Annotated in this window: 46 protein-coding genes and 1 other RNA gene (1 of these 47 cut by a window edge); 32 read left to right on the forward strand and 15 right to left on the reverse strand. The window is 60.0% G+C overall.

The window, feature by feature from the left end; genetic code table 11:
* Positions 1–381: 381 nt before the first annotated feature.
* Positions 382–563, reverse strand: a non-coding RNA gene (ssrS, locus tag HUU46_00920) — 6S RNA.
* Between the two features lie 348 nt (positions 564–911).
* A complete protein-coding gene (locus HUU46_00925; GenBank protein NUM52180.1) occupies positions 912–2,399 on the reverse strand; it encodes a hypothetical protein in 1,488 nt (495 codons plus the stop codon).
* A 169-nt stretch (positions 2,400–2,568) separates the two neighbouring features.
* Between HUU46_00925 and HUU46_00930 the strand changes: the two genes are divergently transcribed.
* Entirely contained in the window at positions 2,569–3,372 is an 804-nt protein-coding gene (locus HUU46_00930) for a hypothetical protein (GenBank protein ID NUM52181.1), read from the forward strand.
* A 37-nt stretch (positions 3,373–3,409) separates the two neighbouring features.
* Here HUU46_00930 and HUU46_00935 read toward each other — a convergent pair whose 3' ends face one another.
* The 4 genes from HUU46_00935 to HUU46_00950 all read right to left on the reverse strand — a co-directional run bounded on the left by HUU46_00935 (position 3,410) and on the right by HUU46_00950 (position 7,464).
* On the reverse strand, positions 3,410–3,979 hold the full coding sequence (locus HUU46_00935; protein NUM52182.1) for a hypothetical protein: 570 nt from the start codon (positions 3,977–3,979) through the stop codon (positions 3,410–3,412).
* 106 nt (positions 3,980–4,085) lie between these two features.
* Positions 4,086–6,023 carry a glycosyltransferase family 39 protein gene (locus HUU46_00940; GenBank protein ID NUM52183.1) on the reverse strand — a complete coding sequence of 646 codons (1,938 nt, stop codon included), beginning with the start codon at positions 6,021–6,023 and terminating at the stop codon, positions 4,086–4,088.
* Positions 6,024–6,026: 3 nt separating this feature from the next.
* The gene (locus HUU46_00945) at positions 6,027–6,746 is read right to left on the reverse strand and encodes a lipid-A-disaccharide synthase N-terminal domain-containing protein (protein NUM52184.1); all 720 of its coding nucleotides are present in this window, start codon (positions 6,744–6,746) and stop codon (positions 6,027–6,029) included.
* A 4-nt stretch (positions 6,747–6,750) separates the two neighbouring features.
* A complete protein-coding gene (locus HUU46_00950; GenBank protein ID NUM52185.1) occupies positions 6,751–7,464 on the reverse strand; it encodes a glycosyltransferase family 2 protein in 714 nt (237 codons plus the stop codon).
* Positions 7,465–7,557: 93 nt separating this feature from the next.
* Between HUU46_00950 and HUU46_00955 the strand changes: the two genes are divergently transcribed.
* Genes HUU46_00955 through HUU46_00970 form a run of 4 tightly spaced genes read left to right on the forward strand, consistent with a single transcriptional unit; the run spans position 7,558 to position 11,703 of the window.
* Positions 7,558–8,973, forward strand: coding sequence for a dipeptidase (locus HUU46_00955; protein ID NUM52186.1), 1,416 nt, complete (start codon positions 7,558–7,560; stop codon positions 8,971–8,973).
* Positions 8,974–10,317 (forward strand): putative sulfate exporter family transporter, encoded by a 1,344-nt coding sequence (locus HUU46_00960; protein NUM52187.1) that lies wholly within the window; start codon positions 8,974–8,976, stop codon positions 10,315–10,317. It abuts the gene before it with no gap.
* Positions 10,314–10,538, forward strand: coding sequence for a hypothetical protein (locus HUU46_00965; GenBank protein ID NUM52188.1), 225 nt, complete (start codon positions 10,314–10,316; stop codon positions 10,536–10,538). The genes HUU46_00960 and HUU46_00965 overlap by 4 nt, the downstream gene beginning before the upstream one ends.
* Positions 10,528–11,703 (forward strand): amidohydrolase family protein, encoded by a 1,176-nt coding sequence (locus HUU46_00970; GenBank protein ID NUM52189.1) that lies wholly within the window; start codon positions 10,528–10,530, stop codon positions 11,701–11,703. The genes HUU46_00965 and HUU46_00970 overlap by 11 nt, the downstream gene beginning before the upstream one ends.
* Positions 11,704–12,743: 1,040 nt before the next feature.
* Here HUU46_00970 and HUU46_00975 read toward each other — a convergent pair.
* Together HUU46_00975 and HUU46_00980 are read right to left on the reverse strand one after the other, a co-directional pair.
* On the reverse strand, positions 12,744–14,144 hold the full coding sequence (locus tag HUU46_00975; protein ID NUM52190.1) for a ferritin-like domain-containing protein: 1,401 nt from the start codon (positions 14,142–14,144) through the stop codon (positions 12,744–12,746).
* Between the two features lie 134 nt (positions 14,145–14,278).
* Entirely contained in the window at positions 14,279–15,424 is a 1,146-nt protein-coding gene (locus HUU46_00980) for a DUF2961 domain-containing protein (GenBank protein NUM52191.1), read from the reverse strand.
* Between the two features lie 258 nt (positions 15,425–15,682).
* On the opposite strand from HUU46_00980, the gene HUU46_00985 reads away from it, so the two are divergent.
* The 7 genes from HUU46_00985 to HUU46_01015 all read left to right on the forward strand — a co-directional run bounded on the left by HUU46_00985 (position 15,683) and on the right by HUU46_01015 (position 27,999).
* Positions 15,683–16,309 (forward strand): DUF1080 domain-containing protein, encoded by a 627-nt coding sequence (locus HUU46_00985; protein NUM52192.1) that lies wholly within the window; start codon positions 15,683–15,685, stop codon positions 16,307–16,309.
* 189 nt (positions 16,310–16,498) lie between these two features.
* On the forward strand, positions 16,499–17,806 hold the full coding sequence (locus tag HUU46_00990) for a sulfatase-like hydrolase/transferase (protein NUM52193.1): 1,308 nt from the start codon (positions 16,499–16,501) through the stop codon (positions 17,804–17,806).
* A 214-nt stretch (positions 17,807–18,020) separates the two neighbouring features.
* Complete coding sequence (locus tag HUU46_00995; GenBank protein ID NUM52194.1) at positions 18,021–20,987, forward strand: DUF1549 domain-containing protein; 2,967 nt, start codon at positions 18,021–18,023, stop codon at positions 20,985–20,987.
* A gap of 49 nt (positions 20,988–21,036) precedes the next feature.
* Positions 21,037–21,234, forward strand: coding sequence for a hypothetical protein (locus HUU46_01000; protein ID NUM52195.1), 198 nt, complete (start codon positions 21,037–21,039; stop codon positions 21,232–21,234).
* Positions 21,227–21,478, forward strand: coding sequence for a type II toxin-antitoxin system RelE/ParE family toxin (locus HUU46_01005; GenBank protein NUM52196.1), 252 nt, complete (start codon positions 21,227–21,229; stop codon positions 21,476–21,478). The genes HUU46_01000 and HUU46_01005 overlap by 8 nt, the downstream gene beginning before the upstream one ends.
* A 20-nt stretch (positions 21,479–21,498) precedes the next feature.
* Positions 21,499–22,986, forward strand: a complete 1,488-nt coding sequence (locus tag HUU46_01010) for a DUF1501 domain-containing protein (GenBank protein NUM52197.1) — start codon at positions 21,499–21,501, stop codon at positions 22,984–22,986.
* A 165-nt stretch (positions 22,987–23,151) separates the two neighbouring features.
* Positions 23,152–27,999, forward strand: a complete 4,848-nt coding sequence (locus HUU46_01015) for a VCBS repeat-containing protein (protein NUM52198.1) — start codon at positions 23,152–23,154, stop codon at positions 27,997–27,999.
* Between the two features lie 216 nt (positions 28,000–28,215).
* On the opposite strand, the gene HUU46_01020 is transcribed toward HUU46_01015, so the two are convergent.
* On the reverse strand, positions 28,216–30,474 hold the full coding sequence (locus tag HUU46_01020; protein ID NUM52199.1) for a hypothetical protein: 2,259 nt from the start codon (positions 30,472–30,474) through the stop codon (positions 28,216–28,218).
* Between the two features lie 71 nt (positions 30,475–30,545).
* Here HUU46_01020 and HUU46_01025 point away from each other — a divergent pair, with 71 nt between their 5' ends.
* Positions 30,546–31,793: an MFS transporter gene (locus HUU46_01025; GenBank protein ID NUM52200.1), complete on the forward strand. Its 1,248-nt coding sequence runs from the start codon at positions 30,546–30,548 to the stop codon at positions 31,791–31,793.
* Here HUU46_01025 and HUU46_01030 read toward each other — a convergent pair.
* Genes HUU46_01030 through HUU46_01040 form a run of 3 tightly spaced genes read right to left on the reverse strand, consistent with a single transcriptional unit; the run spans position 31,783 to position 33,688 of the window.
* The gene (locus HUU46_01030; protein ID NUM52201.1) at positions 31,783–33,177 is read right to left on the reverse strand and encodes a DUF1501 domain-containing protein; all 1,395 of its coding nucleotides are present in this window, start codon (positions 33,175–33,177) and stop codon (positions 31,783–31,785) included. The two genes, HUU46_01025 and HUU46_01030, sit on opposite strands and share 11 nt — an antisense overlap.
* Before the next feature lie 41 nt (positions 33,178–33,218).
* Positions 33,219–33,518, reverse strand: coding sequence for a type II toxin-antitoxin system RelE/ParE family toxin (locus tag HUU46_01035; protein ID NUM52202.1), 300 nt, complete (start codon positions 33,516–33,518; stop codon positions 33,219–33,221).
* Positions 33,518–33,688 (reverse strand): addiction module protein, encoded by a 171-nt coding sequence (locus HUU46_01040; protein ID NUM52203.1) that lies wholly within the window; start codon positions 33,686–33,688, stop codon positions 33,518–33,520. Before HUU46_01040 ends, HUU46_01035 begins: the two co-directional genes overlap by 1 nt.
* 305 nt (positions 33,689–33,993) lie before the next feature.
* On the opposite strand from HUU46_01040, the gene HUU46_01045 reads away from it, so the two are divergent.
* The 3 genes from HUU46_01045 to HUU46_01055 all read left to right on the forward strand — a co-directional run bounded on the left by HUU46_01045 (position 33,994) and on the right by HUU46_01055 (position 37,155).
* A complete protein-coding gene (locus tag HUU46_01045; GenBank protein NUM52204.1) occupies positions 33,994–35,700 on the forward strand; it encodes an ABC transporter ATP-binding protein in 1,707 nt (568 codons plus the stop codon).
* Between the two features lie 73 nt (positions 35,701–35,773).
* A complete protein-coding gene (locus tag HUU46_01050) occupies positions 35,774–36,658 on the forward strand; it encodes a TPM domain-containing protein (protein NUM52205.1) in 885 nt (294 codons plus the stop codon).
* A gap of 122 nt (positions 36,659–36,780) precedes the next feature.
* A complete protein-coding gene (locus tag HUU46_01055; protein NUM52206.1) occupies positions 36,781–37,155 on the forward strand; it encodes a hypothetical protein in 375 nt (124 codons plus the stop codon).
* Positions 37,156–37,165: 10 nt separating this feature from the next.
* Here HUU46_01055 and HUU46_01060 read toward each other — a convergent pair whose 3' ends face one another.
* Complete coding sequence (locus HUU46_01060; protein ID NUM52207.1) at positions 37,166–40,768, reverse strand: DUF1549 domain-containing protein; 3,603 nt, start codon at positions 40,766–40,768, stop codon at positions 37,166–37,168.
* Positions 40,769–40,959: 191 nt separating this feature from the next.
* On the opposite strand from HUU46_01060, the gene HUU46_01065 reads away from it, so the two are divergent.
* The 16 genes from HUU46_01065 to HUU46_01140 all read left to right on the forward strand — a co-directional run bounded on the left by HUU46_01065 (position 40,960) and on the right by HUU46_01140 (position 56,099).
* Positions 40,960–41,751 carry a PspA/IM30 family protein gene (locus HUU46_01065; protein ID NUM52208.1) on the forward strand — a complete coding sequence of 264 codons (792 nt, stop codon included), beginning with the start codon at positions 40,960–40,962 and terminating at the stop codon, positions 41,749–41,751.
* A gap of 105 nt (positions 41,752–41,856) precedes the next feature.
* Positions 41,857–43,650, forward strand: a complete 1,794-nt coding sequence (locus HUU46_01070) for an OmpA family protein (GenBank protein ID NUM52209.1) — start codon at positions 41,857–41,859, stop codon at positions 43,648–43,650.
* Between the two features lie 27 nt (positions 43,651–43,677).
* Positions 43,678–44,712 (forward strand): ABC transporter permease subunit, encoded by a 1,035-nt coding sequence (locus tag HUU46_01075; GenBank protein ID NUM52210.1) that lies wholly within the window; start codon positions 43,678–43,680, stop codon positions 44,710–44,712.
* Positions 44,712–45,587, forward strand: coding sequence for an ABC transporter ATP-binding protein (locus HUU46_01080; GenBank protein NUM52211.1), 876 nt, complete (start codon positions 44,712–44,714; stop codon positions 45,585–45,587). The genes HUU46_01075 and HUU46_01080 overlap by 1 nt, the downstream gene beginning before the upstream one ends.
* Positions 45,584–46,477 carry a hypothetical protein gene (locus HUU46_01085; protein ID NUM52212.1) on the forward strand — a complete coding sequence of 298 codons (894 nt, stop codon included), beginning with the start codon at positions 45,584–45,586 and terminating at the stop codon, positions 46,475–46,477. The genes HUU46_01080 and HUU46_01085 overlap by 4 nt, the downstream gene beginning before the upstream one ends.
* Before the next feature lie 69 nt (positions 46,478–46,546).
* Complete coding sequence (locus HUU46_01090; protein ID NUM52213.1) at positions 46,547–48,298, forward strand: ATP-binding protein; 1,752 nt, start codon at positions 46,547–46,549, stop codon at positions 48,296–48,298.
* A gap of 90 nt (positions 48,299–48,388) precedes the next feature.
* On the forward strand, positions 48,389–48,919 hold the full coding sequence (locus HUU46_01095; protein ID NUM52214.1) for a MarR family transcriptional regulator: 531 nt from the start codon (positions 48,389–48,391) through the stop codon (positions 48,917–48,919).
* A 41-nt stretch (positions 48,920–48,960) separates the two neighbouring features.
* Positions 48,961–49,554: a diaminobutyrate acetyltransferase gene (gene ectA, locus HUU46_01100; GenBank protein NUM52215.1), complete on the forward strand. Its 594-nt coding sequence runs from the start codon at positions 48,961–48,963 to the stop codon at positions 49,552–49,554.
* 34 nt (positions 49,555–49,588) lie between these two features.
* Positions 49,589–50,905 (forward strand): diaminobutyrate--2-oxoglutarate transaminase, encoded by a 1,317-nt coding sequence (ectB, locus tag HUU46_01105; GenBank protein ID NUM52216.1) that lies wholly within the window; start codon positions 49,589–49,591, stop codon positions 50,903–50,905.
* A complete protein-coding gene (locus tag HUU46_01110; protein ID NUM52217.1) occupies positions 50,902–51,312 on the forward strand; it encodes an ectoine synthase in 411 nt (136 codons plus the stop codon). Before ectB ends, HUU46_01110 begins: the two co-directional genes overlap by 4 nt.
* Before the next feature lie 25 nt (positions 51,313–51,337).
* Positions 51,338–52,270, forward strand: a complete 933-nt coding sequence (gene thpD, locus HUU46_01115) for an ectoine hydroxylase (protein NUM52218.1) — start codon at positions 51,338–51,340, stop codon at positions 52,268–52,270.
* 5 nt (positions 52,271–52,275) lie between these two features.
* Positions 52,276–53,199 carry an ectoine/hydroxyectoine ABC transporter substrate-binding protein EhuB gene (gene ehuB / locus HUU46_01120; protein ID NUM52219.1) on the forward strand — a complete coding sequence of 308 codons (924 nt, stop codon included), beginning with the start codon at positions 52,276–52,278 and terminating at the stop codon, positions 53,197–53,199.
* A gap of 18 nt (positions 53,200–53,217) precedes the next feature.
* A complete protein-coding gene (gene ehuC / locus HUU46_01125) occupies positions 53,218–53,877 on the forward strand; it encodes an ectoine/hydroxyectoine ABC transporter permease subunit EhuC (protein NUM52220.1) in 660 nt (219 codons plus the stop codon).
* The gene (gene ehuD / locus HUU46_01130) at positions 53,874–54,536 is read left to right on the forward strand and encodes an ectoine/hydroxyectoine ABC transporter permease subunit EhuD (protein ID NUM52221.1); all 663 of its coding nucleotides are present in this window, start codon (positions 53,874–53,876) and stop codon (positions 54,534–54,536) included. The genes ehuC and ehuD overlap by 4 nt, the downstream gene beginning before the upstream one ends.
* Positions 54,537–54,550: 14 nt before the next feature.
* Positions 54,551–55,312 (forward strand): ectoine/hydroxyectoine ABC transporter ATP-binding protein EhuA, encoded by a 762-nt coding sequence (gene ehuA / locus HUU46_01135; protein NUM52222.1) that lies wholly within the window; start codon positions 54,551–54,553, stop codon positions 55,310–55,312.
* A gap of 1 nt (position 55,313) precedes the next feature.
* Positions 55,314–56,099: a class I SAM-dependent methyltransferase gene (locus tag HUU46_01140; protein NUM52223.1), complete on the forward strand. Its 786-nt coding sequence runs from the start codon at positions 55,314–55,316 to the stop codon at positions 56,097–56,099.
* Positions 56,100–56,163: 64 nt separating this feature from the next.
* Here HUU46_01140 and HUU46_01145 read toward each other — a convergent pair whose 3' ends face one another.
* Both HUU46_01145 and HUU46_01150 read right to left on the reverse strand, forming a co-directional pair.
* A complete protein-coding gene (locus tag HUU46_01145) occupies positions 56,164–57,372 on the reverse strand; it encodes a 6-phosphofructokinase (protein ID NUM52224.1) in 1,209 nt (402 codons plus the stop codon).
* A gap of 145 nt (positions 57,373–57,517) precedes the next feature.
* Positions 57,518–57,671: the 3' end of a hypothetical protein gene (locus HUU46_01150; GenBank protein NUM52225.1), read on the reverse strand. The gene runs 950 nt beyond the window's last position; only the last 154 of its 1,104 coding nucleotides appear in the window; its start codon lies beyond the right edge, outside the window; it ends in the stop codon at positions 57,518–57,520.

Consider the following 57,671-nt stretch of genomic DNA (forward strand, 5'->3'; position numbering starts at 1 on the left):
CGCTCTGGCCGTACCACGAAAAAGTTGGCGACGGCTTAGTGCCAAAATCACACTACTCTTCCAGTAGTCGTATCGAGAGTAGCAAAAATCGAATAATCTGTCAAGTTTTTACTTCTAAACAATTGACGCAAAATCCACCCGATTTCTGTGTTCTGGCAAAATGTTTGTCGTTTCTAAGCTACAATTTTTCGATAATTACGCTTATTATAATAAATTCAACTTATTCACGTAGGCAATCGATTACGACACAAGCGAAACCTCCATGGCGCTCCACTGGCATCCAATTGTTTGCATTGTCGCATTGTTATGTCATTATGTCAAGAGTTTACATAGGGCCAAAAAACTGTGGGCGAAACGGTACTCCCGTCTCGCCCACGAAAAAGTTTCCCCGCACATTGCCGGTGGCAGCGAAACAATTTGAACCAACCCATTAGGTGGGTGCCCTCACGGTAGCGGCCGGTTCGCACTGAACGCGCATACCGTTAGCTACAACAAATGTTGGGCCCCCGGTTCAAATATTAGGCTCAATGTTTCGCACGCCGTATCGTACACGGCAGGGAAAACCAATAGTCCCACGCCGATTCTAACAGAGGTATGGGAGACCGTCAAGATAGAATTATGTGAAAAACATGATTTAGTCGCAGCTCTTGAGAGCCGAAATGCATCGTTGACAAGTGCGACGAATCAATTGCCGGTCGGCCAGTCAATGTGGCAAGAATTCGCCACCAAACGTCCTGGAAGCCCAACCACCCCGAATCGCATAAGGCGTTGCCACTATGTAAGTTAATTGCGAATCCACTTTCCCGGAGGGCGCTGGCACGCACGTTGCTCTCCGAAAATTCGTCTCGCTTAGAAGACGGAAAGCACGGTCCCAGCAGGACCCCCGGATCCCCAGCCGGGGGTCTTTGCTTTTACATCCCCTGGGCTTTGTAAGCGAGTCCCATCAAGTACACGTGGAATGGAAACCCACTGAGAAAGGACATTGCCACAAAGAACAACACCAGGTGGACCACCGCCAAAACGTAGTACAACATGACCTCAATCCGCTCAAGTTGGTACGCAGCCCGCATCACGGCAAAAGCAAAGAATGGCGAAACGATTCCGACGAGAAGCATCACCAACACGTTTGTAACCATGTCGTCCTCGGGCATCCGGCCCAGTATCAGCAATGTGAACAGGACGGGAAGGAACGTTGCGACTATGTACAGAATTGGAAGCATGACTAGCGCAATAACTGGGAGTTTCGGCAGTTCGAACTCGGTTTCTGCCTGCGCGAGAAAGCCTTGGTCGGCCATGCTTGTGTAGAACTCGTGCGAGTCGATAAGGCCTTCCTGCCGGTAATACTGCTCCTCGAATGCGTAGTCCGTCAGGATGGTTGTCGGAAGACGGGTCAGTTCATACATATCCCGGATGCCAGGTTCCTTTTCGACGTCGATCTTCGCGCAAATCCACTCTTTCGCCAGGTAGCGGATCGTGGGGTCGCTCCACACGTAGGAATCCATCGAATCCATATCGGACGACGGAGTAGCACTCGAATAAAAAACGAGGAGAATGTCCCGGCCTTCCTCGTCGGCCGCGCCCGAGGCAGCCTCGATTGAATCGAGCCAGGTGATTTCCGGGCCGTCGAAGTGGGGCGCGGCTGGCTGAGTCTGAGCGTCCGTCGAGGACGCCGCCTGCTCCTGTTGTGCGGCTGGCGGCGCCTGCTGCGCGACGGGCTGGGTTTGTCCGCCGCGCCGAATGAGTGGCAGCGCGATAAGCCCTACGAGCACGACCGCGGCAATTCCGGCGCCGATATAGATGCCCTTCTTGGATCGCGGCGGCTTCATGATCGGCGGAGGACCCGAAGCGGCGGGTTTCGCGGCAAACAGGTCGTCCAATGCGGCCATGTCGATAACCGGCGAACCATCGCTCAAATCAATGGCTTCCGGGCCGGCCCCCAAACTTTCCGGGCCGGGTATGACCCCCTGCGCGGCGCTATGTGGGTCGAAGACCGGGCTGAATTCGATATTCTTACCCTTCAACCGATCCTCGACGGGCGGGGGATTCGAGTCGAGAGTAAACACGTTGGCGGGAGGGACCGCGGGGCTACCCGTGGTTTTTGGCTCGGTTTTCTCTTTTTCCTTTTGGAGTTGGGCCTTGCGCAGATCGCCAATTTTTCCCATCAGCTTTTCGCCGCGGGGATCGCCGAATTCGACCTTGAGTTGGCGGCACAAATCGAGCGCCTCGTCGTACCGGCCCACCCGGGCCAAACACATGGCTCGGGGATAGATTACGTTCTTGGTGTCGGGAAACTGCTTGTCCAGTTCATCCAGAACGGTCAGCGCTTCCGGGAACCGTTTGTCCCGGAATAGCTGGTCGGCTTGCTTGAACTTCTCGCGCGCGTCCGTCTTCTTACCCATGCACACACCCGATCACGTTGTCCCCCTGCCCGACAACGGCGGCACTCCACAGCCCGGCACAAGCCTACGAAACCGGCGCTCCAAGCGCAACTCCGAGCGCCGCGTTTGCGACAAAAGCGTACCGTTCTGGTAGTATCTGCAATAGTAGTCCGCAGTCGAGGTATTCGCCATGTGTCGCCGGGTTTGCGTTCTCGTGTTCCTCGTTTCCGCATGCGCTGGCGCGCAAGTGGTTGTCGACCTGCTACCCGATATGGTGGTGGATACGGCGTTTCTCGAAGATCACGAGATTCGTACCGATATCAAACCGAACAAGACCCACCTGATCTTCTCGAACGCCATGGCGAACGTTGGCGATGGGCCGCTGTACGTTTTCGGCGTGAATCCCAAGGATAAGGGTGCGGACGACGAGACGCAGAAAGTCAAGCAACGGATATTCCGGTCGGACGGAAGCCATTACAACCGCGTTGCGGGGCATTTTGTGTATCACTCGCAGCACAATCACACGCACTTCGAAGACTGGGCAATTTACCGGTTGCGCGAGATTCTGCCGAACGATGGTGTCGGCGATATTATCGCGACGAGCAAGAAGACGAGCTTCTGTCTGCTTGACAGCTTCGAGTACGACCTGTCGCTGCCCAACGCGCCGGACAACCCCGAATTCATCTCGTGCAGTACCGACGTGCAAGGCATCTCGGTCGGCTACGAAGACTTGTACGACAAGAGCATTCCCGGCCAGTGGATCGATATTACGAACGTACCGAATGGCGACTACTGGCTGGAATCCGAGGTCGATCCCGAGAACAACGTCCTGGAAAAGGACGACGCGAACAACGTCGGGCGAATCAAAGTAACCGTCGACAAGGACACACCACCCGATCCGGACCCGGACCCGGGCCCCAATCCAAGCGGATTGCTCGCGGCGATTCTCGCCCTGCTCCAGTCTCTGCTGGATTTTCTACGCGGGGGCACGTAACAAGCCCGGGATCGGCGCAATACACTTACCGCCTCGCTCAACGCTCGCCGCCATTCGGGATATCTATTCTGGGGCGTTTCCGGCTTGGCTCATCGGAGCGCCGGAACAGCGCGTACAGTCCCCACTGCAACACGCCGATGAGCCCCATGACAATCGCGGTCAGCACGAAGATTGACCCGCCGAAGACGAGCCATAAGCGTGTCTTTTGCACTGCGAGGATAATGACGAACGTCACCGCGATCACGGCGATCAATCCCGATAGGCGATCAAAACCGGGAACATCGTCAAAAGAAACGTTCTTGCGAATCAGCATAAGCGTGACGACCATCGAGACGGGCGGAAAGATGTAGAGGAGCACGTTCTGATCCAACAGGTTCTCGTTGGTAAAGAACAACATGTAGCCTACGACTACGGCGACGAACACACCTGGAAGGCATGCCCAATAGACGAGCAAGGCATAGACGTACCGCCACGGTGCACGCGCGCCCTCTCCAAGCCCGTGTACGAAACGCAACGCAATCGCAACGACAGGTGGCGCCACAAAGGCCGCCGCGATGGCCCACGACGGTAGAGCTGCAACCCAGTTGATGAATTCGCGTGTGGTCACTCGTCCCTCCGTCGCGCTGGAACGTCACGGTTATGGAAAGATAGTAGTCTGGCCGATCGAATCCGTCAACGGCGAAATACCGGCGCGGGTGGGGCGCCAGCGGACGCTACTGCGTGCCATTCAGCGCGATGCCGGCGCCGGCGGCGTTCGCAAAGAGCGCGACGCGTTCGCTTCCGACGGGCGCGCGCGCTACCAAAGTCAGGCTTCGCAACTCGGGCGCGAAGGGGAGCAGCCAACGCCAGTCGGATTCCTGGACAATTAGAAATGTTGGGCCGGAATTGGCGGTTGACTGCGCGAACTCTTGCACCGACCTTCCAACAGATGTCTTGAATTCGTCGACCAGCGGTGATTTCGCCTTTGCGAAGGAGAATACGCTCTCCGACTTCGCGCGCAAGGCTTCGACCTCCGCGTCTGTGATGTTTGCCCAGTCCGCGATTTCAACGGGACCTGTTGACTTGCGCAGCGCGCTGCCGAGCGCGCGCAGTTGCCCGATGAACTCGGCCGGGTCCATGTCCGGCGGGGCGTGAATCGGCCATTCGTCAACGAGGTAGGGAATATGCTTATGCTTTGCGTAGAAGATGTACTCCTCGCGGGAGAACGCAACTGAGTACAGGTTGTACGTGGTCCCGCGCTCCGACAATTGGCGCAACGGCGCGCAGAATCCGCTCGCGCCTTTCAATGTATTTACCTCGGGCAAGACTAGCGTTGCGGCGATGACAGCGAGACCTGCGAAGTGGCCGGCCATGGCGAAGTGCATCGCGCCGGCTTGGCGCCGCGCCGTCACAACAATTGCGTGAACCGCAAATATGAGGGCTGCGCCGGTCACGACTGCCGCGGCGCGGACCATGTCGTAGTTCACGGTCAGTTCGTATTTTTCCAACGTGCCGGCGAAACTGAGGTCGAAATCAATCGTGTCGGCAATCCACGCGAAGTATCCCAAGGGAAACGCCAGTACACCCAACGCCAACAACGGTATCGCCCAGACTCCACCAACCGACCGGCGCACCCACGTGCGTTGGGTGTCATCGGAAAGCGCGACTACCGAGTACGCAATTAGAATTGCGCACGCAGGGAAAATGGGAAGCAGGTATACGGCGCGCTTTCCCGAACTGATCGAAAAGAAAACGATTGCAGGAATGATCCAGCAGAATAGCAGCCGCATCGCGTCGTTCTCGCGGCGGCGCGTCCACGCAAACCAAACCGTCCACGGCAGGAATAAAGTCCACGGGAACAGGTTAAGGGGCAGGTTTTCAAGGTAATACCAGGGCGGGCGCGGCTTGCTTACGCCCAACAGGAAACGTCCTATGGTTTGCCGATAGAGATTCTCTGCAAGACCGAGTGAGTGTCCGGGCGTTGCGCTCGAAGACGGCGCGGCGCTCACGTACGCAGGGACGAGCCACACGGCGAGCACGGCGGCGATGGCGAGCAGTCCCCAGCCGAGCCGTAGTGCGCGGCGCTCGTCGCTACGCTTCCAATAGAATGCGATTGCGAGCAACAGGGGGAAGACGACGCCGGGCGGCCCCTTCGCGAAGACGGCCGCGCCCGTGGCAACGTAGAAGGCGACAAGCCAGCGGCCGGATTTCGTTTCGTGGTGCATCCAGAAGGCGTAGAGCGCCGCGGCAAGGCACGCCGTCAGCAGCATGTCCGTGCGGGCCGATCGCGCTTCCCACCAAAACAGCACGGATGTGATCAGAACGAGCCCCGCGCAAAGCCCGACGCGGTAGCCGTACATGCGCGAGGCCAATTGGAACGTGAAGTAGACCGCGGCCATTGCCGCAAGTAACGACGGGACGCGCGCGGTCGTTTCGGTCACGTCGCCGAACGGCAACGACACGAGCGCGATGATCCAAAACAAAAGCGGTGGCTTCTCTTTGTATGGTTGGCCGTTGACTGTCAGAGCAATTGGGTTGCCGGATTGCATCATTTCGCGGGCGACCTGGCCGAAGCGGGGTTCGTCCGGTGGCCAGAGATCATAACCGCCGATGTTCGCACTGAACACGATAAACGCCGCGGCGAGTACCGCGATGAGGGGCATGCGCTGCATGAACTAGGCGGCCCCGGCCGTGTGCGCGGCGTCGGACGGGTTCCGATGAATGAACCAGATATTGCGGAGGTAGACAGGTACATTGAGGATCGGTCCGACGGCGAGGAGCCATTCGCCCTGCGCCGCGAACGCGGCGGTGAGCAGCACGGCCGCAACGAGGCTCATGTGCCAGAAGACATCGGGAACGACGCTTTTGCGCCGCAGTTCGGTCGCGATCCACTGAATGATGAATCGTCCCGCAAACAGGCCCTGCCCCACGACGCCCACGGCGATCCACAGCCACATGGCCACGGCTTCGTGTTGCTGCTTCGTTTTGCTCACGCCTATCTTGTGCCACCATATCCACACGACGACCGCCACGGCTGCAATTGCGATCGCGGCAACCACGGACTGAAACGCGATGCTGCGGGCGCGGGACAGCTTTCCCTTGTCGCGCCAGATGTGCACGAGATTGCGCGAATAGATGACTGTGTTGAGGCTGTAACTCAGCCCGCCGTTGGCGGAACGCATGTGGATCGAATAGAGCAGGAGCAAGATCGCGCCGATGCTGCTCAGATACCAGAACGAGGTTGGCACAACGCTGCGCTTGCGTTTTTCCGATGCATACCATTGCACGTAGAATCGGCTGTTGAAGACCAGCGTGCCGACTGTGCCGATGCAAAACCAGAGCGCGAGTACGGGATCGGAAAGTGTCGCGCGCAGTTCCTGAATCCACTCCCCCACGCGGCTATTCCCCTTCAACCTGAAACGTCACGTAACGTTTGCTCAACCACCGCACGCCGATGAGGTCGTAGATGCCGCGCCAAAGGCGGTTATGGATTCCGTACTTCGAGACGCCGTGCTTACGCGGATGGTGCATGACGGGGCACTCGGCGATGCTCATGCCGCCGTTGCGCATCATGACGGCGAAATAGCGGTGCACGCCGTTGAACGGAACGACGTGCTCGATACACTTGCTGCGAAAGCCCTTGCTTCCGCAGCCCGCGTCGCGAATGCCGTCTTTCAGGATGCGCTGGCGCGCGCCGTTCCCAATCTTGCTCGATAGTTTGCGCACAAGCGAATCCTGCCGGTTGGCGCGGTAACCGCAGACGCAGTCGTAGTCTTTCAGCAACTCGAGCATCGTCGGAAAGTCGCGGGGATCGTTCTGCAAGTCGCCGTCAAGCGTCAGAATATAGTCGCCTTTCGCGCGGCGCATGCCCGCTACCAACGCCGCGGACTGGCCCCGGTTTTTGACCAGATGTATTGGACGCACACGCGGGTTCTTGGCCTGCTCCGCGTCAATGCGCGCACGCGTGCCATCCGTGCTGCCGTCGTTGACGAACAGGCACTCGTAATCATAATCCGGCATGCCCGCAAAGACTTCCGCGACGCGCTCCGACAGCGGCGCCACGTTGTCCTCTTCGTTATAGAAGGGCACCACAACGGATACCAACGGTTTCATGAATCGGCCCACCTCGACGAAAGAGATAGTATAGCGAAATGTCAGGGCCGGGCGGAAATTGATTGGGCCGTCCGACGACGAGTAGAGCGCGTCATGAAACCCTGCTATAGTGTCGAAATTCCACTTGACCAGTTGGGGAGCGCCATGCAATCCGATCAATCCATAGCGTATGCACGCGATAATCATGATCGTTTTCTGAACGAGTACCGGGAGTTTCTGCGGCTCGAAAGCGTATCGACGCTTCCGGAGCACAAAGACGATGTCGCGCGCACGGCGATGTGGGTGGCGGACCAATTGCACCTCGCGGGCGTCGGGCACGTCGCCATTATGCCGACCGATGGGCATCCGGTCGTCTACGGCGAATCGAAGGGACCGGAAGGCGCGCCGGTGATGCTGGTGTACGGGCACTACGATGTACAGCCCGCGGACCCATTGAACGAATGGCACTCGCCGCCGTTCGAGCCGGAAATCCGCGACGATTACATCTACGCGCGTGGCGCGTCGGACATGAAAGGCCAAATCTTCGCACACATCAAGGCAGTCGAGGCGCTGTCGAAACAGGGCCCGTTGCGGTTCACGCTGAAGTACGTGATTGAAGGCGAAGAGGAGATCGGGTCGCCGCACCTCGGCGCGTTTATTGACGAGCACCGCGACTTGCTGAAATGCGATTTTGTGTGCAACTGCGACGCGGGCATCCACGAGAAGGACGTGCCGGCGATTACGTATGGTCTGCGCGGATTGGCGTATTTCGAATTGACGCTGCGTGGGCCGGGAAAGGACCTTCACAGCGGCTTGTTCGGAGGTTCGGTCCACAATCCGGCGCAGGCATTGTGCGAGCTGATCGCGGGCATGCATGACGCGGACGGGCGCGTGACGCTGCCGGGTTTCTACGACAAGGTGCGGGCGCTTGATGCGGACGAACGCGCGGAAATAGCGCGTCTCCCCTACTCCGACGACGACTGGAAGGAAATGACCGGCGCGCCGGCGCTGTGGGGCGAAAAGGGATTCAGCACGCTCGAACGCATCGGCGCGCGGCCAACGCTCGAAGTAAATGGGATGGTCAGCGGATTCACGGGCGAGGGATCGAAAACGGTGTTGCCGGCGAAAGCAATGGCGAAAATCTCGACGCGGCTCGTTGCCGATCAAGAACCCTCGGACGTGTACGATCAATTGTGCGCGTATCTCAAACAGCGCTGTCCGAAGACCGTGACGTGGGACGTGACAGAACTTACTCACGGCAAAGGCGCGATCATGAATCGCAAGACGCCGGCGATGGCCGCGGCGTCCGAAGCGTTGAAGAAGGTTTACGGCAAGGACCCCATCTTTAAGCGCGAAGGCGGCAGCGTTCCCATAGTGGCCATGTTGCAGGACAAGCTGGGGGTCGATTCGGTGATGCTTGGGTTCGCGCTGCCGAGCGACGGCATCCACGGCCCGAACGAGAAGCAGTACCTGCCGAATTTCTTCCGCGGCATCGAGGCGTACATTCACTTCATGGCGGGATTGGCCTAGATGGCCTCGAACGAAGACGCACCTGCGCCACCGGCGTCGTCCTGGCGCGACCTGTACCGATTGGAGGACTGGTGGGCAGTCTGGCTCGGTCTGCTCATGTTTGCGGCCGCCGGGCTTGGCATTGTGACGTCCGTCCCCAAGCTTCCGAAGTGGCAATGGGGCGAATTCGGTTCGGCATTCTCCGCGTCGATTGTGTTGCCGTTGATCGCGCTGGCGGCGGGCTTGGGTCTTCTGTATTTCGTCATAATCTCGCTGATCGATCGCGGGAGGGCGAAGTCTTTTCTGTTTGGATTTGGCATCGTATTCCTTGTTGCGTGCGCGGCGTTCCTGATCGCGAACGAAGCGTCCATGACTTACTACGACATCCCCTATGTGTTCTGGGCGTTGGCCATTGGCATGCTGATCAGCAACACGTTCGGCACCCCGGCGTGGCTGGGGAGTGCGGCGCGCACGGAGTTTTACATCAAGACAGGCCTGGTGCTGTTCGGCGCGGAGATACTTTTCGGCAACATCTGGTCGTTTGGCGCGTACGGTGTCGCCATTTCCTGGCTCGTCGCGCCGACGGTGATCGTGATGATGTGGCTGTTCGGCACGCGCTGGTTGAACATGGGCAACAAGCCACTGGTGATGGTGCTCGCGGCGGAGACTGCGGTTTGCGGCGTGTCCGCGGCGATTGCGACAGGCGCGGCGTGCAAGGCGAAGAAGGAAGACCTGACCGTCGCGGTGGGCATCGGCCTCATCTTCACGGTAATCATGATGGTCACCATGCCGCCCATCGCGAAGTGGTTTGGGATGGATGCGCTGCTCGCGGGCGCGTGGCTCGGCGGCACCATCGACGCAACCGGCGCAGTGGTTGCGGCAGGCAAAGCGATGGGCGGGCAAGCGGAAGCCGCGGCGGCAATCGTCAAGATGATTCAGAACCTGCTGATCGGCGTGGTGGCGTTCGTCGTAGCGATATATTGGGTCAGCGCGGTCGAGCGCGACGCGAATGCGAGGCGGCCGTCGCTGCTTGAAGTGTGGCACCGTATGCCGAAATTTGTGATCGGGTTCGTCCTTGCTTCGTTGATTGCGTCGGCATTCGCCAAAACAGATTCCGGCGCGCTTGTGGTGAAATCCATTACAGCGCAGACGAAGCAATTGCGCGAGTGGCTTTTTTGTCTTGCGTTCGTATCGATCGGGCTCGAGTCGAACCTTAAGGACCTCGCCAAGCAAATGACCGGCGGCAAGCCGCTCGTGCTGTATTTGTTCGGGCAGACGGCGAACATCGTGTTGACGCTGATTGTGGCGTGGCTTGTGTTGAACGGTAGCTTCTTTCCCATCCCGGAGGATTTGGTGAAACCATGAAGCGCGCAGCGTGGATAGCGGCGGTATGGAGCGTCGCGATCGGCGCGACAGTGGCGCTGATGTCGACGGTCTTGCCGTGGGCCGGCGCGCGCGGGTATGCGGGTTCGGTGATTCGAAACAACTATGCAACGGGTACCGACGCGACGGCGCTGTTCTGGACGGAGTCGGAGCGTACGGCGGAGATACTTGCACAGATCGAGGCGAAGCCCGATGGCCGGTAACGAAATCCGAGTCCGCGGTGTGATACTCGGCGATACGGCAGCGTCCGATGTCGTTGTCCGCGATGGGAGGATTGCATCGATTGCCCGCGCGGGACGCGGGAAGTGCGACGCCGGCTCCGCAACGTCGATTATCGCGCCGACCTTGTTCGACATTCAGGTGAACGGATACGGCGGCGTCGACTTGCAGGGGCGCGACGTGTTGCCGGAGGACGTGGCGGAGGCCGATGCGAAGTTGCAGCGGATCGGCGTGTCGCATTGGATTCCAACCTTTATTACGTCGTCTTTCGAGAACATCGAGCACGGCTGCGCGACGGTCGCCGCGGCACTGCAGGACGCATCGCTTGCCCGGCGGATTCCCGGCGTACACATTGAAGGGCCGTACATCTCGCCACACGACGGTCCGCGCGGCGCGCACGACCGGCGGCACGTGCGCAAGCCCAACCTGCGCGAGTTTGACCGATGGCACAAGGCCGCGGACGGCCGCGTGGCGTACGTCACGCTCGCACCGGAAATCGACGGCGCAATTCCGTTCATCACCGAAATGGTCAAGCGCGGCATCGTCGTTTCCCTGGGCCATCACAACGCATCGGTCGATCAGATTTCGCGCGCGGTGGACGCGGGCGCGCGTATGTGCACGCACCTCGGCAACGGGATCGCCGCGCACATTCCGCGGCACGACAATCCGCTGTGGCCGCAGCTCGCGGAAGACCGTTTGCACGCGTCGGTCATCGCCGACCTCGAACATCTGCCGCCGTCAATCCTGAAGACCATCGCGCGGATGAAGGGCGCGGAGCGTCTGATGATCACGTCCGACGCGGTGCACATCGCGGGACTCAAGCCCGGCCACTACGACCTCGCGGGCATGCCGGTCGAACTGCTGAAGACGGGGCGCATCTGCCTGAGCGGGACGGAACTGCTTGCGGGCAGCGCGACCACGCTGTTGCAGGGCGTGCTCAACGCGGCGCGGCACACGGACCTGACGCTTGAGCAGGCGTTTGCGTGCGCGTCGACGGTGCCGGGGGCACTGTTCGGCGTGAGCGACCCAAGGCCTGCGCCCAAGCGCGACGCGCGCGCGAACTTCCTTGTGATCGACGTCGCCCGCGGCACCACGCGCGACACTGCCAAACTTCGGGCGGTGATTGTCGACGGCGTGCGGGTCGTCTGACCCCAATCAATTGGCCGCGAAGAAACACAGGGCGACTGCGTAGCCGCGACCAAAGAAATTCAGCAATCAATTTCAAATTTGAGATTTCAGAATTTCAGAGAGCAACTCGCTGAAGCAATAAAGCTCACGCGAGAAGTGCAAAGACCTTTTGATACCTTCGCCGGATTCGATGCACAGGACACACAGTACGTCGATGCTCGGTCATTCCGGTCATGCGCCACTCTCATCCTATAGCCCACGTTGTTGCACTACTTCGCAAATCACGCGGGCGCGAAATGCATTCCAACATTAGAAGGACAAACTACTTGGCTTGTGGCAGTCAGGAAGTTAGGAAGCCAGGAAGTCAGGAAGCAATACGATGAGTTGCGACGTCCATGGGCGGTGTCAAGGGGGGTGTACCGAAATCATTTTGACGGAACAAGGGGGTGTGGTCGCGCCAAGACTGTCGCAGGTGCTGTATTCGCAAAGGGGTGTCCGATTCGCCACAGTGACAGGGGGTGTCGTTGAGGTGATTTGGCGATTCAAGGGGTCTGGTCGGGCCATGATCGTCGAACGTGTTGGTTTCATGGACGCCTCCGATATAGTACCGCGGCCAGGGCCGCCGGTCGATGACTTGTTTGTTTGGGGCGGGGCGGGTCGCCCACAAGCGCACAGATTCGGCGGTCCTGACGTGCGCGGGTTGCAGGGGGCTGTGGAGATGTGCAAAGTCTCCTCCATCTCTTGGCCCATTCTGTTGCACTTGATAGTTGAATCCGCATGCGAAACGACCCGTATTCTGTTGTTAAGAAAGTCGAATGCATGCGAAATCGAACAATAACATGAATCTCAGATTTGAAATCTCAGAGAAGAGTGCGGGCGCGGCAGGGCGTGATCAAAGCGGAGCTTTTCGAGAGCGCATTGCCAAATAGAAACTTGGCAACGAGGGAGGAATCGAATTCAGGTTTCATAAATTGCATGCGGCTCGGACGGAGCCTCGCCCCACCCTACCTCGCCCCACCTCGCCCCACCTTATTTCGCGCTTTGGTATTCGGTTGCGGCAGTTACTCGCCTACCAAGTGCTCTAAATCCTCGCGGCTGACGGTGAATAGGTCCATGTCGGAGGTGATGGCGCCGAGGCTGAGGAGGCACTCGGTGAAGAGTTCGCGGGTGCGGAGTTCGAGTTCCTGGTTGCCGAGGTCGGTCATGACGCCGATGATGTGCTGGCCCTTTTTGACGTGGGTGCGTTCGTCGGAGCGGATGAAGTCGGCGGCGTGGGCGAGGATGGTGTCGTTTTCGTCGCGGGCGCGGTCGATGAGGGCGTTGATGGTCTTTAGGACGCCGACTTCGCCGAAGAGGTTAATTTCCGCCATGGCGTAGGCGGGTTCCATTGGGCCGCGGCAGGTGGAGCCGGTGAGGCGGTTCGGCAACTCAAATGGATCGTAGCCGCAGGCGAGGAGCGTGCGGTGGCCGATTTCCGTGTGGCGCGCTTCGTCCCACGTGATGCGGGCGAGATCGTATTCCGCTTTGAAGTCCTTGAACCGGATGTCCCACAGGAAGGTGCCGAAGGCCTCGATGGCGTCCACTTCGTCGCGCTGGGTGCGGATGAAACGGAGGCGCAGGCCCTCGTACGAATCCTTCTCGAATCGCGGCGTGCCGTCGGCGACGTCGTAGTCGCCGGTGTGGTGGAAGGTGGTGAACCGCGAATCGCGCATGGGGCGGGTGTTGCGTTCGTAGGGTTTCTTGGCGCTGCGGAGTTCGGCGGGTGGGTTGGTGCGATCATCCGCACCCGAGATGCCGCCGATACTCTTGAGGAGGTCCTGCAGGTGCCAGCGCCACGCGAAGAGTCGGTCCTCGTCCACGCCGCCGTCGACGTACGCGGCAATCGCGGCGTCGGCCCATTCGAGCATAGGCGGATAGTCGACCAGGATTCGTTTCATCGCGCGGATGGTCGGCGTGTCGGTCACCGGGCAGGTGTCGTCGATATGGTGTTGGTATGCAGTGGCCAGCAAGCGGCCGGCGACCTGGTGGACGCCGACGAGGAGTTCGGGCGCGTCCGCGGCGGAGAGCATCTCTTCGATGAAGGTATCGATTTCCGCGTCGCGGTAGGCGTCGATCATCTTTAAGCCGACTTCCTGTTCATTGAGGCGCGTGCGCAGGATGTTTGCGGCGTCGGCGTGGTAAAAGATGTGCCGGCCGGTTTCCAGTTTCACCTCGAATTCGGGGATGGCGAGGGTCCACGACCCGAGGGCGTGGGACAGGCGGCGTTCGAAGTAGAAGAAGCGGAGCAGGCGGCGCGCGTTTTCTTCGACGGTGTATTTGCCGCCCATGTGACGCGGGTCGCGCGGGAATTTGTAGGGGAAGGCTTTGCGGCGTTCGGCGGCGGCGTTGCGCGCGTCCGCATAGGAAACGACGGGGTAGCGCGTCGTGGGTTTCGGTTCGTGCGAGTTGCCGTTGCCCGACATGATATTGCCCTCCAGGTAGTCCGTTGCAGCGGGAAATAGAATACGACCGCGGACCATTTCGGCGCAAGAGGTGAAGAGGCTAAGAGGACGTAAACGACCAAAAAGACGTAAAGGACCAAAAGGGAACGGTTGGTTTATGGTTTGGGCTCTGGTTTTTCGGGTAAGCCTGCGATGCGCTGTTCGACTGGGGCGAGATCGGGCAACCCGTTTACCGGAGCGTCGAGATAGAAGAGTGCAGTGGCGCAGACGTCGTCGCGGCGGTACATGTTGACCCAGGCTTCGTCGGGGGAATCGTGCGTGAGCAGGTCGATGGGCGGGTCGGACTCGAGCAGCTTGATAAACTTTCCGTCGGTGTCGATGCTGACCGGTTTGATGTCTACTCCTTTCTTCAGGAGTTCGACGACTGCCTTTTTGGATGCGCCGCCCATTTGTTGGAGGGTGACGCGGATGTCCTTGTAGAAGTAGACCGGATCGGGCACGTGGTAGCGGTAGAACGTGAATTCGGCGGGCTTGTTCTCGGCGATGAGGCAGCCCTGGTATCGCATTTGGAATTTGCCCTGTCCCCAGCCCGTGCCGATGTAGTCTTCGGTGCCGGTGCCGGCGATGGTGGGCAGCATGGTGTCGCCGTCGATGTACATCTTCACTTCGCCTTCGCCGAACCACCCGACGTTGTCCGGGTGGCCGATGAGGCCGACGTGCACGCCGAGAAAGCGTCCCTTTCCCTTCACGCGTGGGAGGAGTTCGAAGTCCAGCGCGAGCGTTGTGAGCGGTTCCCGCCGCCAAGTCGCGTGGAAATACAAGGCATCGGGATTGGGAGTTGGCGCGTGCAGCGCGTCGATGTCGTAGAACAGTTTTTCGAGGTGGCGGTCGGAATCGTTGGTGATGGTGACTTTCGCGCCGGTCCTGAACGGCATGGGAAGGTAACAGTTGAACGAGCGGCCTTCGGGGTTGCAGAAGAACTCGTTCTCGAACACGACGGACTTGCCAAGTATTGCGCCGAAGAAATCGCCGAAGGGAACGGATACGGCCGGTTTGTCCGCGCCGTCCCAAAAGATTTCGAAGCGAAGCGAACGGAGCATTTGCGGATCGCGTTCGTTCACGGTAAACCACATGCGGCGGATTTCGCCCGGGCCGTTGATGCCGGCGAGCACGCGGGTCTGGCCGGGCGCGACAGAATCGAACGCGTGGCCTTTTGCGGTCTTGTTTTCGGGGCCGGCGGCGCCCTTTGCTCCGGTAGGGTTTTCAAAGCTGTACCAGCGCGTTTCCGCGCCCGCAGGCATCTGGTAAAGGTGCATCGCGGGGTCTCCGAATGCAGTTTGGACGGAACCGAGAAGCAGCAAGGCCGACACGACGCCCATGGCAATTTCTCTTAGCATGGACCAAGTCTATCAGAAATGGGGCTGCGGGCATCGCGCGGCGGTCGCGGGCCGCGGGGGACAATTCGATCGCGCTTGTGCAATGATTTCGTCAAACCGGTTCAACGCTACTGCGCGTGCCAAGGACATTACCGCGCGTAGTCAAGCGCAAGGAGCAACGCCATGACTGGATATAAAAGCCGTGTGGTTCTTGCAGGGATCTGCGTGTCGGCGGCTGTTTATGCCGCCTCCGAGGCTACTTCACTCTTCGACGGCAAGTCGTTCGAGGGTTGGGAAGGCAACCTGAAGGTGTTTCGCATCGAAGACGGCGCAATTGTCGGTGGATCGCTGAAGGAAAAAGTCGCGCGCAACGAGTTTCTCTGCACAACAAAAGCATACGGCGATTTCGAGTTGCACGTATCCTTCAAGTTGCTCGGCGAGGGCGCGAATGCGGGCATACAGTTCCGAACCAAGCGCATTCCCAACCATCACGAGGTGTCCGGCTATCAGGCCGACATGGGCGAAGGCTATTGGGGCGCGCTCTACGACGAATCGCGCCGCAAGAAGATTCTCGCCGCGCCCGACAAAGAAACTGTCGCGAAGGCCGTAAAACTGAACGACTGGAACGAATACGTCATTCGCGCCGAGGGCAAACACATCCAGCAGTGGCTGAATGGCGTGAAGACGGTCGATTACACGGAGACCGACGAAAGCATCGATGCGAAGGGTGTCATCGCACTTCAGATCCACGGCGGTCCACCGAGCGAAGCGTGGTATAAGGAAATCACGATTAAGGAATTGAGCAAGTAGTCTTCGGTCGTAATCGTAATCGGGTTTCGGGTTTCGGGTTTCGGGTTTCGGGTTTCGGGTTTCGGGTTTCGAAGAATGCAAATCACATCCAGACGGCAATTCATTTCCGGTAGTGCAGCGCTCGCCGCTGCGTCAGCACTCTCAATAGGTTCCAGTTCCGCAGCCACGCGTAAACCGCATATCTTGCTCATGCTCGCCGACGATCTTCGGGCTGACGGTTTCAGCGGGTTGGGTAGCCCTGTCGGAAAGACGCCGAATTTTGACGCGATCATCGAGCGCGGGTGCATTTTTCGCAAGGCGTATACGATGGGATCGATGATCGGCGCGGTGTGCATGCCGAGCAGGACGATGCTGTTGACGGGGCGGTCACTGTTTCGCGCGAAGAACGAGGCGAGCACGGAGGATCCTGCGACGCATACGCTTCCGCGCGCGATGAGGGAGGCGGGCTACGCAACGCTGCACGCGGGAAAGTTCGGCAATTCGCCGAAGAAAGTTACCGAAGAGTTCGATACGTCCGTCGATCCCGGGCACAGCGAAGGCGTCGCGAACGCGGTGATCGATTTCATTCGTACGCGTCCCGCGGACAAGCCGATGTTCATTTACATGGCCGGGCCGGAACCGCACGACCCGCAGTTCGCGCCGGAGGAGTTTTATGCGCAATACAAGCCTGAGGACATTCCGTTGCCTGCGGCGTTCGCGCCATACCATCCGTTCGACAACGGCTGGATGACGGGACGCGACGAGATGACGCTGCCGTTTCCGCGCACGCCGGAGAACATTCGCGGGAAGCTGGCGCGGTATTACGCGTCCATTGCGTACCTCGACGCGCAGTTTGGGCGGGTGGTCCAGGCGCTGAAGGACGCGGGCGAATACGACAACACGCTATTCGTAATTGCTGCGGATAACGGGTTGTCATTGGGCGAACACGGGTTGCTGGGCAAGCAGAATGTATACGAGTTTGGCGGGATGCACGTGCCGCTGGTGTTTGCCGGGCCGGGAATTTCAAAGGGCGAGACGAATGCGCTGGCTTATCTCATGGATTTGTTCCCGACCGTGTTTGGCCTGACGGGGACGCCGCTGCAATCGCGCGTGGAGGGGAGGGACTTGTCGCCGGTGATCCGAGGCGAAGCCAAGGGCGTGCGCGATTGGTTGTACACCGCGTATGAGAAAGGGCAGCGCGCCATCACGGACGGCCGATGGAAACTCATCAAGTTTCCGCACATCGACAAGACAGTGCTCTTCGACCTGCAGGCCGACCCGCACGAAGAACATGATCTTGCACAGGCGCCCGAGCACGCCGATCGCGTGCGGGTGATGATGTCGAAATTGGCGGAGCTTCAACGCGACCTCGACGACCCAGTCCCGCTGACCGCCGAGGTTATTCAACCCGCGGAGTGGTCGCCAGACAGGCTGACACCCGAACAGATTCAATACCAGAAGGAAGAGACGGCGCGGTGCGCAAGCAACGAGGCGTTCGAGGCGTCGAGGAAGAAATGAGTACCACCCCATACCAAAGGTGGAAGCACCCGAGGAATCTTGATTTCGAGGCGCTGCGGCCGTTCGGGCCAACCAGCCGAGTTTATTGATTTTCGGGCGTTTTCTTGGGATTATGACCGGTGCTTGGTGAGTTGTTCTGGTACCGGGATGAAGCCCGATGAGAGCGTGTCTTAGCTGTATCGCGCGAGTGTGCCGCGCCGGCGTTTGCTGTTGCGTGGCCGCAGTGTTTGCATTTCCCGCGTTTTCCGACGGAACCATCAGGTACAACCGTGACATCCGCCCCATCCTCGCGGAGAATTGTTTCGCTTGCCACGGCCCGGACAAGAACACGCGCAAGGCGGATTTGCGGCTCGACAGCCGCGAAGGCGCGGCAGAAGCGCTTGGAACCGGCCGGGACTCGAGCGAATTTTGGAAGCGCGTATCGAGTCACGACACGGACGAGATGATGCCGCCGCCCGCGGCGATGAAGAAACTTACGCCTGAGCAGATCGCAACGCTGGGTAAATGGATCGACGCGGGGGCGCCATACGAAAAGCATTGGGCCTTTCTTCCCATCGAACGGGTCACGCCGCCAGCCGTCACGAATGCGTCGTGGCCGCGCAACGATATCGACCGGTTCGTTCTCGCGCGGCAGGAAGCCGTGGGAATCTCGCCGAACCCGGAAGCGGAACGGCGCACGCTGGTCCGCCGCGTGTACCTCGACATGACGGGACTTCCGCCGACGCCGGAGAGGGTCGAGGCGTTTGTGAACGATGCGGCGCCCGACGCGTACGAAAAACTGGTTGACGAAGTGCTGGCGAGCCTGCATTACGGCGAACGCTGGGCGCGGCATTGGCTGGACTTGGCGCGGTTCGCGGAGAGCCACGGGTACGAGCAGGACTACGACCGCAAGTTCGCGTATTACTACCGCGATTTCGTCATTCAGGCTTTCAATCAGGACCTGCCCTATGACACCTTCGTGAAGTGGCAGATCGCTGGAGACGAATTTGCGCCGGAAGACCCGCTCGCAATGATGGCGACGGGGTTCCTAGCAGCGGGGACGCACGCCACGCAGATCACGAAGAACCAAGTCGAGAAGGAGCGGTACGACGAGCTCGACGACATGGCGCGGACGATCGGCACGTCGATGCTCGGCCTGACTATCGGCTGCGCGCGCTGCCACGACCACAAGTACGACCCGATTACGATGACGGATTACTACCGGCTCATCTCGACGTTTACGAAGACTGTGCGGTCCGACTATCCGATTGACGTCGGCCCCGACTTTTACGCGCGCGCGAAGGAGCGGTACGACGCGGAGCACAAGCCGCTGCTCGCGAGTTTGACGGAGTACGAAAAAGGCCCGCTGGTTGCGAAGTTTGAGGAATGGTTGAGCACGCAACTCACGACTCCGCCGTCGCCGCAGTGGCTTGCGCTGGACGTGTTCAACTATACCTCCGAGGGTGGCGCGCGCATGGGCCGCTTGTCGGACGGTTCGGTGCTGGTGTCGGGCGAGAATCCCGAGTTCGACACGTACACCTTCGAGGCGCGCACAAAGCTGACGGGCATCACGAGCGTGCGCATCGATGCGCTGTCCGATGCGACGATGACCTCGAACGGGCCGGGCCGCGCGGAGAACGGCAATTTTGCGCTGACGAATTTCAAGGTGGCCATCCGCCCGGACAACGGAACCGATGCGAAGACCGACTTGAAACTGGCGAACCCGCGCGCGACGTTCGAGCAGGCGGGTTACCCCGCCTCGAACGCGATCGATGCCGACGAGAAGAGCGCGTGGGCCATCGGCGAGCAGTACGGGAAGGACCAGTCCGCGATCTTCGATTTTGAAGCGCCCGCCGGTTTGCCCGAAGGGGCGGTGTTCACGTTCACACTCGAATTCAAATCCAACAGCAAACACGCAATCGGGCGGCCGCGCGTCTCGATTACGACGGCCCCGTCCCCCGCCGCCTTCGACCTTGCGCTGATGCCGCAGGACCTCGCGGACACGTTGTCGAAGTATCGCGCTCAGCAGGACGCGACGGTGTCGTCGCGCGACCGTTCGCGCCTGTTTGAGTTCTTCAAGAAACAGGACGCGAAGTGGAAGGAGCTGTCCAAGGCGGAGCGCGAGCACGCGAAGAATGCGCCGATGCCGGGCGCGACGAAAGTGCTGATCAGCAGCGAGGGCGTGCCCGCGATCCGCACGCACACCCAGGGCGGGGACTATCTGGAAGAGACCCATTTTCTGACGCGCGGCGATCCGAACCAGAAGGGCGAAGTCGCGACGCAGGCGTTTCCGGTGGTATTGGTGACTTCGCCGGAAGGCGAGAAGCGTTGGCAGAAGGCTCCGCCGGCGGGCGCGCGCACGCCGCACAAACGCACGGCGCTGGCGAATTGGATAACGGACACCGAGTACGGCGCGGGTCAATTGCTCGCGCGGGTGATTGCGAACCGTTTGTGGCAGCACCATTTCGGCCGCGGCATTGTGCCCACGCCGAGCGATTTTGGGTTCAAGGGCGAACCGCCGACAAACCCCGAGCTTTTGGATTGGCTCGCATCGGAATTGATCGCGAACGGCTGGAGCCTCAAGTACATTCAAAAACTGATTATGACCAGCGCGACATATCGGCAGGACGCTTCGCACGACGACGCCAAAGCGAAACTCGACCCGGCGAACACGCTGGTGTGGCATTATCCGCGGCAACGGCTCGAGGCGGAAGCGATTCGCGATGCGATGCTGGCGGTGAGCGGGCAGTTGGACGATTCGATGTTTGGGCCGAGTACGCTCGACCCGGACATGAAGCGGCGCAGCATTTACTTCATGGTCAAGCGCAGCAAGTTGGTCTCGATGATGACGGTGTTCGATGCGCCGGACGCGACGGTGGGCATCGACCAACGGCCGTGCACGACCATCGCGCCGCAGGCGCTTTTGGTAATCAACAACCCGAACGTGCGCGAGCGCGCGGAAGGGTTGGCGCGGCGGATGTGTCCAGACGCGGCGTCGGACCTCGTTGCGGCGGTGACACGCGGGTTCATGCTGACAGTAAGCCGGCCGCCAGGCGAGAGCGAGTTGAACAACGCGCTCGCGTTTCTCGACGCGCAGACGGCGTCATATGCCGCGAGCGGGAACGCCCAACCGGCGCAGACCGCAATGGCGGACTTCGCGCAGGTGCTGTTGGGGCTGAATGAATTTGTTTATATCGAGTAGTTCGCACCAACTTGAATTTGAACATGCGATACATTTGGAGTGCATTTGTATGACAGCACGAGTTGCCGACATGACAGTCGATGAATTGAAACAGCTCATCAGCGAGTCAGTCCATGAATCGTTTGAGGACCTCATGGAAGATCTTGCGGCTATGAATAGCCCCTCCTACATCGCATCCGTTGAAGAAGCACGGAGCCAATACAAGCGAGGGGAAATAGTCACACTGGACGAGCTGGAGCGTGGCTAAGTTAGTCTTCACCAAACGTGCGCAACGTGACTATGATTGTCTCGACACAGCAACAAAGAAGCGAATGCTCGACATACTCAAGGTTTATGCGGTTGATCCTATGAAACATGCAAAGAAGCTCTCACAGTCGAGACTAGGGACGTATCGCTACCGGATCGGTGAATATCGAGTTGTATTCGATTTCGAAGGCGAAAAGGTCGTTGTGTTGAGAATTGGCCATAGACGCGATATCTATCGACACTGAGAAGTCGTCAGGACGGTCATATGCACAGCAGCAATTTACCACATTTCCATGCAGCTCCCTCCTCGTGTTTCTGTTCACGGCGCGATTTCCTGCGTCGGACGGGGCAAGGCTTCGGGATGTTGGCGTTGGCCGGGCTGATGGACAAGGCCGGAATACTGGCCGCGCCAGCGCAAGAGGCGATTAATCCGCTCGCGCCCCACGCGCCGCACTTCGAGGCGAAAGCGAAATCGATCATCTGGCTGTTCATGAACGGCGGGCCGAGTCAAGTCGACACGTGGGACTACAAGCCGGAACTTACGAAGCGCGATGGGCAGAAACTCGAAGGCTTCAACAACGAGACCGGGTTCTTCGTCGAAGAAGTGGGCCCGCTGATGAAGTCGCCGTTCTCATGGCAGCAGCACGGGCAGTCGGGCACCTGGGTACCCGAGATATTTCCGAAGATGGCGCGCCACGTCGACGACATGGCGTTTATCCATTCGTGTCACACGGAAACGAACAACCACTCCCCCGCGCTGTTTCAGATCAACACAGGCTTCAACCGAATGGGGTTCCCCAGCGTCGGCGCGTGGGTGACCTACGGCCTTGGCACGGAGAACCAGAACCTGCCGGGGTACGTGGTGATGTACGACACGCTCGGGCGCGGCCTGCCGAAAGGGTATTCGCAAAACTGGGGCGCGGGGTTCCTGCCGGGGATTTTCCAGGGCACCGCGCTGAAACATCAGGGCCAGCCGATCGACAACCTCGAACGGCTTGCGTCGATGAACGATGAACAACAGCGGCGCCAACTCGACTTGTTGGCGGCGCTGAACCGCGAACACCAACAACGCGCGGACAATGACGCGGAACTTGCCACGCGCATCGAGAGTTTTGAACTCGCGTACCGCATGCAGATGGCCGCACCGGAAGCGCTCGACGTGGACTCGGAGCCGGAGCACATCAAGACGTTGTACGGACTGGACAACGAGAAGTGCACGCACTTTGCGCGTCAGTGCATCGTTGCGCGGCGCATGGTCGAGCGCGGCGTGCGGTTCATCCAGATATACAGCGGCGGCGAAGAAAACGAAAAGAGCTGGGACGGTCACCTGAATATCGAGCAAAACCATCGCGGGTTTGCCGCGGAAACGGACCAGCCGATCGCGGGATTGCTCGCGGACTTAAAACAGCGCGGGCTGTTCGACAGCACACTCGTGATATGGGGCGGCGAGTTCGGGCGATTGCCGCTGGCGCAGCGCCCAAAGAACGATCCGAGCCGATCGGGGCGCGATCACAATCCGCACGCGTTTACGACGTGGTTCGCGGGCGGCGGCGTGAAGGGCGGCACGCATTACGGCGAGACGGACGAAATAGGCAGCAAAGCGGCCGTGAATCGCGTGAGCGTGAACGATTTGCACGCTACGATTCTGCATTTGATCGGCATCGATCATCTCAAGCTGACGCACCGGTACAACGGCCGCGATTTCCGACTGACTGACGTTGCGGGCGAGGTCGTGAAGAGGATCCTGGCCTGACGCTTCTCCGACGGCTTTACAATAATCCGCGCTCCGTGTGGATTGTCTATCGTATAGGGGTGGGGCGAGGCTCCGTCCGAGCCGGTTCCCGAACCTGCGGCTCGGACGGAGCCTCGCCCCACCCCTTCTCTCCGTTGCATTGTTTGGCATATTGGGGGACCACGAATGTATCGCCGAATCATTGCCCTGTTGGCGTTAATGTTCGCCACCGTAGTTGCGCCCGCACTTGACGCGAACCGGCTCGCGTATCTTGACGATCCGAATCCGTTCTATCCTTCGCGCGACTTTCCAAAACTGATCACGCCGCAGTGGATCGGCGAACCGGGCGTCGAGGCGGCGATCATTCTTTCCATCGACGATATGCGCGATCCGAAGAAGTACGAGGCGTATCTTCGCCCGATCATCGACAAGTTGAAGGAGCTTTACGGTACCGCGTCGATGAGCATCATGGCGTGCAGCATAAGCCCGGACGATCCGCAGTTGCAGGCGTGGCTGCGGGAAGGCCTCAGTATCGAGACGCACACGGTTGCACACCCGTGCCCGCTGCTGGGCCGCGGACAGTTCGAGGAAGCAAGGGCGACGTTCGAGTCGTGCATTTCGCTGATGGCGAACATTCCGGGAAACAAACCCGTTGCGTTCCGTATGCCCTGCTGCGACTCAATCAACTCGACCAGTCCGCGCTTTTTCTATGAGATATTCAACAAGCCGTCGCCGGGAGTGCCGCATCTTTCGATCGATTCGAGCGTGTTCAACATCACGACCGCCAACGATCCCGCGCTCCCGCGCGAATGGGTGATTCGCGAAGACGGCCGCGAACGCTTCCGCTCCTACCTTCCCTTCAAATCATTCAAGACCACGATCGAGGACTATCCCTACCCCTACATCATCGGCGACGGAATTTGGGAGTTTCCCTGCGCCGTGCCGAGCGACTGGGAAGCGCAGAACATCAACAAGCCGAACAGTCCGCAGTCGCTCGCGGACATGAAGATCGCGCTGGACGCCGCAGTCGCGAAGAAGGGCGTGTATACGCTTGTGTTTCATCCGCACGGATGGATCGAGAACCATCAAATCGTCAACTTGATAGAACACGCGGCGACGCAGTATGGGACTCGCGTGCGATTTCTCAGCTTTCGCGCGGCGCATCAACGCTTGAATGAGCACCTCCTTGGCTGTCCGCAATCTTCGAGATTCTCACAGCCTCTCGTTGTGCGGTTACTCGACCTCAATGAGGACGGATACATGGACGTACTCCGTGGACCGTGTTCTTCAAGCGAACCGTCACAAAGCGCGGGTTTGCTAGACGTCAATCGCGGGGTTGAACCCGACGATGATCCAGCACACCCCGGACAGAGCAGCGCCGCCGACTTTGAAGTTTGCCGTGTATGGGACAGCGACGAAATGATCTGGAATCAGACAGAGTTTCCGTCGGGCGTGATACCGAACGCCGGAAGGACCGTTGGTGGCAGACACCGCACTCCAATAATGCCGCCGGATTCTTTGGACGGCGGACCGTACGGAAATGACAACGGCACGCGTTTCGGCTTGGACGTTGACGGCACCCCAATCGCATTGAAGGTAACCGACCGCCACGACGGGGCTTGGCGGTTTGTCGATGGGACGTGGCAGCCCGCACCGATTCTGCTGAAGGGACTCACCATACGCAGCGACTTTCTAATGACCGCAATTGGGGGTCGAGACCGCGGTGTTCGCTTCCGCGATATCGACGGTGATGGGATTACGGAGTTACTGGTTTCCAACGATGAGCACAATGAAGTTTTTACACGAGCGGCCGCCCACAGCCGGTGGCGGAGGGCACCTTTCGCATTTCCGGCGAATCTAACGCTGATTGACTCTGATGGCCGTGATCGTGGTCTCCGGCTAATCGACGTTGACGGCGATCGCGATCTGGATATCCTCATTTCAAACCAAGATCAGTTCGCGCTCTATCTATTCGACTCCATGAAGTCGGGTTGGAGCACGACATCAATCGATGGCGCTCGCGATGGCTCTGACCCGGCAACGGCAATTCCCGCGATAGCAGTCAATGGCGAGAACAACGGCGCATGGTTTCATTCGCGCAGTCTTTGGGTGCAGAACGAAACCACGGACAAATTGCCGGACTTGGTCGACCGGCGTTCATTCAATGACTTGCTGGCAACCGTCGAGCCGCAACCGAAATCGCCTGAGGCGGGGCTTGCGTCAATCAGTGTGCGGCCCGGTTTGCGTGCGGAACTCGTCGCGGCGGAACCGCTCGTAGTCGACCCGGTGTCGATTGCGTGGGGCGCGGATGGAAAACTCTGGGTCGTGGAAATGCGCGACTATCCACTCGGCATGGACGGCGAGGGCAAGCCGGGCAGCCGCGTGAAGTTTCTCGAAGATGTAGATGACGACGGGAAATACGACGAGGCGACGGTGTTTCTCGACAAACTGAATTTCGCGACGGGGGTGATGCCCTGGCGCGACGGCATCCTTATCACCGCCGCTCCGAAGATCATTTTCGCAAAGGACACCAACGGCGACGGCAGGGCGGACCATCAGGAAGTCCTCTACGATGGCTTCATCCAGGGGAACCAGCAGCACCGCATCAACGGTCTGCGCTGGGGGCTCGACAACTGGATTCACTGCGCAAACGGTGACAGTGGCGGCGCGATTACCAGTACTAAGACTGGTGAGGCGCTGAACATTTCCGGGCGCGATTTTTGCTTTCGTGTCAGCGATGGCGTAATGAACGCGGAAAGCGGAATGTCGCAGTTTGGCATCGCGTTTGATGACTGGGGAAACCGCTTCGGCTGCGCGAACTGGTTGCCCGTATGGCACTACGCGCTGGACGATCGCGCGATGCGGCGCAATCCGCATTTCGCCCCCGGCAACCCGCGCGAGTACATCGTTCCCCAAGCGCAACTTTTTCCTACGAGCCGCACGCTCGCACGCTTTAACGATTTTGAGCACGTAAACCGCTCGACCTCGACATGCGGCATCGAAATCTATCGCGACACGATTCTCGGTAACGAGTTCTACGGCAACGCGTTCGTGTGCGAACCGGTGCACAACCTCGTCCTGCGCACGGTACTCGAACCGAATGGAGCAACCTTCACAGGGCATCGCGCGCCCGGCGAAGAAGAGTCCGAGTTTCTTTCCTCGCACGACAACTGGTTTCGCCCGGTGATGGCGCGCATGGGCCCGGATGGCGCGCTGTATATCGTCGACATGTACCGGCAGGTGATCGAGCACCCGGAGTACATTTCGGCGGAGACACAGGCAACGCTGGACCTACGCGCGGGCGACGACAAAGGGCGGATTTACCGCGTTGTCCCTGTTCATGGTACGACGCGCGCGCCGACAAAGACGGACACATTCGCATCAGAAGAACTTGTTGCGCTGCTTGAGAGCGGGAATGGTACGGTCCGGGACTTGGCCCACCAGCAACTCGTTGAGCGCGGGGATTCGAGCGCCGCCGACGCGTTGCGCACGTTGCTGCGGTCGAGCGCATCCGCGCAAGCGCGAACGCATGCGCTTTGCGTGCTGGACGGGATCGACGCGCTAATTCGCGACGACCTCTTGGCCGGACTTCGCGACAGCTCACCTGGCGTACGCCAAAGTGCCGTGCGCCTGGCCGCCGCGCGCGCGAGCGATTGGCCGGAAATTGGCGTGGCGTTGGTCGAAATGCAGAACGAAGCCGATGCGTTGGTTCGGGTCGAGTTGATTTACGCGATTGGCGAGTTGCGCACCGACCGCGCGGCGGCGACGCTGGGCGAATTAATCGAAACGAACAGGAACGACGCGTATCTCGGCATGGCGCTGCTCAGTTCGCTGAATGGAAGCAATGTGCGCCATATCATACCGCGCCTGCTGGCTTGGGCCGCGGCCGAGGACGCAGCGCCGGAGCCGCAAGACCAGGTGATTGCGTCTGTCGTTGGGACGGCGGTAACCGCGAACGATTCGGAAACACTGCAGGGCATGGCGCTACTCGTCGCGAACCCAGAAGTGAAGCAACACACAGCGGCGCAATTCGCGTGGCTTGCGGATTTTCTTGACTCGCTGAGCGGGACGGGCACGACGCTCGACGCGTTGGGCACGGGTGCTGTTGCGGACGGTGCGCGCACACAAATCGCGAAGTTGACCGATGCCGCGCGCGCTGTCGCCGCGGACGCCTCCATGGATGAAGCCGTGCGCGCGGGGGCAGCGAGCGTACTGGGAAGAGACGCATCGCGAGCAGAAGAGGATATCGCACTGCTCACGCGTCTGCTGGGCGCGGAGTCGGCCGAGGGCATTCGCTCTGCATCGCTTGATGCACTGATTGATACCGAGAACGAACGCGTGCCTGCCGCGGTGTTGGCCGCGTTGTCGGGGCTTAGTCCCGAACTCCGCAGCCACACGATCGAGGCCCTGCTGCGGCGCGAGGCATGGCTTGACGCAGTAATGACGGCGCTCGAAAACGGAGCGCCGAGTTTTCGCGAACTTGACGCGACGCACCGGCAGGACTTGTTGACGAGCAAGAGCGATGACATCCGCGCGCGCGCGGAGAAGCTGATGGCGGGCGCGGCAAATCCCGATCGGCAGGCAGTGATCGAGCAGTACAAGGAGGCAACGACCATTCCCGGTCAGTTTCTGCGCGGGCGCGGCATATTTCGCGAGCGGTGCGCCTCGTGCCATCAGCTTGGCAGTGTGGGCCACGCTGTTGGCCCCGATCTATTGGCGTTGACCGACCGATCGCGCGAAGCCGTGTTGGTGTCGATTCTCGATCCCAACCGGGCGGTGGAGACGAAATACTTCGACTACACCATCGAGACGAACGATCTCATGTCGTACAGCGGCGTCGTCGTCGAGGAATCGGGAAACAGCGTCACGATTCGCGGGGCGAACGGAATCGAGAACACGATCCTGCGGTCGAACATCGAGTCGATGACAACGAAATCGCGCTCGCCCATGCCGGACGGGCTGGAAGACGGTTTGACGCCGGAGGACATGGCGAACTTGATGGCGTACATTTTGGAGGCGAGGAAGGAAACGTAGCAGCGCCGGGCATGCGCACGGGTGGGGTGGGGCCCTGTCCGAGCCAATAATGGGTGGTGCGAGGCTCCGACCGAGCCAACAATGGGTGGGGCGAGGCTCCGTCCGAGCCGTATTTTGCACATCCCGAACGCGGCTCGGTCGGAGCCTCGCCCCACCCTCGGAGCCTCGCCCCACCCTCGGAGCCTCGCCCCACCCACTACCTTCATATCCTGCAATCTATCCGCGGACGGTTGGGAGCCAGCGGTCGAGCAGGTCTTGGCAGTTGATCACTTTTTCGACGAGATCGATCGGGACGTAGAAGTAATGGTTTGTGGCTTCGAAGCCCAGGCGCGAATCGCGGATCTGAATTGCATAGAGTTGGCGCGCCAGATCGATTTCGATTTTCAGGATCGATTCGATTTCCGCGCACGCGGCCGCGCGATCGGTGGCCGCGTTCTGCGCCAGCAACTCGTCGCGCAGCACGATGAAGCGCGCCTGGTTCGCACAACTGGCGTAATGGAGACCGCACGCCTCCATCACGTTGAGCTCGCGCTGCAATTCGTCGCGATGGTCCGCGTCGATGTATGCGAGCAATTCCTTTAGTTTCGCGGAACCTTCCGCAAATCCCTTGGCGGCTTTTTGCATCTGCGCGACGTAGACGTCCGCGGGATATGCGCCGCGCCACGCGGGCAACGCATCGTACGGAAACCCCACCATGGACGCGGCGTAGCCGGTGGCCTTCTCATACAGGGGGTTCGCGGGCCCCATGTGCTGCGGGCCGCTGTAGAGCCCGCTGTTGTCGTAGGGATACTCACTAAACGCAGTACTGCACGTCTTCCATGCGTTCACTACTTCGCCGGAACTGGCGATGCCGAACCGGCGATCGGCGACCTGCTTCATCGCCTCCTCGCCGCTGAGCGCGGGATCGGCGATGAGCTTACCGGCAACTTCGAGGTTTGGCGCGGGGTAGCCGCCAAGCGTCCACCCGAGCATGACGCCGTTTACGCGCGCGTCGCGCAAGTTCTCGATGTGCTTGGCGACGTTGGCGACTGCGGGAATGTACGGTACGGAACCGCACTCCCACGTTGTGTTCGCCTGAATCTTCGCGAAGGTGCGCAAGGGCGCGGGCAGACGTTCCGCGGCACGCCAATGCTTCGTTGCGCGCGGACCCGGCCCGATCACGGAGATCGAGTATTCGCCCACCTTATTGTCTATTCCGCCGCGCGTGAATGGAATACTCCATTCACTGACGCTCATATGCGAAGCGCTCGGCGGCAGTCGTTTGATCGCGCCCTCCGCCCAATCGTCGCCCCAGCCCCAGTCCCACGCGACGAGCCGCTGCGCGCCGGAGGCCATTCTGATGCCCGCATTCACCATTGCGTTCACCTCGGCGATGACGGCATCCGGTGTGCGTTTCGAGCAGCGCGGACACCCCGCGCCGTTTCCGTGGCTCCAGCAGTTGGTGAAATTCTCCGAAGCCGTAATCGTGAAGAAGCCAGCCAGGTCCGGGACGGTTTCGCAGATGAGCGCGACGGAACTGGCGATGTACTGCTGGACCGACTGGGCGCTGGTGCAGAGGGCGGCGTGTTCGTTTTCGACAGCGCCCTTCAGATCGGGGTTCTTCTCGAAGAAAGCGAGCGGCATTGCGCGCGGTTCGTTCAGGTAGAGGTAGACGCCCATGCCGTGCGATTTGGCGCGCGCGACGAGAGCGTTCAAGTTCTTTAAGCGCTGCTCGTGGTTCTCGCTCAGTTTCGGGTCCCACGGAAAGGGCGCCAGCTTGTAGAGTACGCCCTGGAGCCAAACCGCGTTTACGCCCAATGCGCTCAGGCGCGACAAATAACCATCGGGGAACGGGTCCGGCGCTCCGTCCATGAATGCGTCGCCGTACAGCGCGAAATATGAATAGCAGAAGCGCGGCGCGATCTTGCTGGATTCGTAGTCCGTCTGTGCGCCCTGGACGGGCTTCGACAGATCGGCGACGAACCCAAACATGGGATCCTCCAGTTTGCCCGCGCCATCGGGAAATGCCTCGCGCACAGTACGCGCGATGGCTTCTTCGCGCGCGCGGACGGAGTCGTCCGGCTCGGCCCATTTCAACGGTTCGCACTTCGGCTTGAGCAGGCCCAGCTTGACGTAGAGGAAATCGTCCTCGCGCAGCGTGTACGCCAGTTCGTCTTCCGTCCACCCCAGCAAATCGAGCATCTGATCGTATGGCAGCAGGTGCCAGTTCCGGCGAATCACGGTAATGTACGAGCGTTGGCGTTGATCCGCGGTTATTGCCGGCTGGTCCGCCAGCCCCATTGCTTTTCCTGTCTTCAGCACGTTCTCTTTGCTCGTGCCGAGCACGCGCGCCATGTCGTCCGCGGGAACAAGTTGCCAGTTGCGCCACACAAATGCGTGAACACGATCCGGGAAGTGCGGCGCGGCGACCGGATCGGGCGTTGGGCCGGTGGGCAGCGCGGCGAGAAGCAGGATTCCGGCATACGTAACGAGCATGGGAGACTCCTTGGAGATGAGCCGTTATACTGCGGGGCGGGTTGTGCGAAGTCAACCGCGTTGATTCGTCCGTGTTAAAGACCTACACTCTCGCGCTTATGTTCAAACCCCATGTACGCATTTGTCTCGCGGCTTTTACCCTCGATTTCGCGGTGATGATCGGGATGGTAGTCACGCCGTTCTTCGTCATGAACCAACTGGGCGGCACCACACAGACAGCGGGCATCTTTGGGGCGGTCGGGTCCGCGGTATATGCGTCGAGCGCGCTAATATCCGCCCGGTTTGTTTCGCGGGCGAAGAACGGCCTGAACTGGGCCGTTAGCGGTATTCTCGTGTTCGCCGTTTTTTATACGATGATGGCGATATTTTCCGATTGGCGCGTGTCGTTGGCGGTATCGTGCATCGGGTCCGCGGCGCTGTCTCTGGTATGGCCTGCGTTGCATTCGTGGGTTGGCGCGGAGCCCAACCTGGCGCGGCGCGCGCGCACGATGAGTTGGTTCAACATTTCGTGGAGCTTCGGGTTTTCGCTCAGCCCGCTGGTGGCCGGCCCGCTCTACGATGCGCACTACGCGTTGGCGTTCGCGGCGTTGTTTGGCGTCACGCTTGTGGCGCTGGCCCTCGTGAAATCGTTGCCGCACGAGTCCGCGCACTTCGACGCGCCGACGGAAGCGCTCCTGTTGGAACGTGCGCAGGACGATCGTGCGAGCGAAGTCTTCCTGTATTCGGGATGGTGCGCGACGTTCGTGGCGAACATGCTGGCGGGCGGGCTGCGGTTCACCTATCCGAAGCGGATTGACGATCTGGTCCGTGCGGGGGAACTGCACCTGCTGTGGGAAGAAACGCCGGCGGCGTTCTGGCGGACTGCGCCGGCCACGAATTTTTCGTATCTCGTTTTCGCGTTTTCCCTCGCGACCGCGCTTACATTCCTATACGTTGGCCGCACAAATTGGTGGAAGCACCGTTTCGGCATTATGGCGATCATGCAAGCCGGTTCGGCGGCGGCGTACTACGTATTGGGCCGCACGCAAAGCCTTGCGGTCATGTGCCTGTGTTGCGCGGTGGCCGGTTCGTTTTTGGGGCTGGCGTTTTTCAGCGCGACATATTACAGCCTGTCGAACGCGGCGCATAAACACGGGCGGGCATCGATCAACGAGGCTTCCGTCGGGTTTGGAGGCTTTCTCGGAAGTCTCGGTTGTGGCATGCTGGCCGAGCGCTTCGGCGTCCCCACGCCGTTTCTCTATACATACGCGTTGATCGGGCTGGGAATTGTAGTGCAGTGGGCCCTGCTAAAGTACGGTGAGTCCCGCGCTACGCGATGATATCGTGCACCACGTTTCCGAAAACGTCAGTGAGCCGATAATCGCGGCCCGAGTAGCGGTAAGTTAGTTTTGTGTGGTCGATGCCCATGAGGTGCAGGATCGTCGCGTGCAGATCGTGTACATGCACGCGGTTCTCGACGGCGTGCCAGCCGTATTCGTCGGTTGCGCCGTAGGCAAGACCGCCCTTCACACCGCCGCCCGCGAGCCACATCGTAAACCCGAAGGGATGGTGTTCGCGGCCGTTTGTACCTTCGGCGCAGGGGGTGCGGCCGAATTCGCCGCCCCACAGGACGATCGTGTCGTTGAGCAGGCCGCGCGATTTGAGGTCGTTGATGAGGCCGGCTACGGGTTTGTCCGTTGCCGCGCAGTTGTTCGGGAGTTCTTCCCGAAGGCCGCCGTGCTGGTCCCATAACTGGCAGCTTTTCCGTTTGGACGTTTCGGTGTGATACACCTGCACGCATCGGACGCCGCGCTCGACGAGGCGGCGGGCCAGCAGACATTGCTTGCCGAAAATCTGGGTAACCGGATCGTCCAGGCCATACAGCGTGCGCGTCGCGGGCGACTCGCCATTGATATCGAACGCCTCGGGCGCTTCGGTCTGCATGCGGTACGCGAGCTCGAAGGACGCGATGCGCGCGCTGAGGCGCGAATCATCGGCGCGGGTTGCGTCATGCAGTTCGTTCAATTCCTTGAGCGCATCGAGTTGAGCGCGCTGTTGTGCTCTCGCGAATGCTGCGTTGGCCAGGTTTGCAATCGGATCATCCAGGTTTGACACCAACGTGCCCTGATACGCGGCGGGCAAAAAACTCGAACTCCATAGGGGCGCGCCCTGCGCGGGTTGCGCCGGACTTAGCACGACAAATCCGGGCAGGTCCTGGTTCTCGCTGCCGAGTCCGTAGGTCAGCCACGATCCCATGCTGGGACGCGAAAACGATTGCTCGCCGGTGTTCATCTGCAAGCACGCGCCATTGTGATTGATGTTGTCGGCGACCATGGATTTGATGACGCACAGGTCGTCGGCGCAAGTCGCGAGGTGGGGCAGCAATTCGCTCATGTCGATGCCACCCTGCCCGTATTTCTTGAAGGTCCACGGCGAGCCGAGGAGGTTGCCGGTTTTCGTGCGTTCGAGTTTCGGCTTCTCGAACGGCAGGGGATTGCCGCTCTCCGATTGAAGGCGCGGCTTTGGATCGAATAAATCAACGTGGGACGGTCCGCCGGACAGGAAGATGAAAATGACATTCTTCGCGCGAGGGGCGAAGTGGGGTGCGCGAACCGCAAGCGGGTTCGCTGCAGAAGGCGCGGCAACATCGAGCGCGGCGGCTTCCCGTTGGAGCAGCGATGCCAGACCAATCATACCGAAGCCGTTCGCGCAGTGCCGGAGCATCTGGCGGCGGGAGATATCGTTTGTTCCAGGTCTAACCCTTGTCATGATTCGGACAGTCGCCTCTTCCAATACCGTCGTTTGCGCCGCTGGTGGACTACCGCGACAATTACTGCTGTATTGTCTTGAAGAGTATAAATCAGGCAATATGGATAGCGTTTCAGGATCAATCGCCGTACGCCAGGTTCCATCTCGGGCATGCCGCCAGGAAATTGGCGAATCAAGTCTATTCCGGCGTCGAGTTCTTCAATCCAGCCGGGGACAGCAACTCGGCTTCGCTTCTTGTAGTACTCCATCGCGCGCACGAAGTCGCGGCGCGCCAATCGATGGATTATGACGCGCATTACAGCAGTTTCGCGCGGATCTCTTGCATGAATTCTTCAATTGGGATGCAGTCGGCTGTGCCGGCTTCAAGTTCATCCATTCGCGAACGGATTTCTTCTATCCATTCGGCACTGAGCGGCGGAGCGCATTGATCCGTGACGCTTTCGAAAAGCCGCAAGGCGATTTCCACGCGGTCTCGCGTCGGCAGATCGAGCAGACCTTGAATTCGCTCGTCGTTTACCGTTCCCACGTCACATTATCCGGTTAGTTGTCTCTTTCGGGAATGCCATACGATATCTAATTGTCTCATACTTCACGGGTGAACACAACAGGCCAATTCATCCATACTGGTACGATTGCCGCGAACAAAAGGGATTCTGCACCTTGTCAAATCATGCGAAGAAGACGCAATCGTTCACGCTCTCCGGCGCGTGGCGGGACGCCCGGTTATTGCTGGCAGACCACTGGCGGCGATTGGCGTTTGGCGCGGTCCTGATGTTGATCAACCGCGCGTCGGGATTTGTGTTGCCGGCGTCGACGAAGTTTGTGATCGACGAAATTGTCGTGAACCGCCGGTCGGAGCTTCTGCTTCCCATCGCCATTGCCGCGGGCACCGCGACGCTTATCCAAGCGATAACGTCGTTCACGCTGTCCGTCGTAATCGGCGTGGCGGGGCAGAAAGCAATCACGGACATGCGCCGGCAGGTGCAAGCCCACATCACACGGCTGCCGATTCGGTATTTCGACAAGACCCAAACCGGCATTCTCATCTCGCGCATTATGACGGACGCCGAGGGGATACGTAACCTGGTTGGCACAGGAATCGTCTTGCTCATCGGCGGGTTTCTGACAGCATCTATCGCGCTTTGCGTCCTGTTCTGGCTCAACTGGCAGCTTACGACGCTAACGCTCGTCACGTTGCTCGCGTTCGGCGCGTTTACGTCCACGACGTTCAAGCGGCTGCGACCGGCATTTCGGCAGCGCGGCGAAATCAATGCAGAAGTCACCGGACGGTTGTCGGAGTCGCTTGGCGGCATTCGCATTGTGAAGGCGTACACGGCGGAGAAGCGGGAGCAAATCGTATTTGCGCACGGCGTCCACCGACTGTTCCGCAACATCGCAGGGACAATGACCGGGGTATCGAGTACGACCGCGGTTGCGACGGCGGTCGTCGGCGTGATCGGCGTCATCATGATCCTCGTCGGCGGACGGTCGCTCCTTTCCGGCGCGATGTCCATGGGCGATTTCTTCATGTACATTTCCTTTACGGCCCTCGTCGCCGCGCCGGTCGTGCAGATTTCCTCCATCGTCACTCAGATCAGCGAAGCGTTCGCCGGACTCGATCGCATCCACGAGATCATGGCGATGCCGACGGAAGACCAAGAGGACGCGCAGAAACAACCCATCGCGAGAATCCGCGGCGAAGTCGAATTCCAGGATGTATGGTTCGAATACGACCCGGATACGCCCGTGTTGAAGGGCGTCTCGTTTCACGCAACTGCCGGGACCACAACGGCGCTGGTCGGTTCGAGTGGGTCCGGCAAGAGCACGCTCATTTCGCTCGTCATGGCATTCAATCACCCGAAGTCCGGGCGCATCATTATCGACGGACAGAATCTGGGCGATATTCGATTGCGCGATTACCGTCACCATCTTGGCATTGTCATGCAGGACAACTTTTTGTTTGACGGCACGGTTGCGGACAACATCCGCTTCTCGAAACCCGGCGCCACGCGCGAGGACGTTGTCCACGTGAGCAGGATTGCGCACTGCGACGAGTTCATCGAAAAGTTCGAGAAGGGCTACGACACAATTGTCGGCGAACGCGGCGTACGGCTTTCCGGTGGACAACGCCAGCGCGTCGCGATTGCCCGCGCCATCCTCGCCGATCCGAGCATTCTGATTCTCGACGAAGCGACATCGAGCCTCGACAGCGAAAGCGAGGCACTGATTCAGGACGGGCTGCGCGCGTTGCGCAAGGGCCGCACGACATTTGTCATCGCGCACCGGCTTTCAACCATTCGCAGCGCGGACCAGATTCTCGTAATGGAGCACGGCGAAATCGTCGAGCGCGGCACGCACCGCGAACTCCTCGCGTTGGATGGGCGCTACAAACAGCTCCACGACAAGCAGTACGCAGTCGAACTCGACACCTACGTCAATCCGGGAGAGGAACTCGCGCGCGACGGCTCCGCCCGGTGACATCGCGCGGAAGGAGTGCGCATACTGGTTGATGTCATTGGAATGCCGGGTGGCTTCCGGGGAGGACTTGCCCATGCGGGATCGCGTACTTGGAACACGTCCAGCCTTCGGCATGGGCTGGTTAACGATGACGTGCCGGATGCTGCTTCTCGCCACGCTCTCATCTACGTTCGTAACGGCTGTCGCGGGCTACCCCGAGTATCACGACACGCGCCTGAATGATTTCGCGAACGTCGTGCGACCCGCCGACGCGGAGCAAATCCGTACCGCACTTACGGAGTTGCACGATAACACCGGCATCGAGGCCGTTGTCGTGACAGTCGATTCCATCCGCGATTACGGGACCAGTGATGCGACCATCGAATCGTTCGCCACAAATTTGTTCAACAGGTGGGGCATCGGTAACCGCGAGCGCAACGACGGCGCGATGCTGCTCGTCGCGGTAGAGGACCGAAAGGCGCGCATCGAGGTGGGGTCGCGTTACGGACTGACGTTAGATCCCGCCACGCGTGGCATCATTGATCACGTCATTTTGCCATTGTTCAAACAGGATGACTACAGCGGTGGAATCCTGCACGGGACACGCGCGCTGAGTACGGAACTGCAGGGCTGGAAGCCTCCGGCGGAGGCGGGAAGGTCGGCTGCGGAGACAGCACACGGAGGCACAGCGACGGCACGGGAAGCGCCCGGCAATGTCCGGTCACGCCCGCGGAACGCCGACGCATCAGAGTCCGTCGGGTGGAGCTTCTTGACAGCCGCAGCTATTGCTATTGCCTTGGTAGCGACGGTTATCGGGGCAGCGTTAGGGTTTCATCCATTTCGGCGCGGGTACAGCGAAGGCAATTATGACGGCGATGATGGTTACTGGTGGGGAGGATCGGGCGGTTCTGGCGGCGGGGGGAGCGGCGGGTTTGGCGGCGGGCGTTCCTCCGGCGGGGGTTCGAGCGGAGGTTGGTAACTGTCTGCAACGGAATGCGTTGGCCGACCGTACTGTACAAGACCTGCGTTCGGGCGTAGTCTATATTGAAGAAAGGTTGCCCTCCGGTCGTCGAATACCGGTCGGGGTTGGGAGGTCGTGCAATGAAAACGTATTCGTATGTTCTCGCCGCGGCGCTGGGTATCGCCATCGCCGTTGGGACGAAAAGTGTAGTCGCCGCGGGAGCGGACGGCTGGGACGCACTGGGCGCGGTCGTGAAGCTGCAGAATAAGGTCACGGCGCTGGAAGCGCGCGTCGCGGAACTGGAACGCGGCGGCCCGTTGGGCGATTCGCTGGCGTTACAGCACAAAGTGATTGAACTCGAGCGCAAACTCGATACGTTGGAAAGAGAATCCGGCGTTACGCGCGTTGTTGTCGACGAAATGCCGCGCGCGGACGTGCAGATTCCGATTCAGGTCCATTCGCAGGAAGAGATTCTACAAGTCTTCAAGCGCGGGATGTTCGTTCCCGCGAAATAACGCAATGGCGTCAGTCGACGAATGCGAATTCGTTGGCGCAGAGCAGTATCTGGCAGTATTCTTGCCACGCGCGGGTTTCGTCGTTCGGCGCGGCGGCGCGGGCGTGTTCCAGTACGCGGAGACCGATGGCCGTCTCCTCCTCCCGCGGTGGGCGGGCATAGAGAATCGGATACAGCGCTGCGATACGGGCCGCGTCGTCGGTAGCCTGCCACGTCAGAACGCGCCCGGCCATTGCGCGGGCCTGTTCCAGCACGAACGGATTGTTGATCAGAAACAGCGCCTGCGGCGCGACGGTCGATTCGGTGCGTTTGTCGATAATCGCAGTCGGGTCCGCCGCGTCGAACAGCATCGTGTACGAGGTACGGTCGCTGCGCACGGTGCGGAAGTAGACCGTGCGCCGCGGCGTCGCGATATCCGGGAAGGCCGTCCCCCCCACTGTCATGTCCAGCTTGCCGGAAACCGCCAGCATCGCATCGCGCAACGGCTCCGCTTCGAGCCTGCGGCGGTTCTGCCGGCCAAAGAATTTGTTGTCCGCGTCGGTCCCCGGCGCTGACGGCACGCACGACTGTTGATACGTGGATGACAGCATCATCATGCGGTGCATTGCCTTGATCGACCAGCCCGAACTCACGAACTCGGCGGCAAGATAGTCGAGCAACTCCGGGTGCGATGGCGCGATGCCGAGTTTGCCGAAGTTGCCGGGCGTACGCACGATGCCCTCGCCGAAGTGGTGCTGCCAGATGCGGTTCACCATCACGCGCGCGGTCAGCGGATTCTCCGCGCTGCCGACCCAGTCCGCGAGTTGCTTGCGGCCGCTTCCGGTAATCTGCGGCGCCGACGCGCCGGCGCGCACGAGCACGGCGGGGAAATCGCGCGGCACAACGTCTCCAAGCTGGGTGTAGCTTCCGCGCTTGTGGATGCGCGCGTCGCGGATGCCTTCGTGTTCGGTGTTTGGCGTACCGCCTTCCTGCGCGCCTTCCGTGTAATCGATCTCCGGTGCCGGTTGCGCGCGAAGGTCATCGAGTTCCTTGCGGACCGCGGCGAGTTTCTCGCGATCTTCGGCGAACTCCTGCGCGGTAAGCGTCAGTGGGTCGATGAAATATGGCCCCTGCTCGGCCACGAGTGACTTGTAGAACCGGGCGTTCGCTTCGTCCGGCAGTTTCGCGGCATCGTTCCCGTTCGCCGCAAGCGCGGATACGACGCTATCGACTACCTGTTGGACCTGCGCGGAGGCCGATTCGACCGCAGCGCGATCACCGGCATTCGATGCGGCCATCCATGCCGCGAGCGGCGAATCGCTGGGCGCGGGCGGCGTCCCGAGATCGACGAATGCCCAGGTGTCCGCATTGCCCATCGAATCCGGGTGGGGGTTCGATCGCAGCGGATCGGCCATCAAATCCGGCGTGAATCGCCACGTCTTCTCCGCGTCCGCCACACTCGTTACTTGTATCTTTATCACTGTCGAGTCGCAGGAATACTCTCCGCGCGGCTCGATCGCGAATAGCAGGGTATCGCCGAGCGCGACCGGCACCGGCTGCATCGCAGGCGAAATATCGGCTGCGCCTGCGTTATCCATTGCGCCTTCCGCAACCGTGGCCGTAGCCGTTCCGGCGCGGTGCTCGATCCGCCATGCCACGCCATTCCCGCAGTTTGCGTCCGCGTCGGCGATGCTCGCGCTCACCGTGACCTCGCCCGCGATTGGACTGCGCCACGCAACCGCGACGCCAGTCGTGGGCGAGGGATGGACGATCACCGAACGCGGCGGCTGCTTGATTGTCGCGTACACGCGTTCCTGGTCCGTCGTGTTAATCGTCACCGACGGCATGCCGTTCGTGCCGAGCCACGAGAATAGGCCGGGGAGGTTTTGCGCGTTCGGCACCGGATTCTTCAAGTAACGCAGTAGCGACAGGCCCGCGAGGTCCATCCACCGCGTGAGCGCGTCGCTGTTCAGTCCCCGTTGCGCGGCAAAGGCCAGAGTATCGAAGTTCGGATCGGACTTTCGCGCCTGCGCCGCGTCCCACGCCGCGATCAGATAGTCCTTTGTCTGGGCCATCAGTTGCGGCACGACGCGTTGCCGCAGCGCCGCGGACTGTTCATTGATCGCTGCCGTCAATTCGCCGTCGCGCTTTGCGCGCGCGTCCTGCGTGGCGGCGACCTCAGGCGTAATCAGCGGAATGTGCAGAATTGGCGAACCTTCGGTCTTCTGTCCCGGCCCCGGTAGAATGTGCGTGCTGAAGAAAATGCCCGCGAGCCCGTAGTAGTCGTGCATCGTGAACGGGTCAAACTTGTGATCGTGGCAGCGCGCGCAGCCCATCGTGACGCCCATGATGCCGCGCGTGACGACGTCGATCTGGTCGTCGACGATGTCGGTCACCATTTTCTGTTTATCGGCATCGCCCTGCGGCCAATTGCCGATGGCGAGCATAGCGGTGGCGATTGTGCCGTCGCGATTGAAGCCGGAGTCCGGTTGCTTCGGATCGGGGAGCAAATCGCCCGCGATTTGATACTTCACAAATTCGTTGTACGGCATGTCGCTATTGAACGCGCCGATCACCCAATCGCGATACCGCCACGAATTCACCGGATCGGTCACTGTTCCCGCTCGCGAATCGAAGGAGTCGGTGTAGCGGACGACATCCAGCCAATGTCTCCCCCACCGTTCGCCGTAGTGCGGGGACGCGAGCAAACGCTCGATTACTTTGGAGAAGGCGTTGGGCGATTTGTCCGCGAGAAACGCGTCAACCTCGTCCGGCGTCGGCGGCAACCCCACGAGATCGAATGTCGCCCGCCGAATCAGCGTGCGCTTGTCCGCCGGCCCTGCCGGTGCGATGCCTTCCGCCTCCAACTTCGCAAGGATGAAGCGATCGACGGGGGTCTTTATCCACGATTCGTCCTTAACTGCGGGCGGCCCGCTGCGAACCACCGGCTTGAACGCCCACCATTCGCGCTCCTTGGCAATATCGATGCCCGCGGCAGCCGCGACGGGAATTGTTTGGCTTTCCTTTGGCCACGGGGCGCCCATCGCCACCCATTCGGTGAGCGCGTCGATTGCCGCCTGATCCAGCTTCGAACTCGGCGGCATCTTCAGTTCCTGCTCGTAGCCGATCGCTCGCACGAGCAAGCTCGCCGCAGCATCACCCGGCACGATCCCCGCTCCATGGTCGCCGCCATTCAAAATCGCATTGCGCGAATCCAGCCGTAGATTCGATTTCTGTTTCTCCGGACCGTGACACGACTGGCAGTGTTCGATGAGGACTGGGCGCACCTTGGATTCGAAGAAATGGAGCGCGTCGTCGCTGAACTGCGGTTCGACCGTGTCGGAAACACCGGCCAGGCGGAGCGCGGTCTCCACCGCGCGCAGCCGCGCCTGCAAAGAGGCGCGCGCGGCGTTGTCGTCAGTGGATTTCAAGGCCTCCGTCACACGCGCCTTCTCTTGCGCAAGTTGTTCCTTCAGTTGCGCACTCGAATCCGCGCCGGCCAGGGCGTCAAATGCGGCCCGGAATTCGTCCGCGAGTCCCTGCGCATCCGCATGGAACAACGCAGCCGCCGCGAGGCATGGCGCCACGATGAACGAAACGTGGCGGAAACGCATGGTAGGGAAGCGATTACGCATGGCCGCTACTATGCCATAGCCTGTAGGCCAACGCCACGCGGCGCCGCCGACGGGTTGACCCCCCCCGCCCGTTGAAGTACCATCCAATGGAACCCGGAACGAGTATGCATACGAACGGTTTAGATTGAGGCAGTCTGCGTGGTGCGGCGGGTTGCGCGGCGCACGCGGGCAAGCGGAAAAGAGGAAACGCTATGTTCGGCAAAGTCTGGCGGGCGTTGATTGCGCAGGTGAACAAGCTGGCCAATTTCTTCTGGGAAATGGACCCCATCGCCCAGATGCAGCTCGAGTACGACAACGCCGTCGAACAACTCAAGGAAGGGCGCACCGGCCTCGAGCAATACCGCGCGCTTGTCGAGCGAGTTTCGCGCCAAGTCAAAAACGACCAAAAACGTATTACCGACCTCACGGCGAAGGTGAAGAGCTACCTTTCGGTGAACGACCGCGACACGGCGGGTAAGTTCGCGATCGAATTGAAGCGCGCGCAGGACGAGCTGAAAGAAAACGAAGAGCAGCTCAAGCTGCACGAGGCGAGCTACGAAAACTATCTTACGAAGATCCAGCACGCGACCAAGAAGCTGAACGAACTTCAGAACAAGATTCACAAGTACGACGCCGAACTGAAGATGAGCGCGGCGGAAGCGGAAGTCAGCAAGCTCGCGCAGAGTCTCAACTTTGACATCACCACCGACTTCGGCCAACTTGAAGACGTCATCCAGCGCCAGATAGACACGAACCGCGCGAAGGTGCGAGTCGCCGCCGATTTGTCGGGCCAGGGCATTCAGGAAATCGAGGCGGAGCGCCGCGTCGAAGAACAGCAGGCGGAAGACCTGTTGCGCCAGTTCGAGGTTGACATGGGCCTGAAAACGCCGGAAACCGCGGGCATCCAGCCGCGCGAAAAGACCTTGGGGAGCGAGCAACCCGAATCGTCGCCCGAACAGAAAGAAGCGGCGTTGAAAGAAGTCGAGAAACAGATCGGCTCGTAATACCGGTGCTATTCCCGCGCCGCAGGCTGGGCTGGCGGCCTTGTCTGTAAGCGCAAGCAGTCTGACACGTAACTCAAGCCAGTAATTGCAGGAAGGAGTATTGCGATGAGCGACCAACCCGGTGGCCGTCCCAAGACGGCGTTCTACGTAGTCCTTTTCTTCGTTGTTGCGGGCCTCGCCGTATATGGCTTGCGGGACGTGTTCTTCCCCGCGCCGCAGTCGCCGCAGCCGCAACAAACGGCGCCGATCGCTCCGGGTGACTTGCAGCAGGCCTTGACTCCGGCTACGACACCTGCGCCTGACACCGGCGAAGGCGCCGAAGCACCGGATTCCAATGCCGTCACGACGGTGAAGGAATACAACTTCGTGGCGTCGGAGAAGCTTCCGCCCGTCAGCGGCGTGAGTTCATACGAACCGCTTGCGGACCGCACCGTGAAATTCGCGCTGAACGTGTGGGCCGGCTGGGCGCCGATCGTGCTGTTTAACGAAGGCAAAGGCCCGGGCAAACTCTGGACAACGCCGAATGGCGAGCCATTCAAGGTCGAGTTGGTCTTGATCGACAATCCGGTCGATATGCGCGACGCCTACGCGGCAGGCAGGCTCCACGTCGGTTGGGGCACACTCGACATGATCCCGCTCTTCATGGAAGACCTGCAAAAGGACAGCCGCATCATGCCGCGCGTGTTTCAGCAGGTGGACTGGTCGAACGGCGGTGACGGCATCGTCATTCGCCGCAGCGCCGCGAAGGACCCGCAGCGCCCGACCATCGCCGATCTTCGCGGCAAGACGGTCGTGCTCGCACAGAACTCGCCGAGCCAGTTCTTCGTATTGAACGCGTTGATCAACGGCGGCGTGCAGCCCGCCGAAGTGACGTTCATGTATACGCTGGATGCATTCCAGGCGGCGGCGGCGTTTAACACAGACAAGAACATTGCGGCCTGCGTAAGCTGGGCGCCGGACATCTACAACCTCACCGAGATTCCGTCGAACCATCTGCTTGTCACGACCGCGACCGCGAATAAACTCATCGCGGACGTGTGGTTCGCGCGCGCGGACTTTGCGAAAGACCACCCCGACATCTGCGAAGGCCTTGTGCGCGGCATTTTTGAAGGCATGGAGATGATGAAGACCGACGCGGGCAAACAGCAGGCGGCCGGCCACATGTCGAAGCTATACAACATACCCGGCGACGAATGCCTTGCGATGCTCGGCGACGCCCACTCGACGAATTACGCCGAGAACCGCGACTTCTTCATGAACGCGAACAACCCGGCGAATTTCGAGCGCACATGGAATACGGCGTATTACTTGTATCGCCACATCGGCAAGGTCAGTTCGCCGGTGCCGTTCGACAAGGTGATGGATTTCTCGATCATCCAGAAGCTGGGCGGCGAAGAGAAATACGCGAACAGCAAGAACGAGTACCAGGTCCAGTTCACGCCAAAAACGGTGCAAAGTATCAAGGCCGAGAGCGGCGAAATCCTCACCAAGGTCGTGACGTTCCATTTCTACCCGAACAGCTACGATCTGTATAAGAAGGTGACGGCTACCGAGAACGGCAGAGACGTCGAGAAGATGTACGACCCGAACGTCGACTTCGTGCTCGAAGAAGTGGGCAAGCTCGCGGGCCAGTTCGGCGCGGCACGCATCATCATCGAAGGCCACACGGACAGCAGCATGAAGGGCAAGGTCCCCGCGAACCTGGTGAAGGAACTCTCGGACCACCGCGCAAACGCGGTGAAAGAAGCCCTCATCAACAAATTCCCAACGCTCGATCCGAAACAGTTCAGCTCCACGGGCCTTGGGTGGGACGTGCCGGCCGATCCGACAAACCCGCTCGATCAGGCGAAAAACCGCCGCGTGGAAGTTAAAGTGTATCCGTTGGAAGCGGCCGAATAGCCGCGCGCTATTGGATCGGTGCCGGCCATGAACGCTTTACGGCGCATGCGCGCGCTGATCGCCGAATGGATCGTGATTCGGAGCAGGCCATCGGCACTCGAAGGCGCGGTAATGTCCGTTGTTTGTATCGCGCTGGCGTTCGCGGTGTGGTATGTCGTGACGGCGGGCCGCGTCGAAGACCGCATCGTCGATCCCTACACGCTGCCGAGCGTGTCCGAAACTTTCAACACGATAGACGAATTGTGGTTCGACCGCGCACTGGCGCGGAGCGCCATGGCGAGCTTGGGCCGCGTGCTCGGCGGGTTTGCGCTCGCGGCGGCAATTGCCGTGCCGTTAGGCGTTTGTGCGGGCGCATTTCTTCGGCTGAACGCGTTCCTGCGGCCCCTTTCGATCTTCGGGCGCAACATCCCCATCGCCGCGCTCATTCCGCTGACGTTGATGTGGTTTGGCCTAGACGAATTGCAGAAGGTGATGTTTATCTTCCTCGCGTCGGTGGCGTTTATATTCGCGGATACCGTGCGCTCGATCGAAGACGTGCCGGACAGCTACCTCGACGCCGCGTATACGCTTGGCGCGCAGTTCGTTCCCAAACATGGCGGAAAAGTCGCGGTAGTACTTGGCCTCGCATACGGCGCGGTGTTCGGCATCGCGTACTACGCGCTGGCGCAGCGGCCGGGGCCAAACGACGTCGAATTGATTTCGGCCTGGCGCATTGGACTAGCCGAAGTGACAATCGTCGGGTTTGCCGCCGGGTTCCTGTTGTGGTTCCCGCCGCTTGCTTATCAGGCGGTGCAGAAAGTGCTGCTGCCGCTGGCCATGCCCGACATCGTGAACAGCCTGCGGTTGCTGTTCGGTCTCGCGTTCGGTTACATCATGTTGGCCGAAGTCATCAACGCGGAGAAGGGTCTCGGCGCGATAATCAACCTTAGCCAGCGACAAGGCCCGCGCGAGCACATTTATCTTTCGCTGATCCTGATTGCGCTGCTCGCTTTTGGAATCGACCGCGCTCTTCTGACTGTTCAGCGCTGGTGTTTTCCCTATAAGCGAATTGGAGAGCACTAATGGCGGGCGCCGTGACAGGCTTGCCTCCGTGCAGCATCACCGAATTCCCGCGCGGCGCCGCGAAGGTGGGCGCCGCCCCCATCATCGAGTTCAAAGGTGTGACGAAGACGTTCAGCGCCGGTACGAAGAACGCGTTCACGGCCATTCGCGACGTCACGTTCAGCGTCGAGGATGTCGAGGGGCATGGCGAGTTCGTGGCAATACTCGGGCCGAGCGGTTGCGGGAAAAGCACCGTGCTTCGCCTAATCGCTGGGCTCGGCCCGCACCATCCCGCGACGCGCGGCGACGTGTTGTTGTCCGGCAACCCGATTACCGGCCCCGGCCCCGACCGGGGAATGGTGTTCCAGGACTATACGAGTTTCGACAACCGCACCGTGCTCGACAATGTCGCGTTCGGCCTCGAATGCCGCGGCGTGCCGAAGCGCGAGCGGTACGAACTTGCGAAGGAATGGATCGGCAAGGTCAAGCTTGACCCGGTGAAGGACGCGTACAAGTATCCGCACCAACTGTCCGGCGGCATGCGGCAGCGCGTCGCCATTGCGCGCACGTTGATCCTCAAGCCGCGCGTCATCCTGATGGACGAACCGTTCGGCGCACTCGACCCGGCCACGCGGCACAATATGCAGGACCTGTTGATCGAACTTTGGAAAGAGGTCCAGGCCACGGTCTTCTTCATCACGCACGACGTTAACGAGTCCGTGTTTCTCGGCGACCGCTGTTACATTTTCAGCAACTCACCGGGCACGATCATTCACCAGTTCCGCATCTCTCCTCCCGACCGCCCCGCCCGGCTCATCATCCGCGAGAAGTCTTTCCTTGAAACGGTTTATCATGTCCGCGAGATTCTGGATGGCCTCGAAGAAGGGAAGACATGAACCGCCGACCGCCCCAGTCCAATTTCGCGAAATACGTCGCCGCGGCGTTTTCGTGGCGGTGGAACCTGCTCGCGTTCGGGGCGGGCATTGTCTTCGCGTTTCTGTCCGGCCAGCCGGACATGTTCATTCCGTTGGTCGCGGCCGCGGAGATCGGGTACCTGGGTCTGCTCTCTACCCACCCCAGATTTCGCAAGTCCGTGGATGCGCGCAAATATTCGGGACGCTCCATCGCCGTTCAAAACGTATCCTCGGACGAGCTGCTGCGCCAGATTCGTTCCGGATTGAAGCCCGAGATGTGGCGCCGGTACGAGTCGCTGCGCGACAGGTGCCTGCACCTCGACAACCTGGCAAAGCAATTCCGCGGATTACAACTCGGCGACTCCTCGACACGATCGGAACTTCAGACCGCGTCACTCGAGCGGCTGCTGTGGATGTTCCTGAAGCTGCTGTACAGCGTCGATGCGCTGGACCGGTTTCTGAAAGGCACCAGCCGGGAATCCCTCGCCGGGCAACACGCGGAAAGCGAGGCGGAGTTGAAGGAAGCTCAAGCCGCGAAGCGTAACGAGAACATGTTGCGCTCGCTGCAGGACAAGGTAGCGACCCTGCACCAACGCCTCGAAAACTACGACCGCGCCGTGGACAACCGCGAATTCCTGTCGCTCGAACTCGACCGCATCGAGCAGAAGGTGAGCGCGATCAGCGAGATGGCGATCAACACGCGCGATGCCGCGGACTTCTCGGCCCAGGTGGACGGCATTACGGACGGCATTACCGCCACCGAACAGGCGATGCAATCGTTGGACGTGGGACCCGTGTTAATGTCGCGCGAAGAACCGCCGCCCCTGTTGCAGCGGCAGGAACCGCCACCGCTCGTGAAACAGCGCCGCTAACGGGCTTGCGCAAAACAGGTCGTAGGCAACCTGCGGCTGAACTCGCACCACCGTTGTAGAAAGGACACGATGCCGTCGCGCACTTGGCCAGATTGGGTAAACCGCCTCGAGGAGACCTACCTCGCCGGCGGGTCGAGCATGTTCATTCTCCACGGAAACGTCGGCGACATGGTGCCCAGCGCCGAGAACGGCAATGCGGCGTTCGAGCCGCTGTCGGACTTTCTCGCAACGCGCCTCTTCGGAACGTACGACATCGTGCTCCACTACGACCTCGGCCGCGGACTGCGCGTGTACGCGGGCGCCGACGCGAAGCGGCTGACGCGCATGAACGCGCTCTTCGGCAAGATCATGGGCGGGACCATCGAGTCCGTGCTCGAACCCGGACAGGCGTTTCGTTTGATCGATCGCCTTATCAATCTATTATTGGCCGCGGACGACGCTGCGTCGCGCAAAGTGGCGGTGTTGATCGATTACGCCGATTTTATCTGCGCGACGGAAGATCGTCCGACGACGCACCTCGCCACCTTGCTGAATTGGGCGCGCAGCCCCGTTATTCGCAGTGTGAACGTCGTGTTCGTGTTAATGACGGAGAGTCTCGCGCGGCTCAACGGTTCGCTCGTCCAGAGCGCCTACACGGAGGAGATCGGCGTCGAGTTGCCCACGTATGACGAGCGAAAGCTGTTTGTGACGAGCGAATACTCCGCGCTTGCGAACGATGCGGATCGCCTCGCGAAGATGAGCGCGGGCCTAACGCTCACGAACTTCGACGCCATGCTCCGCCTCGCCACGCGCGCGAGCGCGCCCGCCGAAGGCGTCGATCCCGTGAAAGAAGCAGTGCCCCAGAAAGACACCGCCGAGATTTCGACCGCGAAACTCTCCACAATCAAAAAGAACTTGATGGAAGCGCAGTTGCCCGGCCTTATCGAGTTCGTCGAACCCAAGTTCGATTTGAGCATGGTTGCCGGCCATGCGGCGGCGAAGGAACGCCTCGTCAACGACGCAAAACTCGTGAAGCAGGGCCAGCACGATGCCGTGCCGATGGGATATCTCATCTGCGGACCGGTCGGAGTAGGAAAGACCTTTCTTGCGCAATGCTATGCGGGCTCGGTTGGCATACCGTGTATCACGATTCTGAATTTCCGTAGCAAGTACGTCGGCGAAACCGAAGCGAACCTCGAACGCATCCTGTTCGTCGTGCGCGAACTTGGCCCCATTGCCGTCGTTGTGGACGAGGCGGACGCCGCGGTTGGCGATCGCACCGCGAGCGGCGATTCGGGCACCAGCGCGCGGGTCTTCGCGCAACTCGCCTCGCAAATGGGCAACACGCAGTACCGCGGCAAGATTATCTGGTTCCTGCTCACGTGCCGGCCTGACCTGTTGCCGATCGATCTTAAGCGGCAGGGGCGCTGCGAGGAGCACATTCCGCTTTTCTATCCCGAGACCGTGGATGATCGGCGCGAGATGTTCCTTGCGATGGCGAAGAAGCTGAAGTTGCCGCTTGACGAAAAATCACTGCCGGACCTGAGCGCTACTCCTTCGTTGAGCGGGGCGGACATCGAAAGCGTCCTCACGCGCGTGCGTCGCGAATCGTTGATCCAAAACCGTCCGATCGACGCGGCACTGGTCAAGGAAGTCATCGACAACTTCCGCAGTCTGCGGAGCCAGGCCCACGAACTGCAGCTCATCGCCGCGATTCTTGAATCGTCCGACCAGCGCTACCTGCCCGAAAAGGTGCGCAGCCAGATCAATTCACCCGAACAGTACCAGGTGCTCGCGCGGAAACTGCGCGAACTCCAAGCCATTGAAGACAGCGGATTGTAGTCCAATTCTTGCATCCCATCTAAATCGCTTTCTGTGCATTTTCAGCGCGATTAGCGGTATTCTCTTTTGCGGCAAGTTAAGGCCCCTGATATGAAGACCCCTTCAACTTCAGTACGGAAACCATCCAACTCCGGTAGGGAGGATTTGCGCATACTGAGTGCGTTGCGCCGAATCATTCGCGCGGTCGACATCCATTCGCGCAAGTTGGCCACGACCCACAACCTCACCGTACCCCAACTGCTTGCGCTAATGTGCGTCGTCGAAGAAGGTCCTGTCAGTTCGACACATATCAGCGAACAGATTCACCTCAGCGGCAGCACAGTCGTTGGCTTGGTGGATCGGCTGGAAGCCAAGGGGCTCGTTCGTCGAGACCGCAGTACAGAGGATCGCAGACTGGTATTCGTGGCGGCGACGACGCTGGGCATCGAAGCAGCCAGAGCGGCGCCGTCCCCCCTGCAGGATCGGTTTGTCGAACGGCTCGGACGATTGGATTCGGACGAGCGCGACCGAATCGCCCTTTCCCTAGAGCGCGTGGTGGAGCTGATGGAGGCGCGCGACATTGACGCATCTCCCATTCTCGATGTTGGTGACGTAAAGCGGCCGACTGCATCGTCGACGTAAACGACTGTATTTCAGCAATGTACACAACTCGAGCCGATCAATTGAGTCTTCAGTTAATTTGTGTTATAATCATTGCTTCTATGATAACATGTATACAAATGATTGATACTCAATGCACCCAATCCTCGCCGCGCAGCGCTGCCGACGCGAGAGTGCGGCTCCATGCGCCTCACACGGAAGATGCTGCGGAGGTATGGCGGCTCGTGCAGATGGCGCCGCCGCTCGAAGTCAATACGCCATACGCGTACCTACTGTTGTGTACGCATTTCGCCCAGACGAGCGTTGTCGCACGGAATGGGCGAACACTTCGGGGATTCATCGGCGGGTACCGAATTCAGGAACGGCCGGACACGCTGTATATTTGGCAGATTGCCGTCCACCCACTCGACAGGCGCAAAGGTCTCGGAGACATGATGCTGGCGGCGCTGATTTCTCGCCATGGCCTATCAGACGTCCGATTCATCGAGGCCAGTGTGACCCCGTCCAATTTTTCGTCCAATCGCTTTTTCTTACGATTCGCCCAACGCCGTGGATTTGCGGTCGAGCGACGGGCCCTATTCACTGCGGATCATTTCCCGGAAGGGAATCACGAGCCCGAGCAGCTCATCCGCATCGGCCCGCTGCACGTTGAATAGCAGTAACAAGGGGAATGCCGTGATGGGTAGTTCAATGGCAATTCGTACGAGAGCGGAATCGACGCAGGTTTTCGAGCGCGTGGAATCGAACGTGCGCGGGTACTGCCGCGCCTATCCGACCGTGTTTACACGTGCGCAGAACGCATCGCTGTTCAACGAACGAGGCGACCGATTCATCGATTTTCTCGCGGGCGCGGGAACACTGAGCTACGGACACAACAATCCACACTTGAAGAAGGCGCTCCTTGAATATATCGCACAGGACGGAATCGTCCACAGTCTTGACATGTACAGCAGCGCGAAGCGGCGATTCCTCGAGGCACTCGACCAGATTGTTCTACGGCCGCGGGAGATGGATTATTGCGTGCAATTCACCGGACCGACCGGCACCAACGCCGTCGAGGCGGCCCTAAAGATCGCGCGCAACTACACCGGCCGCACAAACGTCATTGCATTCACGAACGGTTTCCACGGCGTAACGCTAGGTTCCGTCGCCGTGACCGGAAACGCGCATTTTCGTTCTGCGGCGGGCGTCGCTCTGTGCAACACGACGTTCATGCCGTATGACGGGTACTGCGGCGAACACGTCGATACGATCGCCTTCATCGAGCGGATGCTCACCGATCCAAGCAGCGGCCTCGATTTTCCAGCGGCAGTCATCGTGGAGTGCATTCAGGGGGAGGGTGGTGTGAACGAGGCGAGCTTCGATTGGCTGCGGAGGCTCGAGCGCCTGTGCAATATGCACGGTATAGTCCTCATCGTAGACGACATACAGGCGGGCGTAGGACGGACAGGAACGTTCTTCAGTTTCGAGGACGCCGACATCTCGCCTGACGTCATTACACTCTCAAAATCGCTAAGCGGCTATGGCCTTCCGTTGTCGGTCGTGCTGTTGAAGCGCAAACTCGACATCTGGAAGCCGGGGCAGCACAACGGGACCTTTCGTGGCAATAATTTGGCTTTTGTGACTGCGGCGGAAATGATTGGGCGGTACTGGACCAATCGAGGCTTCAGTAAGCAGGTCCAACAGAAATCCTGGTACATGGGCAAACGACTGCACCAGTTGCGCGAACGGTTTCCGAGTATCGTCGGCGTGCGCGGGCGCGGGCTATTCTTCGGAATCGAGTTTTCGCCGATCTGCCTTGCAGGCGAGGTTCGCGACGCCGCGTTCCGAAACGGTCTCATAGTTGAAACGTGCGGTGCGCGCGATCACGTCTTAAAGATTCTGCCCCCGCTGACGATCGAGGAATCCGACATGGCCGAGGGGCTCTGCATTCTCGAGGCATCACTTGTAGAAGCATTGGAGAGTAACGAATCGAGAGCACCTGTGCCAATGGAGTACGAATCATGATCGTACGAACTCTCGACTCAGTACGGAACAGTGATCGCGAAATACACGCGCCGACGTGGGTCAGCCGGCGATTGCTCCTGAAAAAGGACGGCATGGGATTCTCGATGCACGAGACGATCATTTACGCCGGAACGAGTACGAAGATGTGGTACCGGAACCATCTGGAGGCGGTGTACTGCATCGAGGGTAACGGCGAGTTGGAGGACGTAAATTCAGGCGCTCTTCATGTCGTCAAGCCGGGTACGTTATACGCTCTGGACAAACACGACCGGCACGTCCTTAAGGCGATTACCGAGCTCCGCCTTGTGTGCGTGTTTAATCCTCCCTGCTCTGGACGGGAGAACCATGACGAACACGGCGGATACCCACTGTTGGACGACGAACTGGCGCCGGTACGCTCGAAGTAGCGGCGAATCGTGGAGGTAAGAACCGATGGGAACACGCGTAGACAAATATCCGAGCCGCGTGGATGGCGAGGCGGGCGTCGTGCCGCGGGTCGATCCTGTCGTATACGGCACCGAAGACGGTCCGCTGTCTCGCGGGATGCTGGACGAGTTCGAGCGCAACGGATTCTTGGTGATGCGGGACTTGCTCGATTCGGCGGAGATTGCCGTGCTTCGCGACGAATGCGAACGGCTCCGCCGCAGTGAACGGATCCGTCAATCGGAACTCGCGATTACGGAACCGACCAGCGGGGAGACGCGTTCTATTTTCGCGGTACAGACGGTCAGCGAGATTTTCGCGAAACTTGTATGCCACGAAATGGTGGTTCGGGCTGTGCGGCAACTGCTCGGCGGTGATGTCTATTTGCACCAGTCACGCGCAAACCTCAAACCCGGATTTCGCGGCAAAGAGTTCTATTGGCACTCGGACTTCGAGACATGGCATGCGGAAGACGGCATGCCGTCGATGCGGGCCGTAAGTTGTTCCATTGCGCTGACAGACAACTACGAGTTCAACGGTCCGCTGATGCTCATTCCCGGGTCGCACAGGCAATTCATACAGTGCATGGGCCGCACTCCGGATGACCACTATTTGAAGTCCCTCAAGAAACAGGAGTACGGCGTCCCGTCGGACGCGCAACTGGAACGGCTCATCAACGAAGCGGGAATCGCCGCTCCGATGCTGCACGCGGGGTCGATGATCATCTTCGACTGCAATACTATGCACGGGTCGAACAGCAATATTACGCCGTACCCGCGCACCAACGTTTTTGCGGTGTACAACAGCGTCGAGAATATGCTGGTGGAGCCGTTTGCGGCGAAAAAGCCGCGGCCATGGTTCCTCGGCAATCGCGAGCCGACGGTGATCGAGCCGTCCGGATTCTCGCTGCTGCGCAAGCAGTCCTGCGCCCAGCCGGCGTGAGGCCGATGACCATGGTTCATGCATTGATGCGCCATTGGAGAGCGCTCGCCACTGCGATCCTGATGACCGTGCCTCTCGGATGTGATACGGAGACGAACCATCCAAACGTGGATGACGAGACGACCCTTCAACGAATTCAAAGGACGGGGGTCGTTCGCGTCGGGTATGCGAACGAGGCGCCCTACGCCTATCTCGACTCGAGGACCGACACGCTGACCGGCGAAGCGCCGGAGGTGTTGCGCGCGGTGATGAGGTCCATGGGTGTGACCAAGGTCGAGGGGGTGCTCACGGAGTTTGGCGCGCTAATACCCGGATTGCGCGCAAAGCGGTTTGACATCATCGCCGCAGGCATGTACATCACGCCGGAACGGTGCCAACAGATTGCGTTTTCAAACCCCAGCTACGCGATCGGCGAGGCATTCATTGTGAAGGTTGGGAATCCGAAGGCGCTACACAGTTACGGTGATGTCGCCGCACACGCGGACGCGACGCTTGGTGTGATGGCCGGCGCCGTCGAGCGCGGTTATGCACGGGCGTCGGGTATTCCAGACGCACGCGTTGTGGTGTTTCCAGATGCGCCAAGCGGCCTGGAGGCCGTCCAGATTGGGCGTGTCGACGCATTCGCCGCGACGAGTCTGACGGTCCGAAGTTTGCTTGCGAAAACAAACAGTACGCGAATAGAAATGGCGAACCCGTTCGCCGACCCCGTCGTCGGCGGGAAATCAATACGCGGGTTCGGCGCGTTTGGCTTTCGCATGGAGGATGTCAACTTGTTGAGCAAGTTCAACGAGGAACTCAGGAACTTTATCGGAACTCCGGAGCATCGGGCGATAGTCGCGCCATTTGGATTCACCGAGCGAGAACTGCCCGGCGACACAACGGCGGCCGAACTGTGCGCGCCTGAGATACAGAGCGGTGCGCTGAACTGATGGGGTGTGTTTGCCGCTATGTCGGCTTTCGAATTCATACCGTCGCTGTTGAGTGGGCTCGGTGTCACGCTCGCGCTAACGTTTGGTGGCGCGGCCGTTGCCGCCACACTGGCGTGGATTGCCGGTTTGGCGCGCATGAGTCATCAAGGTTTGGTGCGAGTTCTTGCCGGCATTTACATTGAAACGTTTCGCGGCACATCCGCGCTTGTTCAACTGTACTGGTTTTTCTATGCGCTCCCGCTGCTTGGCATTAACTTATCGGCGATGGTAGCAGGAATCCTGGTTCTTGGCCTCAACATTGGAGCGTACGGCGCGGAGGTTGTGCGGGGCGCCGTGTTGTCGGTGGACAAGGGCCAGTATGAAGCGGCCACAGCGCTCAATATGTCTGCAATGCAGCGCCTATGGATTGTCATTGTGCCGCAGGCCCTCATCCGCATGCTTCCACCCGCAGGAAACCTCCTGATCGAATTATTGAAGAGCACGGCTCTGGTCTCGCTGATTACGCTAAGCGACTTGACCTTTCGCGGCATGCTTCTCCGCTCCGAAACGCTGCGCACCGTGGAGGTTTTTGGGCTGCTGCTGATTATCTACTTTGTCGTGGCACAGGCGCTCGTATGTGGCTTACGCGCGCTCGAGCAGCGATTGGCGAAGGCTTGGCATCTGGAAAACATCGCATGAAATTCGAGTGGACATTCGCATGGAACGTGCTGCCGGAGTTGCTTATGGCGCTGCGCGTCACGGTATTCGCGACCGTGCTCGGAATGGCGCTGGCGGCGGTGCTTGGCCTCGTCTGGACGATTGCCCGCCGCGGAAGCGTGGCGCCGATCGCGCTTGTCGCCCGGCATATCGTGGAATTCGTCCGATCAACGCCACTGCTCGTGCAACTCTATTTCCTGTTCTACGTCGCCCCGGAATTTGGCCTCGCGATGTCGCCACTGGCGACGGGCGTCCTCGCGCTCGGCATCCACTACAGCTCGTATTTGTCCGAGGTGTATCGCGCGGGGATCGATGCGGTGCCCAAAGGGCAATGGGAAGCGGCGCGGGCGCTTAACCTCTGCTTCGCAGACACGTGGCGCCTTGTCATCATCCCACAGGCGCTGCCGCCCGTATTGCCCGCGATGGGAAACTATCTTATTGCAATGTTCAAGGACACGCCCATGTTGTCCGCCATTACCGTATTGGAGTTGCTGCAGACCGCCAAGATCGCCGGCGCGGAACACTTTCGGTATCTGGAACCGCTAACCCTCGTCGGCGTGCTGTTTCTCGCACTCAGTTTAGGATCGGCCGCGTGCGTACGTTGGGGCGAACGGCGCCTGGGCGTCATTCGACCACGCTGACCGTCATGACACCGATCATTTCAGTTTGCGGCCTTACAAAGACCTTCGGTGACGTCGAAGTCCTGCGAGGAATCGACTTGGATGTCGCGGCAGGCGAAAAGCTTTCGATAATCGGACCGAGCGGCTCGGGTAAGTCGACCATTCTACGCATTCTGATGACGCTCGAAAGGCCCAGCAGCGGCACAATCGAAATTGAAGGCAAACTCCTATGGCACATGCGTGAGAATGGAAGCCTGCTCCCCGCAACACAGCGGCACTTGCACGCGATGCGTAGCAAGGTCGGCATGGTTTTTCAACAGTTCAACCTGTTTCCGCACATGTCGGTTTTAGACAATGTGACCGTCGCGCCGGTGTATGTCCTCGGAATTGGCCGCGACGAGGCGAATCAGCGCGCGAGGCAACTCTTGGAGAAGGTCGGCCTGGCGCAAAAGTTCGATGCGTACCCGGCGCAATTATCCGGCGGTCAGAAACAACGTGTGGCCATCGCCCGCGCGCTCGCGTTGTATCCGAAGATAATGTTGTTCGATGAGGTGACCTCCGCCTTGGATCCCGAGCTTGTCGGGGAAGTGCTTACCGTGCTTCGGGACCTTGCGATGGAAACGGACATGACCATGATCCTTGTAACGCACGAGATGCGGTTCGCCCGCGAAATATCGGACCGTGTCGTCTTCATCGATCATGGGAGGATTATCGAACAGGGACCGCCGGAGGTTATCTTTACGAGTCCGGTGGAAACACGCACCCGCGAATTCTTGCGGGCCGTTTTGGAGGTGTAACATGTGCGAGGCAGCGGTAAAATCTTGGCCACGCCATCAGGATTTCCGGACGGTGGAGCGGCACTACAGGCGGCTCGCCGTCAACTACGATCGGTTTCTCTATTATTCATCCGACTTTGTCGCGGCAGTCTCGGCACGCGTAATAGAGGCACTCGATTTACGATCCGAGGATCGCTTCGTCGATCTCGGTTGCGGCACGGGAATGTTCACGATTGAGATAGCCAATCGTGTTAACCTCAATCAACCCGTGTTGGCCGTGGATCCGTTCATCGAAATGCTCGCGCAGGTTCCGCAAAACCGAGGCATTCGCACCATCATGATGGACGCGCTGATCTTCTCGCGACAAACGATGGCATACGACAAAGTCCTGATGAAGGAGTCGGTCCACCACGTTCGCGACCGTGTCGCGCTGTTCGAAAACCTGCGTCGACGACTGTCGAGCCGGGGCAGACTCCTGTTGGTCGGCGTACCGCCCGAAATCGACTATCCGCTGTTTGACGCCGCACTCGAACGCTCCGTGAGCTGGCATGCAGACCCCGAGACGCTGGCCGGCGATATGCAGTCCGCGGGGTTCGCGGTCAGGACTGGTGAGCTTACTTACAATCATGCCATTCCGAAGGGCACCTATTTCGAAATGGTCAGGTCGAAGTACATGTCACTGCTGTCAACGTTTTCCGACGACCAGATCGACCAGGGACTGCGTGAGATGGCGGCGCGGTACGCGGACGTCAGCACACTCCGGTTCCAGGACCGATTTCGCACGGTACTTGGCGTAAAGTCAGATTAAGCAAAAGAGCGCGGCGGTCGAAATTGTCTCGGCCACCGCGCTTTCGCGGCAAAGAAACCATCAATTACGCGTTGAGGACTTTCCCGACCTTGGGTGCTGAGAACCGCGCAAATGTGGGCATCGGCCCGACGAGCGGGCGCACGTACTTGACGAACGCGTCTGTCACGCCGTTTGCCTCCGCGTTGATGAACGCATCGGGCATGTGGACCGATTCGCGCGCGACGTCCTTCAATTGCGACAGCTTGTATTCGACGGCATAGTCGCCCACGCGCACGATGCTGACGGACCCGCTCTGGCCGTGGCCAATGGCGTACTGCGCGGCCTTTTCGCCGACTTCGCGGGCCTCGCGTTGATCGACTTCGCTGACGCACCCGAGAAAGCTGCGCTGAAGGTAGCCGAGCGTGTCGGCGCGCACGCGCTTGATCTTGGTGCCGCTCTTCACCCACTCGCTCAGCAGATCGCCGAGCGCGCCGGTCCCGCTCAACTGCACGTTGCCGTGCGCGTCTTTCTCATTGGTGAATTCGGCGGCGATCGCTTTACCGCTCGGGCCGACTATACCTTCGGAGACCGCAATGACGCAGCGGCCATACTTTTCGTATTGGGCCTGCACGTCCGCTAGAAACTTTTCCTTTGTCAGCGGACGTTCCGGCAGGTAGATCAGGTGTGGACCGTCGTCGGGGTATTGCTTTGCGACGATCGACGCGGCAGTGAGAAAACCTGCGTGACGCCCCATAACGACGCCGATGTAGACCCCCGGCAGCGCGCGATTATCGAGATTAACGCCCGCAAACGCCTGCGCCACGAACTTGGCCGCGCTGCCAAAGCCCGGGCAATGGTCCGTTACCTTCAGATCGTTGTCGATTGTCTTGGGCACGTGAACGACCTGCATTTCGTAGCCCGCGGCTTTTGCCTCCTCGTACACGATGCGGCATGAATCCGCGCTGTCGTTGCCGCCGCAATAGAAGAAGAAGCGGACATCGTGCGCGCGGCACGTCTCGAATATTTTCTTACAGTATTCCGCGTCGGGTTTGTCGCGTGTCGAGAGAAGTCCCGACGACGGCGTCGCCGCGACATCGAGCAGGTTTTGCGTCGTGCATTCGGTCAGGTCGATGAAATCTTCGTTGATAATACCGCGCACGCCGTGGAGCGCGCCGTATACGCGCGTTACTTCCGCAAACTTGCGCGACTCGAACACCGCCCCGACAACGCTCTGATTAATTACTGCGGTAGGCCCGCCACCTTGCGCGACGAGCACTTTGCCTGTCAATGCCATGGTCTAGCTCCTTCGCCGGTTTTCGTCCGGCACACCGAACACAATGTTGGGGTTGATCTGAGTATGCGCCCGCAATTCCCCACGTGGACGCACAGATTTCAATAGTATACACGCGGGCGCGGCGGGCTTCCATGCGCGGATCGATCTACACGTTCGCGGCAGCGGCAGGCAGCAGCCCCACTGCGGACGGCACCGGCGAATCCCCGCGGTACCGTGGCACGATGATTTCCGTTTCGCCAATGACTTGCCGGGACACGAACAGCGCCGACGCGGGGTGCGTGTACGCAAGTTCCTTCAGA

This window comes from Candidatus Hydrogenedentota bacterium (assembly GCA_013359265.1).
GTDB lineage: Bacteria > Hydrogenedentota > Hydrogenedentia > Hydrogenedentales > SLHB01 > JABWCD01.

What these genes read in the sequence shown, in the direction of transcription:
- HUU46_00925 (NUM52180.1), bottom strand. Translation starts at nt 2,399, where the DNA reads ATGGGTAAGAAGACGGACGCGCGCGAGAAGTTCAAGCAAGCCGACCAG.
- HUU46_00930 (NUM52181.1), top strand. Translation starts at nt 2,569, where the DNA reads ATGTGTCGCCGGGTTTGCGTTCTCGTGTTCCTCGTTTCCGCATGCGCT.
- HUU46_00940 (NUM52183.1), bottom strand. Translation starts at nt 6,023, where the DNA reads ATGCAGCGCATGCCCCTCATCGCGGTACTCGCCGCGGCGTTTATCGTG.
- HUU46_00950 (NUM52185.1), bottom strand. Translation starts at nt 7,464, where the DNA reads ATGAAACCGTTGGTATCCGTTGTGGTGCCCTTCTATAACGAAGAGGAC.
- HUU46_00955 (NUM52186.1), top strand. Translation starts at nt 7,558, where the DNA reads ATGAAACCCTGCTATAGTGTCGAAATTCCACTTGACCAGTTGGGGAGC.
- HUU46_00960 (NUM52187.1), top strand. Translation starts at nt 8,974, where the DNA reads ATGGCCTCGAACGAAGACGCACCTGCGCCACCGGCGTCGTCCTGGCGC.
- HUU46_00965 (NUM52188.1), top strand. Translation starts at nt 10,314, where the DNA reads ATGAAGCGCGCAGCGTGGATAGCGGCGGTATGGAGCGTCGCGATCGGC.
- HUU46_00970 (NUM52189.1), top strand. Translation starts at nt 10,528, where the DNA reads ATGGCCGGTAACGAAATCCGAGTCCGCGGTGTGATACTCGGCGATACG.
- HUU46_00975 (NUM52190.1), bottom strand. Translation starts at nt 14,144, where the DNA reads ATGTCGGGCAACGGCAACTCGCACGAACCGAAACCCACGACGCGCTAC.
- HUU46_00980 (NUM52191.1), bottom strand. Translation starts at nt 15,424, where the DNA reads ATGCCTGCGGGCGCGGAAACGCGCTGGTACAGCTTTGAAAACCCTACC.
- HUU46_00985 (NUM52192.1), top strand. Translation starts at nt 15,683, where the DNA reads ATGACTGGATATAAAAGCCGTGTGGTTCTTGCAGGGATCTGCGTGTCG.
- HUU46_00990 (NUM52193.1), top strand. Translation starts at nt 16,499, where the DNA reads ATGCTCGCCGACGATCTTCGGGCTGACGGTTTCAGCGGGTTGGGTAGC.
- HUU46_01000 (NUM52195.1), top strand. Translation starts at nt 21,037, where the DNA reads ATGACAGCACGAGTTGCCGACATGACAGTCGATGAATTGAAACAGCTC.
- HUU46_01010 (NUM52197.1), top strand. Translation starts at nt 21,499, where the DNA reads ATGCACAGCAGCAATTTACCACATTTCCATGCAGCTCCCTCCTCGTGT.
- HUU46_01015 (NUM52198.1), top strand. Translation starts at nt 23,152, where the DNA reads ATGTATCGCCGAATCATTGCCCTGTTGGCGTTAATGTTCGCCACCGTA.
- HUU46_01020 (NUM52199.1), bottom strand. Translation starts at nt 30,474, where the DNA reads ATGCTCGTTACGTATGCCGGAATCCTGCTTCTCGCCGCGCTGCCCACC.
- HUU46_01030 (NUM52201.1), bottom strand. Translation starts at nt 33,177, where the DNA reads ATGCTCCGGCACTGCGCGAACGGCTTCGGTATGATTGGTCTGGCATCG.
- HUU46_01035 (NUM52202.1), bottom strand. Translation starts at nt 33,518, where the DNA reads ATGCGCGTCATAATCCATCGATTGGCGCGCCGCGACTTCGTGCGCGCG.
- HUU46_01045 (NUM52204.1), top strand. Translation starts at nt 33,994, where the DNA reads ATGTTGATCAACCGCGCGTCGGGATTTGTGTTGCCGGCGTCGACGAAG.
- HUU46_01050 (NUM52205.1), top strand. Translation starts at nt 35,774, where the DNA reads ATGCGGGATCGCGTACTTGGAACACGTCCAGCCTTCGGCATGGGCTGG.
- HUU46_01055 (NUM52206.1), top strand. Translation starts at nt 36,781, where the DNA reads ATGAAAACGTATTCGTATGTTCTCGCCGCGGCGCTGGGTATCGCCATC.
- HUU46_01060 (NUM52207.1), bottom strand. Translation starts at nt 40,768, where the DNA reads ATGCGTAATCGCTTCCCTACCATGCGTTTCCGCCACGTTTCGTTCATC.
- HUU46_01065 (NUM52208.1), top strand. Translation starts at nt 40,960, where the DNA reads ATGTTCGGCAAAGTCTGGCGGGCGTTGATTGCGCAGGTGAACAAGCTG.
- HUU46_01070 (NUM52209.1), top strand. Translation starts at nt 41,857, where the DNA reads ATGAGCGACCAACCCGGTGGCCGTCCCAAGACGGCGTTCTACGTAGTC.
- HUU46_01075 (NUM52210.1), top strand. Translation starts at nt 43,678, where the DNA reads ATGAACGCTTTACGGCGCATGCGCGCGCTGATCGCCGAATGGATCGTG.
- HUU46_01080 (NUM52211.1), top strand. Translation starts at nt 44,712, where the DNA reads ATGGCGGGCGCCGTGACAGGCTTGCCTCCGTGCAGCATCACCGAATTC.
- HUU46_01085 (NUM52212.1), top strand. Translation starts at nt 45,584, where the DNA reads ATGAACCGCCGACCGCCCCAGTCCAATTTCGCGAAATACGTCGCCGCG.
- HUU46_01090 (NUM52213.1), top strand. Translation starts at nt 46,547, where the DNA reads ATGCCGTCGCGCACTTGGCCAGATTGGGTAAACCGCCTCGAGGAGACC.
- HUU46_01095 (NUM52214.1), top strand. Translation starts at nt 48,389, where the DNA reads ATGAAGACCCCTTCAACTTCAGTACGGAAACCATCCAACTCCGGTAGG.
- ectB (NUM52216.1), top strand. Translation starts at nt 49,589, where the DNA reads ATGGCAATTCGTACGAGAGCGGAATCGACGCAGGTTTTCGAGCGCGTG.
- HUU46_01110 (NUM52217.1), top strand. Translation starts at nt 50,902, where the DNA reads ATGATCGTACGAACTCTCGACTCAGTACGGAACAGTGATCGCGAAATA.
- thpD (NUM52218.1), top strand. Translation starts at nt 51,338, where the DNA reads ATGGGAACACGCGTAGACAAATATCCGAGCCGCGTGGATGGCGAGGCG.
- ehuB (NUM52219.1), top strand. Translation starts at nt 52,276, where the DNA reads ATGACCATGGTTCATGCATTGATGCGCCATTGGAGAGCGCTCGCCACT.
- ehuC (NUM52220.1), top strand. Translation starts at nt 53,218, where the DNA reads ATGTCGGCTTTCGAATTCATACCGTCGCTGTTGAGTGGGCTCGGTGTC.
- ehuD (NUM52221.1), top strand. Translation starts at nt 53,874, where the DNA reads ATGAAATTCGAGTGGACATTCGCATGGAACGTGCTGCCGGAGTTGCTT.
- HUU46_01140 (NUM52223.1), top strand. Translation starts at nt 55,314, where the DNA reads ATGTGCGAGGCAGCGGTAAAATCTTGGCCACGCCATCAGGATTTCCGG.
- HUU46_01145 (NUM52224.1), bottom strand. Translation starts at nt 57,372, where the DNA reads ATGGCATTGACAGGCAAAGTGCTCGTCGCGCAAGGTGGCGGGCCTACC.